Source organism: Duganella guangzhouensis (assembly GCF_009674535.1).
Lineage (GTDB): Bacteria > Pseudomonadota > Gammaproteobacteria > Burkholderiales > Burkholderiaceae_D > Rugamonas > Rugamonas guangzhouensis.
In genome coordinates this window covers 1-43,715 of sequence record NZ_WKJK01000030.1, presented here as the reverse complement: position 1 = coordinate 43,715, position 43,715 = coordinate 1, and the positions used below count along the sequence as shown (strand labels likewise).

The 43,715-nt window shown below is 63.7% G+C and carries 36 protein-coding genes and 2 rRNA genes; 15 read left to right on the top strand and 23 right to left on the bottom strand.

Annotated features, from left to right (window positions below):
* The 5 genes from GJ699_RS31810 to GJ699_RS31790 all read left to right on the top strand — a co-directional run.
* A 23S ribosomal RNA gene (locus GJ699_RS31810) occupies positions 1–119 on the top strand; the annotation flags it as partial.
* Between the two features lie 166 nt (positions 120–285).
* Positions 286–398: ribosomal RNA gene (rrf, locus tag GJ699_RS31805) — 5S ribosomal RNA — on the top strand.
* 147 nt (positions 399–545) lie between these two features.
* Entirely contained in the window at positions 546–2,162 is a 1,617-nt protein-coding gene (locus GJ699_RS31800) for a DUF3500 domain-containing protein (RefSeq protein ID WP_195763697.1), read from the top strand.
* A complete protein-coding gene (locus GJ699_RS31795; RefSeq protein WP_154383438.1) occupies positions 2,134–3,417 on the top strand; it encodes a HupE/UreJ family protein in 1,284 nt (427 codons plus the stop codon). Before GJ699_RS31800 ends, GJ699_RS31795 begins: the two co-directional genes overlap by 29 nt.
* 87 nt (positions 3,418–3,504) lie before the next feature.
* A complete protein-coding gene (locus tag GJ699_RS31790) occupies positions 3,505–4,434 on the top strand; it encodes a DHH family phosphoesterase (protein WP_154383437.1) in 930 nt (309 codons plus the stop codon).
* A gap of 38 nt (positions 4,435–4,472) precedes the next feature.
* Here GJ699_RS31790 and GJ699_RS31785 read toward each other — a convergent pair whose 3' ends face one another.
* Together GJ699_RS31785 and GJ699_RS31780 are read right to left on the bottom strand one after the other, a co-directional pair.
* Entirely contained in the window at positions 4,473–5,729 is a 1,257-nt protein-coding gene (locus tag GJ699_RS31785) for a nitronate monooxygenase (protein ID WP_154383436.1), read from the bottom strand.
* 140 nt (positions 5,730–5,869) lie between these two features.
* A complete protein-coding gene (locus GJ699_RS31780) occupies positions 5,870–6,355 on the bottom strand; it encodes a YajQ family cyclic di-GMP-binding protein (protein ID WP_154383435.1) in 486 nt (161 codons plus the stop codon).
* A 131-nt stretch (positions 6,356–6,486) separates the two neighbouring features.
* On the opposite strand from GJ699_RS31780, the gene murB reads away from it, so the two are divergent.
* Positions 6,487–7,506: a UDP-N-acetylmuramate dehydrogenase gene (gene murB, locus GJ699_RS31775; protein ID WP_154383434.1), complete on the top strand. Its 1,020-nt coding sequence runs from the start codon at positions 6,487–6,489 to the stop codon at positions 7,504–7,506.
* On the opposite strand, the gene GJ699_RS31770 is transcribed toward murB, so the two are convergent.
* The 15 genes from GJ699_RS31770 to GJ699_RS31700 form a co-directional block, all read right to left on the bottom strand.
* Positions 7,503–8,438, bottom strand: coding sequence for a sensor domain-containing diguanylate cyclase (locus GJ699_RS31770; RefSeq protein WP_154383433.1), 936 nt, complete (start codon positions 8,436–8,438; stop codon positions 7,503–7,505). The two genes, murB and GJ699_RS31770, sit on opposite strands and share 4 nt — an antisense overlap.
* 37 nt (positions 8,439–8,475) lie before the next feature.
* Positions 8,476–8,790, bottom strand: coding sequence for a pyrimidine/purine nucleoside phosphorylase (gene ppnP / locus GJ699_RS31765; protein ID WP_154383432.1), 315 nt, complete (start codon positions 8,788–8,790; stop codon positions 8,476–8,478).
* Between the two features lie 28 nt (positions 8,791–8,818).
* Positions 8,819–9,850, bottom strand: a complete 1,032-nt coding sequence (locus tag GJ699_RS31760) for a diguanylate cyclase (protein WP_154383431.1) — start codon at positions 9,848–9,850, stop codon at positions 8,819–8,821.
* 17 nt (positions 9,851–9,867) lie between these two features.
* Positions 9,868–10,911, bottom strand: a complete 1,044-nt coding sequence (gene cheB, locus GJ699_RS31755) for a chemotaxis-specific protein-glutamate methyltransferase CheB (RefSeq protein WP_154383430.1) — start codon at positions 10,909–10,911, stop codon at positions 9,868–9,870.
* A complete protein-coding gene (locus GJ699_RS31750; protein ID WP_154383429.1) occupies positions 10,908–13,226 on the bottom strand; it encodes a hybrid sensor histidine kinase/response regulator in 2,319 nt (772 codons plus the stop codon). Before GJ699_RS31750 ends, cheB begins: the two co-directional genes overlap by 4 nt.
* Positions 13,223–13,903 carry a chemotaxis protein CheW gene (locus GJ699_RS31745; RefSeq protein WP_154383428.1) on the bottom strand — a complete coding sequence of 227 codons (681 nt, stop codon included), beginning with the start codon at positions 13,901–13,903 and terminating at the stop codon, positions 13,223–13,225. Before GJ699_RS31745 ends, GJ699_RS31750 begins: the two co-directional genes overlap by 4 nt.
* Positions 13,904–13,915: 12 nt before the next feature.
* Positions 13,916–15,181, bottom strand: coding sequence for a CheR family methyltransferase (locus GJ699_RS31740; RefSeq protein ID WP_154383427.1), 1,266 nt, complete (start codon positions 15,179–15,181; stop codon positions 13,916–13,918).
* Positions 15,178–15,630: a chemotaxis protein CheW gene (locus tag GJ699_RS31735; RefSeq protein ID WP_154383426.1), complete on the bottom strand. Its 453-nt coding sequence runs from the start codon at positions 15,628–15,630 to the stop codon at positions 15,178–15,180. Before GJ699_RS31735 ends, GJ699_RS31740 begins: the two co-directional genes overlap by 4 nt.
* Positions 15,631–15,642: 12 nt before the next feature.
* Positions 15,643–17,460 carry a methyl-accepting chemotaxis protein gene (locus tag GJ699_RS31730; RefSeq protein WP_154383425.1) on the bottom strand — a complete coding sequence of 606 codons (1,818 nt, stop codon included), beginning with the start codon at positions 17,458–17,460 and terminating at the stop codon, positions 15,643–15,645.
* 69 nt (positions 17,461–17,529) lie between these two features.
* Positions 17,530–19,335 carry a methyl-accepting chemotaxis protein gene (locus tag GJ699_RS31725; protein WP_154383424.1) on the bottom strand — a complete coding sequence of 602 codons (1,806 nt, stop codon included), beginning with the start codon at positions 19,333–19,335 and terminating at the stop codon, positions 17,530–17,532.
* Between the two features lie 93 nt (positions 19,336–19,428).
* Positions 19,429–20,661 carry an argininosuccinate synthase gene (locus tag GJ699_RS31720; RefSeq protein ID WP_154383423.1) on the bottom strand — a complete coding sequence of 411 codons (1,233 nt, stop codon included), beginning with the start codon at positions 20,659–20,661 and terminating at the stop codon, positions 19,429–19,431.
* Between the two features lie 20 nt (positions 20,662–20,681).
* The gene (gene argF, locus GJ699_RS31715; protein WP_154383422.1) at positions 20,682–21,608 is read right to left on the bottom strand and encodes an ornithine carbamoyltransferase; all 927 of its coding nucleotides are present in this window, start codon (positions 21,606–21,608) and stop codon (positions 20,682–20,684) included.
* A gap of 100 nt (positions 21,609–21,708) precedes the next feature.
* Positions 21,709–24,546, bottom strand: coding sequence for an ATP-binding protein (locus GJ699_RS31710; RefSeq protein ID WP_154383439.1), 2,838 nt, complete (start codon positions 24,544–24,546; stop codon positions 21,709–21,711).
* 84 nt (positions 24,547–24,630) lie between these two features.
* Entirely contained in the window at positions 24,631–25,542 is a 912-nt protein-coding gene (gene rsgA, locus GJ699_RS31705; protein ID WP_154383421.1) for a ribosome small subunit-dependent GTPase A, read from the bottom strand.
* The gene (locus tag GJ699_RS31700; protein ID WP_154383420.1) at positions 25,539–26,810 is read right to left on the bottom strand and encodes a M48 family metallopeptidase; all 1,272 of its coding nucleotides are present in this window, start codon (positions 26,808–26,810) and stop codon (positions 25,539–25,541) included. Before GJ699_RS31700 ends, rsgA begins: the two co-directional genes overlap by 4 nt.
* Before the next feature lie 56 nt (positions 26,811–26,866).
* Between GJ699_RS31700 and orn the strand changes: the two genes are divergently transcribed.
* The 5 genes from orn (at position 26,867) to GJ699_RS31675 (ending at position 32,377) form a co-directional block, all read left to right on the top strand.
* Positions 26,867–27,463 (top strand): oligoribonuclease, encoded by a 597-nt coding sequence (gene orn / locus GJ699_RS31695; RefSeq protein WP_154383419.1) that lies wholly within the window; start codon positions 26,867–26,869, stop codon positions 27,461–27,463.
* A complete protein-coding gene (locus GJ699_RS31690; protein WP_154383418.1) occupies positions 27,463–28,458 on the top strand; it encodes a DUF1176 domain-containing protein in 996 nt (331 codons plus the stop codon). Before orn ends, GJ699_RS31690 begins: the two co-directional genes overlap by 1 nt.
* A gap of 179 nt (positions 28,459–28,637) precedes the next feature.
* Entirely contained in the window at positions 28,638–29,969 is a 1,332-nt protein-coding gene (locus GJ699_RS31685) for a hypothetical protein (protein ID WP_154383417.1), read from the top strand.
* Positions 29,953–31,353 (top strand): hypothetical protein, encoded by a 1,401-nt coding sequence (locus GJ699_RS31680; protein WP_154383416.1) that lies wholly within the window; start codon positions 29,953–29,955, stop codon positions 31,351–31,353. Before GJ699_RS31685 ends, GJ699_RS31680 begins: the two co-directional genes overlap by 17 nt.
* Positions 31,354–31,477: 124 nt before the next feature.
* Positions 31,478–32,377: an alpha/beta hydrolase gene (locus GJ699_RS31675; protein ID WP_154383415.1), complete on the top strand. Its 900-nt coding sequence runs from the start codon at positions 31,478–31,480 to the stop codon at positions 32,375–32,377.
* Here the strand turns inward: GJ699_RS31675 and GJ699_RS31670 are convergent.
* Positions 32,352–32,750 carry a MerR family transcriptional regulator gene (locus GJ699_RS31670; protein ID WP_154383414.1) on the bottom strand — a complete coding sequence of 133 codons (399 nt, stop codon included), beginning with the start codon at positions 32,748–32,750 and terminating at the stop codon, positions 32,352–32,354. The genes GJ699_RS31675 and GJ699_RS31670 overlap by 26 nt on opposite strands.
* 63 nt (positions 32,751–32,813) lie before the next feature.
* Here GJ699_RS31670 and GJ699_RS31665 point away from each other — a divergent pair, with 63 nt between their 5' ends.
* Positions 32,814–33,743: an aldo/keto reductase gene (locus tag GJ699_RS31665; protein WP_154383413.1), complete on the top strand. Its 930-nt coding sequence runs from the start codon at positions 32,814–32,816 to the stop codon at positions 33,741–33,743.
* Here GJ699_RS31665 and GJ699_RS31660 read toward each other — a convergent pair.
* Positions 33,707–34,603: a cupin-like domain-containing protein gene (locus tag GJ699_RS31660; protein ID WP_154383412.1), complete on the bottom strand. Its 897-nt coding sequence runs from the start codon at positions 34,601–34,603 to the stop codon at positions 33,707–33,709. The two genes, GJ699_RS31665 and GJ699_RS31660, sit on opposite strands and share 37 nt — an antisense overlap.
* A 298-nt stretch (positions 34,604–34,901) precedes the next feature.
* Here GJ699_RS31660 and GJ699_RS31655 point away from each other — a divergent pair, with 298 nt between their 5' ends.
* A complete protein-coding gene (locus GJ699_RS31655) occupies positions 34,902–35,189 on the top strand; it encodes a hypothetical protein (RefSeq protein WP_154383411.1) in 288 nt (95 codons plus the stop codon).
* On the opposite strand, the gene GJ699_RS31650 is transcribed toward GJ699_RS31655, so the two are convergent.
* The 4 genes from GJ699_RS31650 to GJ699_RS31635 form a co-directional block, all read right to left on the bottom strand.
* Positions 35,186–37,384, bottom strand: a complete 2,199-nt coding sequence (locus tag GJ699_RS31650) for a SulP family inorganic anion transporter (protein WP_154383410.1) — start codon at positions 37,382–37,384, stop codon at positions 35,186–35,188. The genes GJ699_RS31655 and GJ699_RS31650 overlap by 4 nt on opposite strands.
* 4 nt (positions 37,385–37,388) lie before the next feature.
* Positions 37,389–38,717, bottom strand: coding sequence for an Nramp family divalent metal transporter (locus GJ699_RS31645; protein WP_154383409.1), 1,329 nt, complete (start codon positions 38,715–38,717; stop codon positions 37,389–37,391).
* A 68-nt stretch (positions 38,718–38,785) separates the two neighbouring features.
* Complete coding sequence (locus tag GJ699_RS31640) at positions 38,786–39,406, bottom strand: PEP-CTERM sorting domain-containing protein (RefSeq protein ID WP_154383408.1); 621 nt, start codon at positions 39,404–39,406, stop codon at positions 38,786–38,788.
* Between the two features lie 117 nt (positions 39,407–39,523).
* A complete protein-coding gene (locus GJ699_RS31635) occupies positions 39,524–40,210 on the bottom strand; it encodes a UPF0149 family protein (protein WP_154383407.1) in 687 nt (228 codons plus the stop codon).
* Between the two features lie 56 nt (positions 40,211–40,266).
* Here GJ699_RS31635 and GJ699_RS31630 point away from each other — a divergent pair, with 56 nt between their 5' ends.
* Positions 40,267–41,256 carry a serine/threonine protein kinase gene (locus GJ699_RS31630; protein WP_154383406.1) on the top strand — a complete coding sequence of 330 codons (990 nt, stop codon included), beginning with the start codon at positions 40,267–40,269 and terminating at the stop codon, positions 41,254–41,256.
* A gap of 107 nt (positions 41,257–41,363) precedes the next feature.
* Entirely contained in the window at positions 41,364–43,631 is a 2,268-nt protein-coding gene (locus GJ699_RS31625) for a coiled-coil domain-containing protein (protein WP_154383405.1), read from the top strand.
* The last annotated feature ends 84 nt before the right edge of the window (positions 43,632–43,715 follow it).

The window sequence follows — 43,715 nt, the reverse complement described above, 5'->3', positions numbered from 1 at the left end:
TTCCCAGAGCCTTGAGCTCTTTGAAGGGTCGTTCGAGACCAGGACGTTGATAGGTCAGGTGTGGAAGTGCAGTAATGCATTAAGCTAACTGATACTAATTGCCCGTACGGCTTGTCCCTATAACCTTGACGGTTATACGCATTTACTCAATGATGAGTTCACCCTAAGTTAAATTGGATCCCGGCTTTCGCCGGGACGACGCACGCTGCGTTCGCGCAGTGCGCTCACCTTTACTTCTCCCAGATTCGCTGCGCAGCCGATGGCTGCGCAGCATACAAGTCAAAGCTTGATGACCATAGCAAGTCAGTCCCACCCCTTCCCATCCCGAACAGGACCGTGAAATGACTCTGCGCCGATGATAGTGCTGCAACCAGTGTGAAAGTAGGTTATCGTCAAGCTAGTTATTAGAAGAAGCCCGCCAGGTCCCAGACCGGCGGGCTTTTTTGCTTGTTTTTTGCTTTTACGCTCTTTTACCCCTTGTTTTCGTATCTTTACGATGTTGAAACATAGAATTACAAAACAATCTATGTTCATGGGGAATTATCTTGTTCAATCGTTTTTTTGCCATCCTGACGCTGTTGTTCGCAGCGTTACTGGCTGCCTGCGGAGGCGGTAGCTCCGACTCCAGCTCCAGCAGCACGTCAACCACCACTACTTCGGCCACCGCGCCGAGCATTACAACGCAGCCGACTTCGGTCAGCGTTACCGCAGGCTCCACAGCCTCGTTCTCGGTGGTCGCCACCGGCACCGCGACCCTGACTTATCAGTGGCGCAAGGACGGCACCGCGATCAACGATGCCACTTCGGCGGCGTACAGCATCTCCAGCACCGCCACCAGCGATGCCGGCAGCTATGATGTCGTGGTCAGCAACAGCGCCGGCAGCGTGACCAGCTCGGCGGCAACGCTGACCGTGTCCAGTGCCGACGGTTTGCCGGTGATCTCCACCCAACCGACGTCAATCTCGGCCGCAGTGGGCGGCGATGCCACATTCACCGTGGTGGCCACCGGTAATTCGCTGACCTATCAGTGGCGCAAATCCGGCGTGGCGATTTCCGGCGCCACCGGCACCAGCTATACCATCAGCCCGGTCGCCGCGACCGACGCCGGCAGCTTTGATGTGGTGGTCACCAATAGCGCCGGTTCAGTAACCAGCTCGACCGTCACGCTGACCGTCAGCAGCACCACTACCGCCGATTCGGCCTTGAGCGCCAGCGTCTATACGGCGGCGATGACCTTCTACAACACGCTGAGCACCACCCAGCAGTCGACCATCGTCAAGACCTGGGATCTGGCCACCGCGCGTAAATGGTCAAACCTGCCGGCTGCCATGGTGGCGCGTAACGGCGTCAGCTGGGGCGCGTTGAGCACGGCACAGCAAACCGCCGCCACCAGCATGATCAGCACCGCGCTGAGCAGTACAGGTGTCACGCTGTGGCAAGGTCTGCAAGCAGCCGACGACTACCTGAACGCCAACGGCGGCGGCAGCTCCTACGGTAACGGCAATTACTACATCGCCTTCGTCGGCTCGCCATCCACCACCGGTTTCTGGATGCTGCAGTTGACTGGCCACCACCTGACCTACAACATTGCACTGAATGGCACCTACAAATCGCCAACTCCGCTGTTCCTGGGCGTTGAACCGAAGGGCTCGTTCACTCAGAGCAGCGTGACCTATGATCCGATGCTGGCCCAGCGTACCGCGTTCTCCAACCTGGGCGCGGCCCTGCTGTCGTACAGCGGCGCCAAGCTGAGCGGCACTTACGCCGACATTCTGTTCGGCGCCAATGGTTCCGGCAGCATCGACGGCACTTGCCCGCGCAGCTATTCCACCGTAACCGATCACGGCCTGCTGTACACCAGCCTGTCGACCACCGACCAGGCACTGGTGCAGACTGCGATCAAAGCCTACGTTGCCACCCAGGCCACCGAGTACAACGACGACCTGCTGAGCGCTTACCTGAGCAGCACCGCGCTGGCCTCGACCTATGTGGCGTACACCGGCACCGGCACGGTAACCGCCAACGGCAACTACTTCCGTATCGAAGGTCCGCGTCTGTGGATTGAATTCTCGGTGCAGAAAGGCGTGATCTTCAGCAGCGATATCCACTACCACACCATCTGGCGTGACAAGTATGGCGATTACGGCGGCAAGTGTCTCTAAGCGCTGGCAGCCATGGCAGGCGTTGATCGCCTGCCTGCTGTGGTGCTGGGCCGGCCTCGCGCTGGCCCATCCGATGCCGGAAACCCGGGTGTGGATAGATACCACGCCCGCCGGCATGAACCTGACGCTGCAATTGCCGCTGAACCGGCTGGAGTTTGCTTTCGGCCAGCCGTTGTCCGAGCAGCCGGCCCAGGTGTTGCCACGGTATGCCGACGCCTTGTCGGCCTACTTGCTGCAACACGTCGGCGCGCGCAGCGACGGCATCGGCTGGCAAGTGCTGCGGCCGACGCTGAAGGTGGTCGGCAACGATTCGTCGGCCGAGCTGGAGGCGGTGTTCGAACTGCATGCGCCAACCGACGCCGATGTCCGTTCGCCGACGCTGCTGTACGACGTCATCAACCACGAGGTGCGCACGCACCGCGCGCTGGTGTTTCTGCGTAACGACTGGCATGGCGGTTACGCCGGCCAGCCACCGCTGTTGTTGGGCGAGCTGCGCTATGGTCAGAACACGCTGCCGATCACGCTGCAAGCCGCGCCGGCGTTCGCCAGCGTGCGTGCTTTGTTGTGGGGCGGTGCCGAGCATATCGCGGAAGGCACCGACCATCTGCTGTTCCTGCTGATGCTGTTGCTGGTGGCGCCACTGGCGGCGCAGGGCAAGCGCTGGAGTACGCTGCGTCCGCTGAAGCCGGCGTTGCGTCATACCGCGCTGGTGATTACCTGCTTCACCATCGGCCACACCATCACGCTGGTGCTCGGTAGTACCGGCTTGCTGGTGGTGCCGTCGCAGCCGGTGGAAGTGGCGGTGGCGGTGACCATCGCGATCGCCGCGCTGCACGCCTGGCGGCCGCTGTTTGCCAATGCCGAAGCGTGGATGGCGCTGGCGTTCGGCCTGATCCACGGCATGGCGTTTTCGGCCAGCCTGTCCGGCGCCGGCCTGACGATAGCGCAGCATGCGCAGGCGCTGTTGGCGTTCAATATCGGCATCGAGCTGGCGCAGTTGGCGGGCTTGCTGATCGTACTGCCGCCGCTGTTGATGCTGGGCCATCTGCGCGGCGAGCTGTACGGCTGGCTGCGGCGTTTGCTGTCGGTTGCGGCGGCGGTGCTGGCGCTGGCCTGGGTGTCGGCGCGGGCCGGATTGGGCGAGTTTGAAGCCTTGTCCTGGCTGGATGAGGCGGGCGCGGTGGCGCTGATTGTGCCGGGCATATTCTGGCTGTTGGCACTGCTGTGTTACGGTCAGCGCCGCCTGGCTATCTGAGAAGAAATACCAACAGTTGAATGCTGTTGGTATTTTTTTGTGTGTATCATTGGTCGTTGCGTTGTTCAACCACTTAAGGGTGCATACATGTCAAAAAAATATCGTTTGGTAACGCGCAGTGATTTCGATGGTCTGGTTTGCGCGGTACTGTTGAAGCACCTGGATTTGATCGATGAAATCCTGTTCGTCCACCCCAAGGATATGCAGGACGGCAAAATCGCCATCAGCGATAACGACATCACGACCAATCTGCCTTACGTCGCAGGCGTGCACATCGCCTTCGACCACCACCTGTCCGAAACCATCCGCAACACCGGCGAGCGCCAGAACCATATCATCCATCCGGAAGCGCCGTCGGCGGCGCGCGTGGTGTATGACTATTACGGTGGCCTCAAGGCCTTCCCGTCGGCGTGGAACGACATGATGGCGGCGGTCGACAAGGGCGACGCGGCGCGCTTCAACGAGCAGGAAGTATTGAATCCGGAAGGCTGGGATCTGTTGAACTTCCTGATGGATGCGCGTACCGGCCTGGGCCGCTTCCGCGAGTTCCGCATCTCCAACTACAACCTGATGATGGATCTGATCGACTACTGCAAGAACCACACGATCGATGAAATCATGCAGTTGCCGGACGTGAAGGAGCGCAAGGAGCTGTATTTCGAGCACGCCGAAAAATGCAAGGAGCAAATCCGTCGCAGCGCCACCGTGCACAAGAATCTGGTGGTGCTGGATTTGCGTAATGAAGAGATTATCTTTGCCGGCAACCGCTTCATCGTCTACGCGCTGTTCCCGCAGACGAATATCTCGATCCACGTGCTGTGGGGCTTGAAGAATCAGAACACGGTGTTCGCCACCGGTAAATCGATTTTGAACCGCAGCTCAAAAACCAATATCGGCGCGCTGATGCTGGAATATGGCGGCGGCGGCCACGAGAATGCCGGCACCTGCCAGGTCGATAATGAGCTGGCGGAAGAGGTACTAGGGGCGCTGATCCACCGAATTAACCAGGACGGCTGACCCAAATAAGAACGGCGCCTCAGGCGCCGTTCAAGTATTTAGAACTCTTTTTCAGGCATGGCTATTTGATTATCAGTACTGAACTGATAGTCCTTGAACACATGCTCCGCGCTCAGCATCTGGTACTCGCCGTCCGGCTTTTTGAACGACGTGTCTTTCAGCTTGTAAGTGTAATGGCCGCAGGTCCAGCAGTTGAAGTTGCGCATGTGGGTGCACAGGCAGGTCTTGTCCATCACCACCACATTCTTCAGTTCCGGATGCGCGGTCACTTCGCGGTTGTACGAGTTGATGTAGGCGCAGTTGCCGGTCGCGTCGAGCAGATAGCCATACGATTCGCAGCCCGGACGGATGCCGGAGCCGATCGCCGGCGTGTTCTTCAGCATGCGCATCGGATAGCCGGTCGGCGACACGCCGTTGACGATGATGTCCTCTTCCGAGGCCTTGAAGTACTCCTGCTTGACCTTGTCCGGCAGACCGCATTCCTTGGTGACGGTGAAGCGGGTCGCGACCTGCACGCCAGCCGCGCCGGCTTCCAGGAAGCTGACCGCGTCCGAACCGGTGAAGATGCCGCCAGCGGCGATCAGCGGAATGTCCAGCTTCTCTTCCTTGAAGTAGGCCAGCAATTCCTTGGTGATGGTCATCAGGTCGTAGTTTTTCCAGTCTTCCAGGCCAAAGCCCAGGTGACCACCGGCCAGCGGGCCTTCAACGATCACATAATCCGGCAGACGGTTCAGCTTGGCGTTCTTGCGCAGGAAGATCTGCAGCGCGCGCACCGACGACACGATGATGCCCAGCTTGGCTTCACGGAAGCGCGGGTGGTCGGCCATCAGCGCGAACGAACCGAAGTGCAGGCCGGCCGACAGCGTGATGCCGTCAATGCCGGCGTCCAGCGCCGCGTTGAGGCGGGTGCGCAGGGTTTCGCGCGGACCGTTCATGGTCAGCTTTTCCATGCAGTTGACGAAGATCAGGCCCGGGCCTTGCTTCTGCTCCATGGTCTTGCCGATGTGCAGACGCTGCGCCTGCGCCAGGCGCTCCAGGTCGAACTGCACCATGGACTTGTCCATGTTGTTGATGTTGTGCTTGTAGAGCTTGGTTTTGTCCTTGACGAAGCTGGTATCGAACTTACGGTCCGACACGTCTTCCACCATGGCATCGGAGATATGGCCGATACCGCCCAGGCGGGCCGCTTCCAGTGCCAGTTCGGACGTCGAAATATCGACGCCCATTCCGCCGATCATGATGGGCACATACTCTTCATTGCCAAATCGCAGGCGGAAATCATCAACACGTTTCATTGCTATCCTTAGACTACCGAGGTTAAATGCGGTCGCGCGGCAGTACGCATGATCGGGGCTCCGATTTATTCTACTCCATGTGTACTACAGCTATGTGACGGCGCGGCCGCCCCCTCGGGCGGTACGCGCGCGGGCGGGGATTAGTCGCGGAAGTTGTTGAATTCCAGCGGCAGGTCGGTGACATCCTTGCGCAGCATGGCGATCGCCGCCTGCAGATCGTCGCGCTTGCCACCGGTGACGCGCACCGATTCGCCCTGGATCGAGGCTTGCACCTTCATTTTGCTGTCCTTGAGGACCTTGACGATTTTCTTGGCGTCGTCGGTTTCGATGCCGTTCTTGACCTTGATGACCTGGCGCACCTTGTCGCCGCCGATCTTCTTGATGTCGCCATCTTCCAAGAAGCGCACATCGACCTTGCGCTTGGCCAGCTTGTTGGTCAGCACATCGCGCACTTGTTGCAGTTGGAAATCGGAATCCGCAGTGACGGTCAGTTCGCGCTCTTTCTGTTCGACGGCGGCGCCGGTGCCCTTGAAGTCAAAGCGCGTGGCGATCTCCTTTTGGGATTGCTCAACGGCATTCTTCACTTCGATCATGTCGGCTTCCAAAACTACATCAAACGAGGGCATAACTATTTCCTTTATCTTGCTGCATCAAAGTCTGACATTTTAACGGACATCGCGCCGTTCGCAGCCATATCGGCGCTGGTTTTTTGCTTGTTTAGCTCTATAATCGATCAAATTTCTTGGTTATTTGCCTCATGCCCGCATCGACTTCTGTTCTATATCAATTTTCTCTGCAATCACTCAACACCTTCGGCATCGCCGCGACCGCACGCGCGTATTTGCACGTGACGAAAAAAGAGCAATTGCTCGGCGTTTATGCTGATGGCGCTTGGGCTACTTTGCCGAAGCTGATTCTGGGCGGCGGCAGCAATGTGCTGCTGACCGGCGATTTCGACGGCCTGGTGTTGCACATCGGGCTGGAGGGCAAAGAGCTGATCGGCGGCGATGAGCGGCACCATTTTGTGCGCGCCGCAGCCGGCGAAAACTGGCACGCCTTCGTGCAGTGGACGCTGGCGCAGGGATTGGGCGGATTGGAAAATCTGTCGCTGATTCCGGGCACGGTGGGGGCGGCGCCGATCCAGAATATCGGCGCCTACGGACTCGAAATCAAGGATGTGTTCCACAGCGTGACGGTGTTTGATCCGGCCAGCGGCGAAACCCGCGTGATGGATGCGGCGGCGTGCCGCTTCGGCTATCGCGACAGCGTATTCAAGCACGAGGGCCGTCAGCTGATCATTCTGGATGTGACCTTCGCGCTGCCCAAGCAGTGGCAGCCGAATCTGCGTTACGCCGAACTGGCCAACGAGCCCGGCATGCAGGACGCGCCGAGCGCACAGCAGGTGGCCGACGCGGTGATTGCGATCCGCCGCCGCAAGCTGCCCGACCCGGCGCAGATCGGCAATGCCGGCAGCTTCTTCAAAAATCCGGTGGTGGCGGGCGCGCAATGCGCGGCGCTGCTGGAGCGTTTCCCCAACCTGGTGCACCACGCGCAACCCGATGGCAGCGAGAAGCTGGCCGCCGGCTGGCTGATCGATCAATGCGGCTGGAAGGGCAAGAGCCTGGGCGCGGCCGGCGTCTATCCGAAACAGGCGCTGGTGCTGGTGAATAACGGCGGCGCCAGCGGCGCCGATGTGGTGACGCTGGCCCGGGCGATCCAGGCCGACGTGCAGGCGCGCTATGGCGTGCTGCTGGAACCGGAGCCGGTGTTCGTTTAAGGGCGCGCCGCCTGCACCAGTTCAATCGCGCTGCGGGCGTCCTCCGGATACAGCGAGCTGCCGGTATGGCAGGCGGCGCGCAGCGCGGCGTCGCTGATGCCGGGCAGCGATTCACCGGTCACCGACAGGCTGATACGATGCAGCTGGCTGGTGACGATGGAGCGGCGTGACGCCATGTTGAGGATCACGGCAAATTCGTCGTGACCGATGCGCGCCACCAGATCACCCGGCCGGCATTCGCGTTCGATGCGGCGCGAGATATCGGCCAGCGCTTCCGGCAGCGCTTCAATGCCGTGAATGCGGATCACCGCCACTCCAAGTTGCGTCCCGCCGCCGTGCGCCGCCGCCAGCTTGGCTTGCAGCTGTTCGTAGAAGAAGGAGCGGTTGGCGGTGCCGCTGGCTTCGTCCATGGTCAGGCGCTCGCGCAGCACGTTCGGGCCTTCCTGGGTGGCGCGCTGCATCAGCATCGCCGTCATGTCGGCCAGCAGCTGGGCTATCTCGGCCTCATTCTGATGGAAGGCGCGCGGCTCCTTCCACACCAGCTTCATCACCGCCACCGCCTCGTCGTTGGCGATCAGCGGCACGATCACCATCGCCCGCAGCCCGACCTTGCGGCAGGCTTCGCGGTTGACACGGTCATCGGTTTCGCTGTCGGTGCACAGCGCGGCCTCGCGGCTGGTGAGCACGCGGCCCGACAGGCTGTTCGCCACCGGCATGCGCAAGCCTAGCTGCGCTTCGGCCAGGCCGCTGGCGGAGCGGTAGACGATGGCGTCGTCCTCCAGCAGCTCGACCACGGCGCCGTCGGCGCCGGTCAGCTCGACCGCCTTGGCGGAGGCGGCGTCCATCACCGCGCTCAGGTTATTCCCCAGGCCCACCAGCTGGACCTGGGCCGCGATGATGGCCAACAGTGTTTGTGCAGGTATCGTGTTCATAGTCGTAAAAAAAGCAGACCTTGGTCTGCTTTCCAGTTTAGCCGAAGTGGCAAACGTATTCGAGGGTTTCTACCGTTTCGATGTCGAACTTGCTGTTGCCCGGTACCTTGAATTCCTGGCCGGCGCCGTAGGTGTTCCATTCGCTGGCGCCATCCAGGCGCACCTTGCAGGAGCCGCCGACGATTTCCATGATTTCCGGCGCGCCGGTGTTGAACACCAGGCTGGAAGGGAAGATGACGCCGACGCTCTTCTTGGTGCCGTCGGCCAGGATCACGGTGTGCGACACGCATTTGCCGTCGAAGTAGATATTGGCTTTCTTGACGACGCTGACTTGATCGATTTGGGTGCTCATGCTGCTCTTTCTTTGATTATGCGGTGAATTAACCGGGCAGCTGGTCGGCGCTCAGCACGCGGTTGCGGCCCGCGTGCTTGGCGGCGTACAGCGCCTGGTCGGCTTGCTGGATCAGCTCTTCGATCGAGGACGCCGGCGACGGCACCAGGCTGGCCACGCCGATCGACATGGTCAGGCAAGACAGTTCCGTGGTCGCCTGCGGATTTTCAATCGCGAGCTGCTCCAGATGGCGGCGGCACGACTCGGCCACGATCATGGCTCCAGTCAGTGGTGTCTCCGGCAGGATAATGGCGAATTCCTCGCCGCCGTAGCGCGCGGCCAGGTCGGCCGGTCGCTTGAGGTGTTCGGTCAGGACAGCCGCCACTTTTTTCAGGCACAAGTCGCCCGCCAGGTGGCCGAAGCTGTCGTTATACAATTTGAAGAAGTCGACATCGCACAGCAGCAGCGTCAACGGCTTTTTGTCGCGCTGGCCGCGCTGCCATTCGATACGCATGGTGTCGTCGAAGCGGCGGCGGTTGGCGATGCCGGTCAGGCCGTCCAGCGCGGCCAGCTTTTGCAGTTCGATGTTGGCGTCGGCCAGCTGTTTCTGGCTCTCGCGCAGGAAGCGGAACGCCTGGTCGCGCTGCAGGCGGCTGATGTGGGCGCCCGAGTGATAGCGCACCCGCGCCAGCAGTTCCAGCTTGTCCGGCAGCTTGACCATGTAGTCGTTGGCGCCGGTGGAGAAGCTGTGCGCCTTCAGTTTGGGATCTTCTTTGGCCGACAGTACGATCACCGGCACGTGGCGCAGACCTTCCTCGTTGCGGTACTGGGTGATCTGGCCAAAGCCGTCGATGGTCGGCATCACCAGATCCTGCAGGATCACGGTGGGCTGCAGCTGCAGCGCGGTTTCCAGCGATTTGGTGGAATCGGTCACGTAATGGAATTCGATGTCCGGCTGGTCGCTCAGCATGCGCCGCACCGCCTCGACGATGATCAACTGGTCATCCACCAGCAGCACGCGGACTTTGAAGTGGGTCAGGGCCGGTTCTTGATCGAGTGCGATTGCTTGTGCTTCGGACATCAGGATTCTTTCAGTTGTTAGCTACGCCCGCCCAGCGTGCTGCGCAGGATCGGGCCGATTTTCGTCAGCGGTAAAATCATCTGCGCCGCGTCCAGTTCCGCTGCGGCGCGCGGCATGCCGTACACCGCGCTGCTGGCCTGGTCCTGGGCGATGGTGGTCTGGCCGGCGCGGCGCATCGCCAGCAAGCCGTCGGCGCCGTCGCGGCCCATGCCGGTCAACAGCACCCCCACCGTTTCGCCTTTCCAGTGCTGGGCCACACAGTGGAAGAACACGTCCACCGACGGCCGGTAGGCATAGTCCTTCGGGTGGCTATCGTAACGCAAGCGCAGGTTTTGATCCAGCGTCAGGTGGTCGTTACTCTTGGCGATGAGGACCGTGCCGGCCACCAGCTCGTCGCCTTCCTCGGCGGCGCGCACCGGCATCTCCAGCTGCTCGCCCAGCCAGCGCGCGAAATTGTCGGCGAAATGCTGGTCGATGTGCTGTACCACCACGATGGCGCAGCCGCGCGGCGCCTTCCAGCCGGCCAGCATTTTCGACACCGCCACCGGGCCGCCGGTGGAAGCGCCGATCGCCAGCAGGGAGGTGACCTTTTCGCTCTCCGCCTCGGCGCCGCCGTGGCCATTGCCGTTGCCGGCCGCGCTGCGCGGCGACATGGCCTGGCTGCCGCCGCTGTGGCGTATCAGCTTGTCCATGGTGCGGATCTTGGCCAGCAACTCGGCGTCGCCGCCTGGTTGGCCTTGCAGCACCGGCGTGGCCGTCACGTCCAGCGCGCCGGCGCCGAGCGCGCGGAACACCTGGTTGACGTTGTCCTGCGGCCGGCCGGTCACCACCAGAATGGCGCACGGGCTGTGCTCCATGATCTGGCGCGTGGCTTCAACCCCGTCCAGCTCCGGCATGTTCAAGTCCATCAGAATCAGGTCGGGACGGTTATCCGCCGCCATCCGCACCGCCTCGGCGCCGGTGCGGGCGATCCACAGCACCTGGTGTTCAGCGGTGCTGGCGACCACGCGTCGCAGCGCTTCGGCTGCCATGGCGACATCGTTGGCGATGGCGATTTTCATCTACGTGCTTCCCCAATCAAGTCACTGACTGCATCCAGCAGCGTCTCGTCGTGGAAGCTGCCCTTGGTCAGGTAATAGTCGGCGCCGGCCGATAGCCCGCGTGCGCGGTCTTCCGGCCGATCTTTGTATGAGACTATCATGACAGGAAGTTTATGCAGGTGTATATCTTTTTTAATTAGCGTTACCAGTTCGATACCGTCCATGCGCGGCATGTCGACGTCGGTGATCACCAGATCGTATTCGCCGCTGCGCACCACGTTCCAGCCGTCGATGCCGTCGATCGCGATATCGACCAGGAAGCCGCGGCTAAGCAGCAGTTTGCGCTCCATCTCGCGCACGGTCAGCGAGTCGTCCACCACCAGAATGCGCTTGGTGCGGCGGCGTTCGGCGGCGTCGGACTTGGCCAGCTGGTGCAGGCCGCCCTCGTGCAGCAGTTTGTCGATCGACAGCAGCAGGTCCGGCACGTCGAGAATCAGCACCGGCTCGCCGTTATCCAGCAGCGCGGCGGCCGAGATGTCGCGCATTTTGCCAAAGATCGGATCGATGGCCTGCACCGCCAGGCTTTGTTCGCCGCGAATGGCGTCCGCCACCAGGCCGTAGCGGCGGGTGCCGCTGCCGACCACCACTACCGCCAGTTCGCCGCTACCGGCTTCGGTGTCGCCCAGTTCCAGCACCTGCGAGGCCGACACCAGGCCGATATGCTCGCCGCCGAAGTCGAAGAACTGTTTGTTTTCCAGCGTGTGGATGGCGCTTTGCGCTACCTTGAGCACGCGTTCCACCTGCACGATCGGCACCGCGTAGGCTTCGCCCTTGACGTCCACTACCAGCGCGCGCACGATCGATTGCGTCAGCGGCAGTGTGATGTAGGTGCGGAAGCCGACCCCCAGTTCCGATTCGATGCGCACCGTGCCGTTCTGCGAGCGTATGGTTTCGTGCACGATGTCCAGGCCGACGCCGCGACCGGAGATTTCGGTGATGTTTTCCTTCAGGCTGAAGGCGGGCAGGAACAGGAATTCCATCAGCTCGGCCGGCGACATCGAAGCCGCCATCTGCGCTGGCGCCATCTTGCGTTCGATCACGCGGGCGCGGATTTTTTCCAGATTCACGCCTTTGCCGTCGTCGCTGATTTCGATGCTCAGCATGCCGGCGCGGTGACGCGCTTCCAGCACGATGGTGCCGGCACCCGGCTTGCCGGCGGCGATGCGGTCGGCGGCGCTGTCCATGCCGTGGTCGATGGCGTTGCGCAGCATGTGATTGAGCGGGCTTTCGATCTTGGCCAGGATGTCGCGATCGACCAGCGTGTCTTCGCCGACGATCTGCAACTGCACGTCCTTGCCCAGGCTGCGCGACAGGTCGCGCACCATGCGCGGGAAGTGCTGCACGCCGTCGCGGAAGGGACGCATGCGCATGGTCAGCACTTCGTCCACCATGCTTTGCGAGACGCCCAGCAGGCGGCGCTCGTAGGCTTCGATGTCGGCGATGTGTTCCAGTACGAACTGCTTGAGCGGATGGGTCTTCTGCAGCGCCAGCAGGGATTTCTCTTTCAGTGCGGCGTCGTTGCTGTTGGAGATGGCTTCGTGCAGTTGTTCGATCAGCGAGAACAGGCTGCTCTGGTTGCGCTTGAAGCGCTGCAGGTTCTGCACGAAGGGATGCATCTGGTGCGCGTTGATGCGCGATTCGCTGGCCAGCGACAGCAGTTTGTCGAAGTTTTGCGCGTGCTTCATTGGCGCCACGGCGCGGCGTTCGTGCGCGTCGTCGGCCACTGGCGCGGGGGCGGGCGTTGGCGCCTCGCCGTCATTCCGGCGGAGGCCGGAATCCATGCTGAGCGTGCCCTCAGGCGCCGTATGGATTCCGGCGTTCGCCGGAATGACGGGCGGCACCAGCGGCACCGGCTCGGGCAGGAAGGCGATGGCGCCGATGTCGTGCAGGGTCTTTTTGATTTGCGCGCCGTTGGCACCCAGCCAGGCTTCCACCTCGCTGTCCTGCAAACGCGATAGCTGCAGGATCAGATCAACCCCGGCCAGCAGCACGTCGACCCGGTTCGGCGTCAGCGCCAGCTTGCCGTGCTGCGCGGCGATGAAGGCGTCCTCCATGCCGTGCGCCAGCTGCACCACCACCTCCAGTCCGACGATGGCGGCCGCGCCCTTGATCGAGTGCGCCGCGCGCATCATCGATTCGACCGCGCTGGCGTCGTCCTTCAGACGCTCCATGGCCAGCAAGCCGTCGGTCAGAATCTGCGTCTGGCTGTCGGCCTCCATGCGGAACAGGTCCAGCATGGAAAACTGGCTCAGATCCCCGTTGTTATCCTGGCTCATCGCAGCGTCCTCGCGAGTTGGTAGCCGATCAGCGCCTCATCCAGTACGCCGATCCGCATGTCTTGATGCGTGATGACGCCGGACAGAAAGCGCGACAAGCCCTTGTTGATGGTGGCGGCCGGCGCCTGCACAGCGCCGCTGGCATAGCGCAGGATGCCGTGCAGGTCGGCCACCGGCAGCGCGTACGCCTGGTCTTCCCACTGCATCAGCAGCAGGCGCGCGAAGGTGTGGCGGTGAGCGGCGGCTTCGCCTTCGCTGGCATCGACGCCGAGCAGGTCGGCCAGCGACATGCAGGGATACAGCGTGCCGCCGACATTGACGATGCCACTCAGGCCCAGCGCGCTGCGGTGCGGCAGCCGGTGCGGGCTGGCGATCGGCGCCACCGAGACGAAGATGCGGGTTGGCAGCGACAGCCATTCGCGGCCGATGCGGAACACCAGGCAGGAACTGTCCTGCTGCTGTTCGTCGCTGGCGGCCTGGCGGAAGTGTGCGGCCCATTCTTTCTTGTAGTTGTCGCCGACCGCGCGTTGCAGGTTTTGTTGCGCGGCGGCGGCATAGACCTCGCAGTTGCGGCAATGGACGTACTGCTGCAGCTTGTCGCAACTCTGGTCGCCATTGACGCCGATGACGTTCCAGCAGTCGCGGATGCCGGCAGTGGGGGAGGTGAGAGTGCTCATGTGGGCTCGCCTTTAGGATGCCTGCTGGCGTTTGTAGATGCGGGCGGCGCGCGCTTTCAGCGCGGCGGCGCCGCTGGCGTCCTGGTTGGCTTCCGCCAGCAGGGCCAGGTGGCACAGGGCTTCGTAGTGGTCGGGCTGCAGATAGATGCAGCGCTTCCAGTAGTCTTCGGCCATCTTGGGCTTGTTGGTCAGTTCATTCAGCAGGCCGAGGATGAAGTAGGCCTCGGCCGCTTCCGGATGCTGCGCCAGATGATCGCGGCAGTGGCGCTCGGCGGCCTTGATGTCACCCAGGTCCGCCAGCCGGCGCGCTTCGGCCAGCAGGTCGACCGCTGGCGCGGGGTTAGCACCGGCAGTGGCGTCGGTGGCCGGACGCGCGGCCGGGGCGACGCGGGATGGCGTGGCGCGGCTGCGGCTGACCGGAGCTGGAGTCGGCGCTGGCTTGACGGCGCGCGGCGCCACCTGCTTGGCCGGCGGGCGTGCCGCGCGCGGTGGCTTGTGCGGTGCGGCGGCTTCCTTCTGCAGGCCGAACGCCTGGTTGTACTGCAGCGGCGCAAAGCCATGTTGGCAGAACGAGGGCACCTCGGCATAACCGGCGAACAGCTGGCCGTCGTCGGCCAGCAGCGCTTCCAGTTTGGCGATGGCGGCCTTGGTGGTCGGCTTGTCGAAGTAGATCAGCAGATTACGGCAGAACACCACATCGTAATAGCCGGAGCGCGCGCTCAGGTCGAACTCCAGCAGGTTGCCCTGCTTGAAGCGCACCTGCTTGCGGATGCTGTCGTTGATGCGGTAATCGCCATCGCCGGCGCTGCTGAAGTGGCGTTCGCGGAAGCTCAGATCCTGCGCGCGGAAGGCGTTGCGGCCGTAGATGCCGCTCTTGGCGCGCGCCACGCAGGTCGGGCTGATGTCGAACGCGTCGATCATGAAATTGTCGGGCGGGATGCCGGCGTCGGTCAGCACCATCGCCATGCTGTACGGTTCCTCTCCACCGGCGCAGGGAATCGAGAGGATGCGCGCCAGCCGGCCGCTGTCGGCCGCCAGCCGCGCGCGCAGGAATTCGCTCATGGCGTAAAACGCTTGCGGGTCGCGGTAGAACCACGACTCCGGCACCACCACCAGCTCCACCAGCGCGGTCAGCTCCTCGGGCTGCATCTGCTGCAGATAGGTTTCGGCATCGCCGATGCCGGTCTGCTCCATGCGGTTCTTGATGGCGCGGTCCACCACCGCCTTGGACAGATTCAGGCCGGTGGCGCTGCGCAGCAGGCTTTGCGCCGGTGTCATGACGCGCCGTCCTGGAACAGCAGCGCGCGCAGCTCGGCCGGCAGCAACTGCTCCAACTCCACCAGTTGCAGCACGCCCTGGCTGTCGCTGGCCACCTGGCCGAGGAAGGGCGCGGCCCGCACGCCGCTGTCGGTCAGCTCTTCATCGCGCACTTCCTGCACCCCCAGCACGCGCTCGGCGCGCAGGCCAAGCTGGTGCTGGCGGCCTTCCGGCGTCACGTAATTGCTAACGATGATGCGGGTGTCGAAGCGGTCTTCGCTGCTGGGAATGCCGGCCGCGTGGCACAAGTCGATCACCGGCACCGACTGGCCGTGCAAGTCCATCAGGCCGGCCACCGGGGCGGGCGCCAGCGGCAGCTGCTTGAGTTCCAGCAGCGGCAGCACCCGCACCACGTCGCGCAGGCGCAGGCCGTAACGATCGGCGCCGATGTGGAAGATGAGCAGTTTCATCGGCCGCTCCGCTTACACCGCCACCGCGAAATTGGCGACGCTGGTCTGCAGGTCGCCGGCCGCGTACTGCAGCTGGTGCACCGCCTCGCTGGTCGACTTCAGCGATTCCACGGTCTGCTGGGTGGCGTCGTTCAGCTGCATCATGGTGGCGGTGATCTGCTCCGCGCCCACCGCCTGCGACTGCATCCCCTGCAGCACCACGTCGAATTGCGGCGCCAGTTTCTGCACCTGGTCCATCACGCCCGACAGCTGGTCGGTCACCTGGCGCACCTCGCCGACACTGCGGCGGATCTCTTCGGAGAATTTGTCCATGCCCATCACGCTGGCGGAAACGGCGGACTGCATCTCTTTCAGCATCTGCTCGATGTCCCAGGTCGACACCGAGGTCTGGTCGGCCAGGCGGCGGATTTCGGTCGCCACCACCGAGAAGCCGCGGCCCGCCTCGCCGGCCTTCTCGGCTTCGATGGCGGCGTTCAGCGACAGGATGTTGGTCTGGTCGGCCACCTTGGTGATGGTCAGCAGCACGCTGTTGATGTTGGAGGCTTTCTCCGACAGCGCCGCCAGCTTGGCGTTGATCGAATCGGTGGCGGACACCATGTGCTGCATGGTGCTGTCCATGCGGCGCAGATTGTTCTGCGCATCGGCGGTGGCGTTGGTGGTGTAATCGGCGACGGCGGTGGCTTCCTCCATGGTCTTCAGCAGCTGCGAGGTGTTGGCCGAGATTTCCTTGGTGGTGCTCAGCACCTCCACACTGGTCTGGGCCTGCTCGATGCCGGTGGCTTCCTGCTGCTTGGCCGAGGCGGCGATTTCGGTGGCCGAGGTGGTGACCTGAATGCCGGCCTTCTGCACATTGTTCAGCAGCGCGCGCAGGTTCTCGAACATGCGGTCCAGGCCATTGGCCAGCTTGCCGATGGCGTCGTCGCCATGTACCTCGATCTTGCCGGTCAAGTCGCCCGATGCGGCTTTCGACACCACGCCCAGCAGCGAATCGACCTTGGTGCGCAAGGTGTTGGTGGCGGCCAGCTGGTCGGCCAGGTTGTCCTGGATCGCCTGCGCCATGCGGTTGAATTCCGTGGTCACGTCGCCCAGTTCATCGGCCGACAGTACCTCGGCGCGCGCCGACTGGTCGCCGGCGGCGATCTTGTGCACGGCCTGGGTCAGGTTGTTCAACGGCGCCAGCAGCGAGCGCACCAGCAGCCAGGCCACGCCCAGCGACAGCACCACGCATACCAGGCCACCGCCGGACAGGATCATGCGCATGGTCTCCTGCAGCCGCTCCGAGGCCGCCGAGCGCTCGGCCAGCAAGCGCTTTTCTTCGGCGGTGGCGTCGTTCATGAATTTGTAGACTTCACCGATGGCGGAGGCGGAGGTATTGGCCAGCTGTGGCGTGCGGCCCATGGCGTCGGCGGCGCCGGGCTTGTCGCCCAGTTCCTGGCGCAGCTTGAGCTGGCTGGTGATGACGTCGTCGCGCCACACCGCGATCATTTGCTCCAGCTTCTTGAAGCGCTCCACCTGCACCGGGTTGTCGACGGTCAGTTTCTGCAGCTCGGCGATGGATTCCGGCAGATCGGCCATCTCCTTGTGGGCGCGGTCCAGGCGCGCCTGGCTGCCGGTCAGATAATAGCCGCGCGCTTCCACCTGCACCTGCAGCAAGTCGTTGCGCAGCACGTCGATGGCCTGGATCACGTCCATTGTGTGGCGGTCCCACGCGTTGGCCTCGGACAGGCTGCTGAAGCGGTTGTAGGCGATTGTCAGCAGCACCAGGATGATGGCCAGGATGGTGCTAAAACTCAGGTACAGCTTTGTTTTGATGCTCAAGTCTTTAAACATTTCTTCTCCAGGGCTGGCGGGGACCAGGTTGCACGCGGCATTGTCCCATGTCCAGCCTAAGTTGTGGGCTCAGGTCGCCACCGAGAACGTGGCGACACTGCTCTGCAGCCCACCGGCCGCATACTGCAGCTGGTGCACCGCCTCGCTGGTCGATTTCAGCGACTCCACGGTTTGCTGGGTGGCGTCATTCAACTGCATCATGGTTTCGTTGATCTGGGCCGCGCCCACGGCCTGCGACTGCATGCCCTGCAACACTTGATCGAATTGGGGCGCCAGTTTCTGTACCTGGTCCATCACGCCGGACAGTTGATTGGTCACCTGGCGCACTTCGCCGACGCTGCGGCGGATCTCTTCGGAGAATTTGTCCATGCCCATCACGCTGGCGGAGACGGCGGACTGCATTTCCTTGAGCATTTGCTCAATGTCCCAGGTGGAGACGGAGGTTTGGTCGGCCAGCCTGCGGATTTCGGTGGCGACCACGGAGAAGCCGCGTCCCGCCTCGCCGGCCTTTTCGGCCTCGATGGCGGCATTCAGCGACAGGATGTTGGTCTGGTCGGCCACTTTGGTGATTGTAATCAGAACGCTGTTGATGTTGCTAGCTTTTTCCGACAGCGCCGCCAGCTTGGCGTTGATCGAGTCGGTGGCGGTGACCATGTTCTGCATGGTGCCGTCCATGCGTTTCAGATTGCCCTGGGCATCGGCGGTGGCGTGGGTGGTGTAGTCGGCCACCGAGGTGGCTTCCTCCATGGTCCTGACCAGCTCCGTGATGTTGGCCGAGATTTCCTTGGTGGTGCTGAGGATTTCGATGCTGGTCTGCGCCTGTTCGACGCCGGTGGCTTCCTGCTGCTTGGCCGAGGCGGCGATTTCGGTGGCGGAGGTGGTGACCTGGATGCCGGCCTGCTGCACCGCGTTCAGCAGCGCGCGCAGATTGTCGAACATGCGGTCCAGGCCATCGGCCAGCTGGCCGATGGCGTCGTCGCCGTGCACCTCGATCTTGCCGGTCAGGTCGCCGGCGGCGGCCTTCGACACCACCCCCAGCAGCGAATCGACCTTGGACCTGAGTTGGTTGGCGGCCGCCAGTTCCTTGGCGTGACTGTCCTGGATCGCTTGCGCCATCAGGTTGAAGCTGGCCGACATCTGGCCCAGTTCATCGCGCGAGGTGATTTCCACCCGCGCGCCCTGATCGCCGTGCGCGATGCGCTCCACCACGGCGGCCAGGCGGTTGATCGGCCCGCCCAGGGCTTGCAGCAGCAGGGCGCCGATCAGCAGGGCCAGCAAGGTGCACACGCCGCCGCCGGCGACCAGCAGCAGCATCATGGATTCCGACAGGCTGGCGGTGGTCTTGGCGCGCAGCGCCAGCAGGCGGTCCTCGTCGTCGGTGACTTCCTTGACCTGGCGCCGCAGTTCGGCCATGGTGCGCGAGCCGTTCAGCACATCGGCCGCCAGGCCGTCGGCGCCGCCTTGCTTGCCGGCGGCGCGGCGCTTTTCCAGCTGCGGATTGACCACCTTGGTCAGCCAATTGTCGGCGTAGGCACTGAGGCGCTTGAGGCGCGCCTGCTGGCTGGGGTTGTCCGAGGTGAGGCGGGTGACTTCGGTCAGATGCTGACGCAAGCTGTCTTCCTCGGCGGCGATCTGGCTGGCGACAGCTTCATCGCCGGTGAGCAGAAAGCCGCGCACCGAACTCTGGATTTGTACCGCCGCGGTTTCGATCTGATTGGCTTCCAACAGTACCTGCAGCGTATGCAGGTCCCAGCCGCTGGCGGTGGAGAGCTTGGTGAAGTTGTTGTAGGCGGTAGCCAGCAGGATGATGATGATGACGACGATGGCGCCAAAGCCGCTGGCGAGTTTTTTCTTGATACTGAGGTTTTTCAGCATGGCCGCTCCACTCCCGATCAGGACGTTGAAGCAATGTATCAAAAAAATGGCCGCTCAGCGAGCGGCCATTTTTGCGGAAGCGCGGCGTGTGGATTACTGGCCGCGTTTCAGGCGTGCGTTGGCGGCGATGCGCATGCGCAGCGCGTTCAGTTTGATGAAGCCGCCGGCGTCGGCCTGGTTGTAGGCGCCGCCGTCTTCGTCGAAGGTGGCGATGTTCATATCAAACAGGGAGTCGGTTTTCGAATCGCGCGACACCACGATCACATTGCCCTTGTACAGCTTGACGCGTACCCAGCCGTTTACGGTGGCTTGGGTGTGGTCGATCAGGGTTTGCAGCGCGACGCGCTCCGGCGCCCACCAGTAGCCGTTGTAGATCAGCGAGGCGTAGCGTGGCATCAGGTCGTCCTTCAGGTGGGCCACTTCGCGGTCCAGCGTGATCGACTCGATGGCGCGGTGGCCTTTCAGCATGATGGTGCCGCCCGGGGTTTCGTAGCAGCCGCGCGACTTCATGCCGACGTAGCGGTTTTCCACCAGGTCGAGACGGCCGATGCCGTGCTTGCCGCCCAGGCGATTCAGTTCGGTCAGCACCGTGGCCGGCGACATGCGCACGCCGTTGATGGCGACGATGTCGCCTTTTTCGTATTCCAGGTCGACGTATTCGGCCTGGTCCGGCGCCTGTTCAGGGCTGACGGTCCAGCGCCACATCGATTCTTCGGCTTCGGCGCTTGGGTTTTCCAGGTGACGGCCTTCGAACGAGATGTGCAGCAGGTTGGCGTCCATCGAGTACGGCGCGCCGCCGTTCTTGTGTTTCATGTCGATGGCGATGCCGGCGTCTTCCGCGTACTTCAGCAGTTTTTCGCGCGACAGCAGATCCCATTCACGCCACGGGGCGATCACTTTGACGCCTGGTTTCAGCGCGTAGGCGCCCAGTTCGAAGCGCACCTGGTCGTTGCCCTTGCCGGTGGCGCCGTGCGAGATGGCGTCGGCGCCGGTTTCGTTGGCGATCTCGATCAGGCGCTTGGCGATCAGCGGACGCGCGATCGAGGTGCCCAGCAGGTATTCGCCTTCGTACACGGTGTTGGCGCGGAACATAGGGAACACGAAGTCGCGCACGAATTCTTCGCGCACGTCGTCGATGTAGATGTTCTCAGGCTTGATGCCGAACTTCAGCGCCTTGGCGCGTGCCGGTTCCAGCTCTTCGCCCTGGCCCAGGTCAGCGGTGAAGGTGACGATTTCGCACTGGTAGTTATCCTGCAGCCATTTCAGAATGACGGAGGTATCGAGGCCGCCCGAGTAGGCGAGGACTACTTTTTTAATATCGCTCATGATGATTCTCAGTTAGGTGATTACTTGGTATCGATGCGGCCGAGCAGCAGGTACTCGATCAGCGCTTTTTGGATGTGCAGGCGGTTTTCCGCTTCGTCCCACACCACCGACTGCGGGCCGTCGATGACGTCGGCCGAGACTTCCTCGCCGCGATGCGCGGGCAGGCAGTGCATGAACAGCGCGTCCGGCGCGGCGCGCGCCATCTTGGCGCTGTCCACGATCCAGCCGTCGAAGGCTTTCAGGCGGGCCGCGTTTTCCTCTTCGTAGCCCATGCTGGTCCAGACGTCGGTGTTGACCAGGTGCGCGCCTTCGCAGGCGTCGGATGGATTCTTGAAGAAGGTGTAGCGGTCGGTCGAGACCAGCGACATGTCCATCTCGTAGCCGTGCGGCGTCGACACGTTGACGTGGAAGCCGAACACCTCGGCCGCCTGCAGCCACGAGTACAGCATGTTGTTGGCGTCGCCGATCCAGGCCACGGTCTTGCCGGTGATCGAGCCGCGATGCTCGATGTAGGTGAAGATGTCGGCAGCCACCTGGCATGGGTGATGTTCGTTGGTCAGGCCGTTAATCACCGGCACGCGCGAATTGGCGGCGAAACGCTCGATGATGTCCTGGCCGAAGGTGCGCACCATGATGATGTCGCACATGCGGGACATCACCTGGCCGGCGTCTTCCACCGGCTCGCCGCGCCCGAGCTGGGAATCGCGGGTGTTGAGGTAGATGGCGGCGCCGCCCAACTGGTGCATGCCGGCCTCGAACGACAAGCGAGTACGGGTCGAGTTTTTGTCGAACACCATGACCAGCGTGCGGTCGATCATCGGATGGTAAATCTCGTAGTTCTTGAACTTGCGCTTGATGAGATGCGCGCGTTCGATCACGTACTCATACTCTTCCAGCGAGAGGTCGGAAAACTGCAGGTAATGCTTGATCGGTTTTTGGATAGGCATAATGACAACTGACAGATGGCTAAAGCTTAGCCGATCAATTATAAAGGCAATTCGGCGGACAGGGCTAATTACCGCAGATTATGCTGTCTATACAGGCCGATTAATGGTAGATCTGGGTCGTTGCGGACTGCTGGTGCTGCGGCGCCACCAGTGGCAAATCCAGTGTAAACGTGGTGCCGTCGCGCGAGCTGTGCACCGAAATCAGCCCGCCCATGAGCGAAGTGACAATGTTGTAACTGATCGACAGTCCCAGTCCGCTACCGCCTTGTCCCAGCTTGGTGGTGAAGAAGGGATCGAAGATGCGCGACATGTGCTCGGGCGCGATGCCGCCGCCATTGTCGCGGAAGCTCAGTTGCACCCGGCCCTCGGCCGGCGCCTGCGCGCGCAGCCACATGCCGCCGCCGGTGCGGCCGGCAAACGCGTGCAGCAGCGCGTTGTTGATGAAATTGGCGATCACCTGGCCGTAGGGGCCGGGATAGCTGTCTAGCATCACGCTGTCCGGCACCTCCACCTCGATGTGGTGGCCGGAGGCGCGGATGCGGTTCATCATGGTGGCGATCACCTCCTGCGACACCTGCGCCAGATTGAATTCGCGGCGCTGCTCGGTGGTGCGGTCGACCGCCACCTGTTTGAAGCTGTTGACCAGGTTGGCGGCGCTGGTCAGGCCGCGCATCACCAGTTCGTGCGCCTTGCGGGTGTCGTCCAGGTAGGCCGCCAGCGCCGAGCGTTTCAGGCCGCTGCCGTTCATTTGCGCTTCCAGTTCCTCGGTCTTCTGCTTGAGGGTGGAGGCGATCAGCAGGCTGTTGCCGATCGGCGTATTCAGTTCGTGCGCCACGCCGGCCATCAGCGCGCCCAGCGCGGCCAGCTTTTCCTGCGACACCAGCTGGGTTTGCGCATCCTTCAGCTGGCGATAGGCGTCGGCGTTATCCAGCGCGATGGCGCCGTAGGCGCACAGGGTGCGGAAGATCAGCCGTTCGCGTTCGCCGTAGGCGTGCGGCTGGATGCTCTGCACCGTCATCACGCCCAGCGCGCGCTCGCCCACCAGCAGCGGCACGTACTGCGCGCTGGCCATCAGCTGGGTGCCGGGGGCGAGGAAGATGTCGTCCGGGCCGGCGTCCGCGACGTAGATCTCGCTGCGCTCGCGCAGCGCGCGGGCGGCGTTGGCGCGCGGGTTGTCGACCGCGATGGTGTTGCTGGCCAGCGGTTCGCCGTTCTCGACGCCGAACACGCGGCTGATGGTGTCGCAGCCCGGATCGCACAGATAGATCGCCATCGAATCGGCCGGCAGCAGCGTCTGCACGTGGCGCGCCAGCGCCTGGAACACCGCGCCCGCATCCAGGTGGGTGGTGATTTCCTGGCCGATCGCCGACAGCCGCTCCAGCGTGGTCTTGGTCTGCTGCAGCAGCTGCACCCGGCGCGCCTCGGCGGCGGCCAGTTCGCGGTGATGATGGCCTTCGGCGCGCGCGTTCTCGGTCTGGTGCTGCACCTGCATGGCGATGGCGCGGTTGGTGGCGTCCTGGCTATGGGTTTTTTCGCGCGCGGCGGCGGCCTGCTGCGCCGCTTCGTAGGCGCGCCGGTAATCGCCGATCTGCGCGTACTCGCGCGCCAGCGCGTCGTGCAGGTCGCCGGGCAGGGTGTAGCCGTTGATATGGCCGGCCACTGTCAGCGCCTGCTGCAGGAAGTGCAGGGTGGCGTTAGGTTCGGTCATGCCGTCCGGCGGCGGCAGCGGGTGGCGCAGGTGGATCAGCGACATCACGCGCAATGCCGCCACATGGTTGTAGCGGTCGTCCTGATGACGCGCCATCTCGATCGCGCCTTCTGCCATCGCCAGCGCTTCCTGCGGCCGTTCGAGGAAGCACAAGGCGTGCGCCTGGCCACGCCGGGCGATGCTCAGCAGGTCGGCGTGGCGCAGCGCGGCGGCGCGCTCCTCCAGGCGGCGGAAGGCGCGCAGCGCGGCGTCGTAGTCGGCCAGGTCGAGCGACAGGTCGCCCAGATAGTGCAGCGCGGTGGCGTAGCTGCGCGCGCCGGACATCGGCTCCAGGATGTGCAGCGCTTCCTGTAGCAGCTCGTCGGCCGCTTCCAGCCGGCCCAGGCGGCGCATGGTGTCGGCGGTGTGGATCAGGCAGGCGCCGATGCTGCGTGGCCAGCCGGTGGGGCGGGCCAGGTCGAGCGCGGTCTCCATCCACTCCAGCGCGGCGTGGTGGTCGTTGAGGATGGTGAAATCGAGACCGATGTTGATGGCGGCGGTGATTGCCATGCGCATCTGGCCACTCTCCAGCGCCGCTTCGTAGCAGTGCAGATAGTGGCCGGCGGCGGCGCCGAAATCGCTGGCCTGGCTGGCGGCCAGGCCGTAGTAGTCGTAGACCCAGCTGGCCACCGCCGGCTGGGCTTCATCGCTGCGGGTAAAGCGGCCGGACCAGCGCTGCTGGGTGCCGCGCAGGTCTTGTAGCACGCCCCAGCGGGCGTTGGCGGCATCGGCGATGGCGCAGCGCTGACTGTCGCCGGCTTCGCGCGCGGCGGCGGCCATCTGTGCCAGTTCCGCCTCGGCGCGGGCGTGGTCGCCGCTGTCGATGGCGACCCAGGCGCGCAGCCAGTGCGCGTCGGCGCGGCCGAGCGGCAGATTCAGGGTGGTGAAGCGGGCGGCGGCGGCGGCGGCCAGGTCGTCGGCCACCTGCAGCTGGCCGGACAGCCAGGTGGCTTCGGCCTGCACCAGGTGCAGACGGGCGGCGCCGGCGTCGGCGTCGGCGTGGTGTTCTGGGAGGTCGGCGCCGGCCAGCAGCGCCAGACCCTCGGCGGCCAGATCGAGCGCGCGGCGGGTGTCGCGCTGGCGCAGATGCCAGGCCAGCGGCAGCAGGACCGGCAGGCGAGCGGCGCCACGCAGCGGCGGCAGGGCTGCCTCCCATTCGGCTAACGCGTCGTCCAGCGCAAACATGTCCATCACATCTGATCCTCATACCGCGCGCAGCAGCTGGGTTGTGGCTGCTAATGGAAACGCGCGGGATTGCCTGTGGGAATTATAACCTTAATACAGCGTTTGTGACGATTCGTGCAACAGCTGGCCATATAGCGTATGGCGCAGTTTGGCGATCTTGCCTTCCTCGACGGCGGCCAGCACCGCGCATTGCGGCTCGATCAGGTGGCGGCAGTTGTAAAACTTGCAGTGGCCGAGGTAGGGCGCGAACTCGACGAAAGCGCGTTCCAGCATGCCTTCGCTCAGGTGGTAGAGGCCGAATTCCTGGAAGCCGGGCGAGTCGATGATGGCCGAATCCGGCCCCAGGTCCGGCATGGTGTAGAGCCGGGTGAAGGTGGTGGTGTGCTTGCCGGTGTCCAGCGCGGCCGAGATTTCGCGGGTGGCGATGTCGGCTTCCGGCACCAGCAGGTTGATCAGCGAGGACTTGCCCATGCCGGACTGGCCGATCAGGATCGACGACTGGCCGGCCAGCAACGGCCGCAGCAGCGCCAGCGTTTCCTGCGGCTGGGTCTTGGCCGACACTTCGTGCACCGGATAGCCGAGCGCGGCATACATCTGCAGCCGTTCGCGCGCGCGCGGCAGGGCGTCGGCGACGTCAACCTTGTTGAGGATCAGGTGGGCCTCGATGCCGGCCGCTTCCGCCGCCACCAGCGCGCGCGACACCAGGTCGTCGGTGAAGCCGGGTTCGGTGGCGACCACGATGAACAACTGGGTCAGATTGGCGGCCAGCAGCTTGGACTTGTACTGGTCGGAGCGGTACAGCAGCGTCTTGCGTTCTTCGATCTTGTCGATCACGCCCTGGTCGGGCGAGGTCATGGTGATGTGGACGATATCGCCCACCGCCACATTGGTTTTTTTGCCGCGCGTGACGCATTGCAGCTTTTCGCCGTCGGTCTCGGCCAGGTAGTGGCGGCCGTGGGCGGCGATGATGGTGGCGGTGCGTTTCTGATGTTGCTGATTCATGCTGCCGCCGCCAGGTTGAGTTGGCGGATGCGCACGCTGGCCGGCGGATGCGAGTCGTAGAACGCCGAGTGCAGCGGGTCCGGCGTCAGCGTCGAGGCGTTGTCTTCATACATTTTGACCAGCGCCGACACCAGGTCGCGGGCGTCGGTGTGTTTGGCGGCGAAGGCGTCTGCTTCAAATTCGTGCTTGCGCGAGCCCAGCGAGGTCAGCGGATTGAACAGGAAGGTGAATACCGGCAGCACCAGCATGAACAGCAGCAGCGCCAGCGCGTCGTTGCCCTGGCCCGGCAGCGCCAGCGGATTGACGCCCAGGCCGTCATAGAACCAGGGCTGGGTTTTCAGGTAGCCCAGCAAGGCCAGGAAGCCGAGCGAAAGGGCAAACATCATGGCGATGCGCTTGACGATGTGCTTGAGTTTGAAGTGGCCCAGCTCGTGCGCCAGCACCGCTTCGATTTCCTGCGGCTGCAGGCGCGCCAGCAGCGTGTCGAAGAAGACGATGCGCTTGGCGGCGCCAAAGCCGGAGAAGTAGGCGTTGCCGTGGGCGCTGCGCTTGGATCCGTCCATCACAAACAAACCCTTGGAGGCAAAGCCGACGCGCTGCATCAAGCCTTCGATGCGGGTTTTTAGCGACTGGTCTTCCAGCGGCGTGAACTTGTTGAACAGCGGTGCGATCACGGTCGGGAACAGCACCATCATCAGCAGTTGGAAGGCGCTCCAGACGATCCAGGTATACAGCCACCACAAGTCGCCGGCGCTGTTCATCAGCTTGAGCACCACCCAGGCCAGCGGCAGGCCGATCGCCACGCCCAGCAGCACGCCTTTGGCCATGTCGGCAAAGAACAGCCCTTTGCTCATCTTGTTAAAACCAAAACGTTGCTCCAGGCTGAACTGGCGGTAGAAATCGAATGGCAAGTCGATGGCGCCCGAAATCACGCTGAACGCCGCGAGCAGCGCCAATTGATAGACCATGCCGGGGCCGGTCAGGCTGAAGATCTGCACCGACAGCCATTGCAGGCCGCCCAGCAGCGTGAAGCCGATCAGCACCAGGGTGTTGACCATCAGCGTCAGCAGGCCGTATTTGGTGCGCGCGATGGTGTAGTCGGCGGCCTTCTGGTGGGCTGCCAACGGTATCTTTTCCGCAAATTCCGCCGGCACGGCGCTGCGGTGCGCCAGCACGTGACGGATATGACGCGAGGCCAGCCAGAAGCGCACCAGCAGCGTCAAAATGATGAAAGATACGAACAAAATCGAAAACGCGAGTGAATACATTCTATGCCTGTGAGAAAATGGCGGATTCGGATTAATTTAGCCAAGAGAAGAGAATTATGTCACAAGCTACTGACTTGCCAGAAGGTTCGGCCGCTGTTCCTGCCACGCCACGCCAGAATGAATTCAACCTGGTGTGGGTCGATATGGAAATGACCGGCCTGGAACCGGACACCGACCGCATCATCGAAGTAGCCATGGTCATCACCGATATGCACCTGAATGTGCTGGCCGAAGGCCCGGTATTCGCCATCCACCAGTCGGATGAAACCCTGGACAAGATGGATGCCTGGAATCGCGGCACGCACGGCCGTTCGGGCTTGACCGACCGCGTCAAGGCGTCGACCGTGACCGAGGCCCATGCGGAAGAGGAACTGATCAAGTTCATGAAGCTGTGGGTACCAAAGGGCAAGGCGCCGATGTGCGGCAACACCATCGGCCAGGACCGCCGCTTCATGGTGCGCTACATGCCGAAGCTGGAAGCCTTCTTCCACTATCGGAATATCGACGTCTCGACGCTGAAGGAACTGGGCAAGCGCTGGAAGCCGGAGATGGTCAGCGGTTTCAAGAAAGCGCAGAAGCACACCGCGCTGGCCGACATCACCGAGTCGATCGAAGAGCTCAAGTACTACCGCGAGCACTTCATCAAGCTGTAATGAAGACCGCCGCGCTGTTATTCGGCGCCTTGCTGGCGGCGGGCGCGCAAGCGCAGACCTTGTCTTTCAAGGACTGGTCTGTCGCCTGCGACAACACGCGCCATTGCGAGGCGGTCGGCTATCAGCGCGAAGAGCTGGAGCTGCCGGTGACGCTATGGCTGGCGCGCGATGCCGGCGGCAACGCGCCGCTGCGTGCCATGCTGGACACCATGTCGGAGGATGACAGCGGCGGCCCGCTCAGCATCCGGGTCGGCAAGCTGCTGATCAAGGACATCAAGCATCGCGAATTCACGCCCGAGCAGGTGGCGCGGCTGCTGCCGGCCATGAAGGAAGCCGACAGCGCGCAAGTCAGCGACGGCAAGCATCAGTGGGAACTGTCGCTGGCCGGCCTGAAGGCGGCGCTGCTGAAAATGGATGACGTGCAGGGGCGGGTCGGCACGGTGACGGCGCTGATCCGCCCCGGCGGCAAGCCGGCCAGCGCGGTGCCGACGGCGCTGCCCGCGCCAGTGCTGCGCGCCGCCGTGTTGCCGCCACCGCGCGCCGGTGACGACAAGCTGTTGCCGGAGCTGCTGAAAGCCGTGCGCGATGAGGACTGCAGCACCGATGCGCCCAGCCAGGCGGAAGGCCGCAACAGCCAACTGGCCCGCTTGTCCAATTCGGAACTGCTGCTGATCGCCGAGTGCACGCGCGGCGCCTATCAGGCCTCATACGGTTTGTGGCGCGTCGCCGACCGCAAACCCTACAAACCAGTGCGGCTGTTGCTGCCGAACGCCGAGGGCAAGACCGATGACATGCTGGTCGAGCCGTATTTCGAAAAAGGCGTGCTGCAGTATTACGCCAAGGGACGCGGCATCAACGACTGCGGCAGTGCGGGCGAGTGGCTGTGGACCGCTGACGGCTTCAAGCTGCTGAGTGTTTCCGAAGGCCCGCAATGCCGTGGCTTCCCCGGCGGCGGCTTCATGCTGCGGCTGTGGACTGCGCAACAGACCAAATAATCCCGCAACGCCGTTCGCATCCGGCTTTTGTCGGTGTTTTTTACAGCCGTTCGCGCACGCTGGCTCGAGGCTTCGCCAAGCCCTTGATTCTTCGGGGCTTCCGCCAGCCCTGACGCATTGGCGCGCAATATGCATGGCCGGACTCCGCAGCTTTGAAGCTCAACGCACGCGGAGGCGCTATGTCAACTTTATACCAGCAGTGTATGCGACGGTGCCGGTTTGCCGTTTGCCTGTTTTTCTTCTTGTGTGCCACGGCCCACGCCGCGTTGATCCAGTATGTGATCGTTGACGCACACAATGCCTTGTTCACCGTCAGTTATACGTTGACGGCCGAGCCCGGCGACTTGCCCATCAAGGAATTTAGCATTGCGTTCGATGTCGGGCGCTACGAGAATTTGCAGCTGGTGGCGACACCGTCGGGCTGGGATAGCCTGGTGCTGCAGCCTGACGCCGCGCTGGGTGCCGACGGAATCTATGACAGTCTCGCGCTGGGCCAGGTGGTCGATCCGGCAACCTCGCTGAGCGGCTTCACCATGCGGTTTACTTACCTCGGCGCCGACGTCCCGTCCGGGCAGCGATTTGACATTATCGATCCGCTCAACTTCGCTGTGGTCACCAGTGGAACTACCAGCGCGATTGCCGCGCTACCCGAGCCGGAGGGCTGGCAATTGCTGGTCGCTGGCTTTGCCGGCCTGCTGCTTGCCAGTCGCATGATGCGGCGCCGGTGCTATGCCGTGTGGGCCACCGCTTTGCTGCTGATGCCCGCACTGGCGTCAGCACAGAGCCTGGGCGTGGTCGAAGCGGCGCCACCCGGGGCGCAGATTGCCCAACTGATCAAGGTGGCGGAGACGCGCGTCTCGCGCACGGTCTACCGTTATCGCTATCAAGTGGAAATACAAAATGGCGAGCTGTCGCTGAAGAACCTTCGTGTGCAACTGACGGCTGCCGGCGCTGGCACGGTGATTCTAAGCGGCTTGGCCAAAGTGGGCGATCTGGTCGCCGGCGCAAAGGCGGCCTCAAAGGATGACATCATTTTCGAGCACAACCGGCTCCAGCCGTTTGCACTGGATGCTTTACGGTGGCGCATCATCGCCGACCCGCCGGGCGCGTTGGGCCAGCTCGACTACAGCGCGCCGTTGACGGGGACCGATGTCGATGGCAACGGCATCCGCGATGATGTGGACGGCGTGATCGCTGAATTGTTGCCGGAACCTTCGGTGGCAGCGGCGGCGGCGGCCATCGCGGCGGCGCTGCAGAGACAACTGGGCAATGAGGAGGCCAGCGTTGCCGCCGCTGCCCAAGCCGAGTTGGAGCAGGGCTTGGCCTGCCTCGCGCATCGCAGTACCGATTATGCGCGCATCGCCCGCACGCTGTTTGTTGTGACCTTCAATACCCGTGCCCGGCTGGAAGCGAATATTCAGCATATGGACCGTCTCGACCCGCTGAGAGAGACCGATCTGACTGTCACCAGCGCTTGTGTAGAGGGAGGCAATCATGCGCGGACCCATTAGATTTTGCGCTGCCGTAGCGCGTGGTCTGTTGCTGGCGCTGGCTTGCGTCAGTGCGTCGGCGCAGGTTTGCTCCCCAACCGGCGGCAACCAGATTTCGCTGGTGTTCATCAATGGTGTCGACAACACCAGCCTGGATTACGCGTTCAGCAAACTCCGCCTGACGGAGGAATATGGCATGACATACCTGGACACATCAGGCCGCCAGCATGAGGTGCGCTATCCCACTTTTTACAATCCCACGCACGGTAAACTGATCGATCTGTATGAAACGGTGTTCATGATCAAGCAGCAGTATCCGGAGTGGGACGTCGATCCGGTCGCGCTGTATGCTGCCGGCCTGCCTGCGTCGCTTTATCCGGACTGGGTGTTCCCCGATCTGAAAAAGTACAACGAATACATGGCGGCGGCATTGGCGACCGCGATTGCGTCGGAAGTGGCGCAGGTCAACGCCGCCATGCGCGACAAGATGCTGCTGCAACTGGCGGCGGATGCCAGCGTCGTTGTGGTGTCGCACTCGCAGGGTAATCTGTTTTCCCAGGCATTGTATGCCGCCGTGCACGATGCGCTGGCGGAGCGTGACCGCGACGCGCTGTACAAGATGCTGCACGTGGCGCCGCCCGCCGCGATCGACCAGTCGCGCAATACCTATATCACCAACACCGGCGACCTGGTCATCAATGCCATTCGTGTCGCTGGTTCGCGCGCGCCGGAGGGTAATGTGACCGTGCCGTTGCTGCTGGATCCCGCGTTTAGCGGCGGCGTGGACCACTTGCGCCATGGTTTCACCGATCTCTACATGGTGCGTGGGCTGACGCCGTATTCTGGCAGCAGCAGTCACGAAGGTATCCGCGACGCGCTGGAGCACTATATGGAAGCGGTGTCCGGCGCGAATGACGACTGCGTGGCGGTGGACAGCCGTTCCACGTGGCTCGAATATCACGACCTGCCGCCCGATTTTCCGTCGTCGCTGGGGCCGGTCATGTTCGATCTGGCGGCGCACGGTATCCAGCCGGGCGATGTGCTGGAATTGAGTTCGCAAGGCAGCTGGCTGTACAGCGCCTACTGGGGTAATCCAGGTACAGCGGTTGGTGCTGCGGGCGTGTTCCAGGCGGGCGGGCAGTATGTGGCGGCCAGTGTGCTGCAGCCCTCGGATCCGGGTAGCGCCGCGCCCGCCGCGCCCATGGTCACCGCCTGCAGCAATGTGATTGTCAGCGACAATCCGGCCGACTTCCTGATTCCGGACACCGCCTGGTCGCGCGTTAGAGTGCCGGCAGCGGCTACGCATCTGTTGCTGGGCGTGCCCGATTGCTTCCACGGCGACAATGAGGGGGTGATCCAGGTCGCGGTGCGTAAGGTGACGGCGGCGCAGCGCTCGTCCAACTAGTAGGTACGGCGCCAAACCAGACGGCTTGGGCGGCGGAGCCCTGTATTACCGATGGTGGCGTGGCGCACTGTGCCCGGCGTGCGGTTGGGGTAGACTGACGCATCAACTATCCTGATTCCCTGCCATGGTCCGCATACCTTACCGCTGGTTGGTGGCCGGCGTGCCGCTGCTGTTGCTGGCGCTGGCCGCCTGTTCGCCGCTGACGGCGCTGAATGCCTTGTCGCCCGCCGGCGATGTCGAGCGCAGCGCCGGCCTGTCATATGGCGAAGGCCCGCGCCGCAAGCTGGATGTGTATCGGCCCGGCGTCACGGTCACGCGTGGCCCGGCGCCGGTGGTGGTGTTTTTCTACGGCGGTAACTGGGTTTCCGGCGACCGTGCCGACTATGCCTTCGTCGGCCGCGCGCTGGCTTCGCGCGGCATCGTCACGGTGGTGGCGGACTACCGGCTGTATCCGGAAGTGAGCTATCCCGATTTCCTGCGCGATGCGGCACAGGCGGTGGCGTGGACCGCGCGCGAGGTGGCGCGCTACGGCGGCGATCCGCAACGCCTGTTCGTGATGGGCCACAGCGCTGGCGCCTACAACGCCGCCATGATCGCGCTGGACCCACGTTGGCTGGCGGAGCAGGGCATGTCGCCATCGGCGCTGCGCGGCTGGATTGGGCTGGCGGGCCCATATGACTTCCTGCCGATCAAAAATCCGACCACCAAGCCGGTATTCCATTTCCCGGACACGCCGGCCGATTCTCAGCCGGTGAATCAGGTGCGGCTGGGCGCGCCGTCGGCGCTGCTGATCGCCGCCCGAGATGACAATCTGGTCGATCCGCTGCGTAACACCGGCCACCTGGCCAGCGCCATGCGCGCGCGCGGCGTGACGGTTCAGGAGCTGTATTACGACCGCGCGCGCCACACCACGCTGATCGCCACGTTCGCGCCGCCGCTGCGCTGGCTGGCACCGGCGCTGGACGATGTGGCGGCCTATGTGACCAGCGGCCACGCCATCAGCACTGATAATCCGCGAGGTTAGGCGCGTCGTCCGGCTTGCCGGCTTCGATCCATTGCAGCTTGGCGTGCAGGAAGTCCAGCGCGCTGTCGATGCTCTGGCGTTTGGCTTCCAGCTTGACGATCTGCTTGCGCAGCACCTCCATGGTGCGGGCGGCGGAATTGGCGCCGCTGCGATATTCCTTGTTCAGTGCCGCGATTTCCGCCAGCGAGTAACCGAGCGACTGCTGCAGGCGGATCATGCGCGCGCTGGTGAGGTCGGTGTCGCTGAAGATCTGGTAACGCCGCGTGCCGCCCCTGGCGCTGCTGCGTTTCGGCTTGAGCAAACCTTTGTCGATGTAGAAGCGGACCGTGTCGACCGACAGGCCGGCGTTTTTGGCGAATTCCGAGATCAGCATGCGTAACTCTTGACTATGGACTTAACTCCACAGTTATAACACAGACTTTTAAGGAGAAGTCTGATGATGGATTTTGGCTTGCAGGGTCTGGGTTGCATGGGCATGAGCGAGTTTTACGGCGACACCGATGTGGCGGAAGCGCGCGCCACGCTGGAGCAGGCGCTGGCCAGCGGCGTGCGTCTGTTCGATACGGCCGATATGTACGGCCTGGGGGCGAATGAGGAGTTTCTCGCGCCATTCGTGCAGGCGCATCGCTCGCAACTGCTGATCGCCACCAAGTTCGGCTACACGCGCACGCCGGCGCGGCCGGATGACTGGAGTCTGGACAACCGGCCGTCGTACATCCGCGCGGCGGTTGAGGGCTCGTTGCGCCGCCTCGGTGTCGAGACCATCGATTTGTATTACATGCATCGCCGCCAGCCGGATGTGCCGCTGGAGGATTCGGTGGGCGCGATGGCGGAGCTGGTCCGCGCCGGCAAGGTGCGTGGGCTGGGGCTATGCGAGGTCAGTGCGGCGGAGCTGCGCGCGGCGCATGCGGTGCATCCAATCAGCGCGCTGCAATCGGAGTGGTCGCTGTTCAGCCGTGGCATCGAGCAGGATGTGCTGGCGGTGGCGCGCGAGCAGGGCACTGCGGTGGTGCCGTTCGCGCCACTCGGGCGCGGGCTGTTGACTGGTAACGCGCTGCAGTTGGCGGCGGATGATGCACGCCGCCACTTCCCGCGTTTTCAGGACGAGAATCGGGGCGCCAATCTGGCGCTGGCGGCGCAGGTTGAGCAGTTGGCGCTGGCGCGCGGCGTGACTTCGGCGCAGATGGCGCTGGCGTGGCTGTACACGCAGGCCGCTGCGTTGGAGGTGACGGTGGTGCCGATTCCCGGCACGCGCCGCCGCAACCGGCTGACGGAAAATCTGCAGGCCGCCGCGCTGCGTTTGAATGATGCGGAGATGGCGGCGCTGAATCAGCTGGCGGCCGGCGTGCGGGGTATCGCCGTCTGACTTAGTACCAGCGGCACGCCGCGCGCCCAGCGGTTGGACGACAGCGAGAAGCTTAGTGCGTGCACCTGATGGAACCAGCCGGCCGGCACGTACAGCATGTCGCCCGGCTGCACCAGCACTTCGATCATCTGCGCCTGGCGCGCCAGCGGATAGCGTTCATAGTCCGGCGCCTCCGGATTGAAGGGCGAGCCAAACAGCATGGCGTTGGCTTCCTTGGTGTACAGGAATTCGTCGTGATGCGGCGGTGCCAGGAAGATGCGCTTGTGGCCCCAGATCTGCGCGAAGATATTGTCATCGTAATCGCAGTGCAGCGGCGTCATGGTATCGGTTGGGCCGATCCAGTAGCGCGGCGGCCCCATTTTTTCGAACCAGGTGGGCCAGTGGCATAGCCGGTTCAATTCGCGCAGTTCCAGATTGCCGAGGTAGGGCGGCAAGCCCTCGGTGCGTTCGGCCAGATCCAGATATTCCAGCATGCTCATGTCCTGCATCGCGCGGTCGGGCGCGAAGGCGGTGCCGATGTAGTCGCCGGTGCGGGCGCGCACCGGCAGTTGCGCATAGCGTTCGCGCAGGATGGCCGGGCTTTCGGCGGTCAGCGGCCAGCGCTTGACCACGCCGTCGACCAGAAACGGCAAGCCTTGCGCGGCGCGGGCGCGGAAAGCGGCGCCATCGCGCACTTTCACGCGCGGCACGGCGTCGATCACGGGCAGATCGCGCGAGACCTGCTTGATCGCCTCGCGCATCCAGTCGATGGACGGCACGCCGCGTACCTGCGCGTCACGCGCATCGCGCGCCTGTTTGTTGGCGATGACTTCCTCCACCGCCAGCCGTGGCGGCAGACGGCTGCTTGCTTCTTTCGACATACACAATTCCTTCAAGGGGCGTCTATTTTACGCGATTAAGAAGACTACTCATCTTCGCGATTAGATCAAGGCGTTACGGCGCCTGTGTATGTAAATTTGAATAAGTCTTGTCTACCCGTTTGAGCGATGCATATGGTCCCGATCATTATCTCCAGAGCACTCAACAACAAACTAAAGCTGAAACATCGCGTGAGTCGCGAGGAAATCGCAGAATGTTTCGAAAATCGGAACGGTGTATTCTTGATTGATAGCCGGTTGGAGCATCGGCGCGAACCACCGACCTTGTACGGAGGATGTGATGAATAAACGTAAAATTGATAATACAGCGGAGGTTTGGGAGGCGGGGCTGCTCGGGCGGGACGAGGCACATACAGAGAGCGCGCCGAACGAGTTGGACGCGATGGTGGACGACACGCTGGGACTTGAGTGTGTTTCAATCCGCCTCCAGCGCGAGCTTGTGAATGAGTACAAGCGAATTGCTGACGAGCGCGGCGTGGGCTATCTGTCATTGATGCGCGACGCATTGCAAGGCTTTGCGCGAACTGAATTCACGAAGGCACCCAAGCAATACACCGGTCTCGTCTAATGCGCCGCGCGGACCGCTTCGTTGGCGACGGTCAGGCGCGAGGCCAGCACCTTGACCACGTAGCGGTGGAATTGTTGGGCGGTGTCGCTGTCTTCGCGTTCCAGCCGTTGCAGCGCCTGCAGTGACAGCCCGCGCACCAGGCTGGGCACGTCGGCGCGGACGTCGGCGCTGCGCGGGTTTTGCGTATACAGCGCCATCTCGCCAACCACGGTGCAGGCGCCGAAGGAGCGCAGCCGCAGCGCGCCGCCTTCGGGCAGCGGCAGCGACACGGTCAGCCGGCCCTGGTCGACAAAGTAGACGGCGTCTCCCGGCGCGCCGCGCGCGAACAGCAGTTCGCCGGCCGCCAGTTGGCGCGGTGTCAGCACCGCATCCAGCCGCGCCAGTGCGGCGGCCGTGAAGTGGGCTTGCAGCCCATCCGGCGGCGGCGCGCTGGAGGGCGGCGCGGCGGCGGCCAGGATTTGTTCTTCCACCCACTCGAGCCCCTCGTCCAGACTGTCGAAATCCTGGAAGTGGGCGTTGAACAGGCCGGCCCGCGTCAGCATGTTGCGCGAACGGGTGCTGAGGCCGGTCAGTACCAAGGTGACGCCGCCGCTGTCGCACAGTTGGCGCAGTTTGAGGAAGCTGATCGAGGTCGAGGCATCCATGCCGTCGATGCGGTGGAAGTCCAGCACCACGTAGCGCGGCGCGGCCGGCTGCGCCAGTTGGCGCCGCACGTGTTGCAGGATCGAGGTGGCGGTGGCGAAGAACAAAAAGCCGTGCAGGCTGGCGCCGCAGACCTGGCCGCCATGCTCGCGCAGCGTGTCGGTGTCGCGGATCGAGCGCTCGACGTTGGAGTTGAGGGTGCGGCCATCGAACTCGCTGCGGATCACGCTGATGTGGCCGTACTTGACGACAAACAGCACGCAAGCCGCCACCACGCCCAGGCCGACCCCGGCCACCACGCCATGCACCGCGACCACCAGCACGATCAGCGGGATCAGCAGATATTCGCCTCGGCCCAGCTTGCGGTAGGAACGGAACAGCCATTCCTGGATCAGGCCGATACCGATGTAGAGCTGCAGGCCGACCAGCACCGATTTCGGCATCCAGCCGATCAGGTCCGGCAGCAGCAGCACCACGATCAGGCAGCCGGCCGCCGCCGCCAGGCCGCTGCTGCGCGCCACGCCGCCGGCACGGTGGTTCAGCAGCGTGCGGCTGAGCGACTGGTAGCCGACGATGCCGCCCAGCGCGCCGTTCAACAGGTTGGCGAGGCCGGCCGCGCGCATTTCCTGGTCGAGGTCCGGGTCCTGGCGGCAGGCCAGGCCGGCGCCGCTGGCGTTGAGCAAAATGGTCAGCGCCGACACCGCCGCCACCACCGCAAATTCCGGCGCATGGCCGAGGATCACGCGCCAGTGGATCTGCTCCAGCGGCAGCGTCAGCGGCAGATGCAGGGCCGACAGCGACGGACTGGCAAACAGCAGGCCGAGCTGGCGCGCCTGTGGCGCGCTCATGCCGTTGAGGTGCATGCCGGCAAAAAACACCAGCAAGCCGGCGCCGATGCCGATCGGTACCACCAGCGTGAAGCGCTTGATGACACGCGCGCCGATCAGCAGCGTGGCGCACACCGCCAGCGCCGGCAACCAGGCCAGCCATGACAGATCGGCCAGCGCCTCCAGATGCGCCCATTCGAGGCTGAGGCCGGTCAACACGCGGAACGAGCCGGACAGCAGCAGATAACCGGTGCCGGCCAGGTAGCCGCCCATCACCGGATACGGCAGGAACTGGATCAGCGTGCTGCCGCGCAGCGCGCCCAGCAGGTACAGCAGCGCGCCGCTGACCAGTGAGCTAAGCGCCAGCGCCGCCAGCAGCGTTGGCAGCAGGTCGGCATCGCTCGCACCGCTGGCCATGGCCATGTCGGCGGCGATGCCGCTGGCCATGCCGGCCAGGATGGCGGCCGAATTGCCGTCCGGACCGCCGATGGTAAACCGGATCGAGCTGCGCAGCGCGATCACGGTCGCCGCCACGATGCAGCAGATCAGCGTGGCCAGGATGCCATCTTGCAGATGCGGCGTCAGCGTGCCGCTGAAGATCAGGGCGGCGTAGCTGAGCGCGTAGCACAACATCACCACCGACGACAGCAGGCCGGCGCCGATGTTGGCGCCCAGCGTGCCGTCGCGCGCACTGGCGGGGAGGAGGGTGGCGGCGGTCTGGTTCATGATGTCAGGTGAAAGCCTGGAATACCAGCCAGGCGTTGGCGGCGGAAATGACGGCAAACAGGAACCACGCAATGGCCGTGGTCCACCAGGCGTTGGCGAAATTGCCCATGATGCGCTGTTGCGAGGTCAAACTCACCAGCGGATACATGGCGAAAGGCAGTTGCATGCTGAGCACCACCTGGCTCAGCACCAGCAGCTTGCCGACCGAGTGTTCGCCCAGCACCAGCACGCCGATCATGGCCGGGATCAACGCCAGGCTGCGGGTGATGGCGCGCCGCTGCCAGCACGGAATCTTCATTTTGAGGAAGCCTTCCATGATGACCTGGCCGGCGATGGTGCCGGTGAAGGTGGAACTCTGGCCCGAGGCCAGCAGCGCCAGGCCGAACAGAATGGCCGCCAGCGCGGTGCCGGCCACCGGTTCCAGCAGGCGATAGGCGTCGTCGATGTCGAGCACGCGGTCGTTGCCGGGCTGGTAGAAGGCGGCCGCCGCCAGCACCAGGATGGCGCCGTTGATCAGCAGGGCCAGCAGCAACGAGACGATGGTGTCGATGCGCGACAGGTTGATGGCCTGGCGTTTGGCCTGATCGTGCTGCGACACCACGCGGGTTTGCACCACCGACGAATGCAGGTAGAGGTTGTGCGGCATCACCGTGGCGCCGAGGATGCCGATCGCCAGGTACAGCGGCTCGCGCGACGACAGCGCGCTGAGCGACGGCACCAGGCCGGCCGCCACCGCGTGCCAGTCCGGCTGCACGAATACCAGTTCGGTGAACAGGCAGATCGCCACCGTCAGAATCAGGCCCAGCACAATCGCTTCGACCTGGCGGAAACCCTTGCCTTTGAGGCCCAGCACGATCAGCGTATCGAGCGCGGTCAGCGCCACCCCGACCGGCAGCGACACCCCCAGCAGCAGCTTGAAGGCCAGCGCGCAACCCAGCACCTCGGCCAGGTCGCAGGCAATGATGGAAATCTCGGCAAAGCCCCACAAGGTCTTGCCGACCGCCGGTGGATATTGTTCGCGGCAATGCACCGCCAGATCCTTACCGGTGACGATGCCCAGCCGCATGCTCAGGCATTGCAACACGATAGCCGCCAGGCTGGACAGCACCACCACGAACAGCAACTGATAGCCGAACTGCGAGCCGCCCTGAATCGCGGTGGCCCAGTTGCCCGGGTCCATATAGCCGACCGACACCAGCAGGCCGGGGCCGGCAAAGCGGATGATCTTCTTCCAGAATGGATCGCCCTCCGGCACCTGGACGGTGCCGGCGACCTCGGAGGGGCAAAACGGCGCGGTGGCCGTGGTGGGCAATTTGAAGGGGAAGGCGAACATAGAACTCCTCAGCGATAACTCGGGGATTCTACGTTGAAACTGTTGCCCGCGTCTGCCCCCGGAAAGGCCTAGCTACAGCGGCGTGTGCGGCGGCCGGCCAGCAGACCCAGCAAGCCCAGTCCCGCCAGCATCATGCCGTAAGTCGCCGGCTCTGGCACCGGTTGCAGGCCATCGCCCAGCGCGCTGGGCGAACCAGGAATCGAAGGATCGCCCACCAGGCTGAAGCCGATAAACCCGGCCATGAATGGCGCTTCCACCGGGCCGTAGCCGGCCACGTAGCTGAAGCCGCCCAGCGAGGCACCGGCGGCGATCTCGTAACCGGTGGTGGCGGTGAAGATCAGGGTGCCGGCGGTTTCCAGCCCGAATGGATTGCTGGACGCGGTGGTGATGGTCCAGCCGGTGGCGGCGGTGATGTCGCTGATGCCGGCGTCCGTATAGTAGGGCACGATATAGCCGGTCAGCTTGGTCTGTTCACCGAAGTACACTGGATCGCCGGCGACGACGGCGGACAAATTATTGATGGTGAAGCTGTAGCGCCAGGAGTCGGCGCTCAACTGAGTGATGGTTTCGCTGACGTTGGCCATGTAGTACGCGCCGACGGCGACGGCCTGGGCGGGGCTGGCGATGAACGCCGCAACAGTCAGCAGTGCCCCGGCCAAGGCGCGGCGAGCGGAAGTCAGAGATGGCATGGAGTATCCTTTTGATAATTAATTTTATTGCAGTATGACATTGCTAAAAATTATTATCAATAGGATAACTAGCCTACCAAGTTGCAAGTGTTTCCCGTCGTCACCGGGCGGGCCGATTTACTCGGCGCCGCAGCACTTCTTGAACTTTTTGCCGCTGCCGCAAGGGCAGTCGTCGTTGCGGCCGACTTTGGGGTCTTCGCGCTTGACGGTTTCAACCCCGGCTTTGCGCAGCGGCAGCCAGAATTTGTAGATGTTGGGCAGGTTGGCTTCCAGTTCCAGCGCCAGCTTGTGGGCTTTGACCGGGTCTTCCACCAGGGCCAGCTCTTCCTCTTCGATTTCGTCGGCGCCCAGCAGGTAGATTGGACGCATCAGGTCGGCCACGTCGGCATCCCAGATCGGCTGCCACGAGCCTGGGCGCAGTTCCATGCCTTCCCAGAAGCCCCAGCACCAGGCTTCGGCGTTGATCAGGTTCTGGCCTTCGTGTTCGTGCTCGACGAACAGCGGTTCGAATTCCTTCGGCGCCACTTCAAACGTCACCAGCACTTCGTTCATGAAGCGCATGATCAGGTGGATGATGCGCTGTTCTTCCTTCTCATGCTTGAAGGTGGGCACGTCGCTGTCTTCCTTGCCCCAGATCTTTTTCAGCCATTCGGCCGGCATGATGGCTTCCGGACCGATGGCGATGGCGGTCAGGTAACCATGCAGCATGTCCATGGTCATCGCATCTTCAGGCGTGCGGTCGGACAGCAGGAAGTTGTCCAGTTCGTCGAATTCTTTATCGCTCAGTGGCTGATCGAGTTGCATAGCTTGCTCTTTTTATTTGGGGGAAGGCGACAGTATACACGCCCGCGCCGCTTACAATGGCGCTTATGACTGCATCACACCCTTATTCCGCGTTGAGCCCAGATTGCGTGCTCGACGCCCTCGACAGCATCGGACTGCGCGGCGATGGCCGCCTGCTGGCGCTGAATAGCTACGAAAACCGCGTTTACCAGGTCGGCATCGAAGATGAACCGCCGCTGGTGGTCAAATTCTACCGGCCGGGGCGCTGGAGCGACGACGCCATCCTTGAGGAACACGCGTTCACCGAGGAACTGGCGGCCGCCGAAATCCCGGTGGTGCCGGCACTGGCGCTGAACGGCAGCACGCTGCATCAATATGAAGGCTTCCGCTTTGCCGTGTTCACGCGCCATGGCGGCCGCGCGCCCGAGCTGGGCGACCCGGCGGTGCTGGAGTGGACCGGGCGCTATATCGGCCGTATCCACGCGGTGGGGGCGGTGCGGCCGTTTCAGCACCGGCCGGCGCTGGATGTCGACACCTTCGGCACCGAGCCTTGCGCGTTTTTGCAGGACAATGGTTTCATTCCGCTGGACCTGAAAGCGTCTTACGAAGCGATCTCGCGCCAGGCGCTGGACGGCGTGCGGCGCTGCTACGACCGCGCCGGCGAGCTGCCGCAACTGCGTCTGCACGGCGATTGCCATGGCGGTAACGTGCTGTGGACCGACGCCGGCCCGCATTTCGTCGACTTCGACGACGCCCGCATGGGACCGGCGATTCAGGATCTGTGGATGATGTTGTCCGGCGAGCGCGCCGAGCAGGTGCGCCAGATGGCCGACATCCTGGCCGGCTACGAGGATTTCTGCGAATTCAACCCGCGCCAGATGCATCTGGTGGAAGCCTTGCGCACCTTGCGGCTGATCCACTACTCGGCCTGGCTGGCGCGGCGCTGGGACGATCCGGCCTTCCCGGCGGCTTTCCCGTGGTTCAACACCCAGCGCTACTGGCAAGACCGCATCCTGGAGCTGCGCGAGCAGGTCGCCCTGATGGACGAACCGCCGCTGCCAATTTGATTCAATTTAAGAAATAGCGGGTTTTTCCGCTTCTTCTTACGGTTAGGCTTGCTTGTTGGGCGCGTGATAATGAGAGCTCGGAAATCCTCTATCTAGCGAGAACTCTCATGCAAGCACAACTGGACAAACAAGACCGCGCGACCGCCAACGACTTGATGCCACTGCCGATGCCTGTGGTCTCGCAAAAGGAGAAGGAAGAGGCGCAGATGCCGCGCGCGGCGATGGAAATGAAAGCCATCCAGGAAGCCATCGCGCGGGTTGAAGCGGAAGCCAAGGCCGCTTGTGCCGCCGAGAGCCGCGCCCACGCCGAAGCGCGCGCCCGCGCGTTGGCCGAAGACCGCGCCGCCATGGATACCGCCGCCGCCGCCGTCGCGCTGCAAAATGCCCAGGCGTCGGAAGACGCGATTGCCGCCAACAAGGAACGGCTGGAATCGCTACGCGCCGCCGCCCAGGCCAGCGTGGCGCGGCTGGATGCCGTCAAACAGGAAACCGTCGAACTGCGCGCGCGCGCCGAGACCGACAACCAGATCCGCAAGGCCGCCGAGGAGCGCGCCAAGGCTGAAGAGGAAAATCGCAAGCGCGCTCACGAACAGATCGCCACCGAGGCCGAACTGGCGCAGCAGGCCTCGCGCGCCGCCGAAGAATTGCAAGCGCAGACCGAACAAGCGCGGATGCATGCCGCCGAGCGCGTCGCCGCCGTGCAGGCCGCCAAGGAAGAAGTGGTTGGCATCGCCTCCGCCGATGCCCGCGTCGCCACGCTGGCGCGCGAGCGTGAGCGTCACGCTGCCGGCGCCCGTCAGACCGCGCAACAGCTGGCCGAAGCCGAGGCCGAGGCGCTGGAATTGACCAAGCAGCGCGAACGCGCCGACCAGGTCGCATTGGAGTCGGCCTTCAACCGTGCCGGCGCTGAAGTGCGCGCGCTGGAAGAGGCACGCGCGCTGGCGCATCTGGAGCAGGAGCGCGAGCAGATCGCCCTGGCCAAAGCTGAATCCGAACGCAGCGCCGCGCAATCGTTGCGCCTGCGCCTGCAGACCGAAAAAGAAATCCGCGACGCCGCCATCCACCGCGAGCGCCTGGAGCAAGTGGCCGCCGCCAGCGCGCAGGCACGGCGTGAAGCCGATGCCCGCATCCTGGCCGCGACCGAAGCCCGCATCGAAGTCGACAACCAGCTGCGCGCCGTGGCACTGGCGCGCGTGCAGGCTGAAGAGGAAGCCGAACTGTCCACCCACGCCAAAGTCGAAGCCGAGGCGGAAGCGCTGGACCACGCCAAACAACGTAAAGCCGCCGATGAAGCCGCCGCCGAAGCGGCCCGCATCGACAGCCTGGAGCAGCAGCGCGCCACCGATCTGGCGCATGAGCGCGGCGCGCTGGCGCGTGCCGCGGCCGAACTGGCCGCCAGCCAGAATGCCGCCGAACAGGCTGCGATCGCCACCATGGCGCAGCAAGTCGAGGCGCAAAACCGCGCCAACGCGCTGGCCACCGAACGCGCCGCGCAGGCCGCCGCACTGCTCAAGGCCGAGCAAGAGCGTGCCGAAGCCGAACAACAAGCCATCGCCGCACTGAAAGATAAACTGGACGCCGAACAGCGCGCCACCGACGCCGCACGCCAGCGCGTGACTGCCGAGCGCGCGCAGACCGACGCCCTGCGTCAGCAAAAAGACGCCGAACAACGGCTGGCCGACGCCGCCAATCAGCAAGCCGAAGCGGCGCGCGTGATGGCGACGCAAGTATCGGCCGAGGCCGAGCAGAAAGCCATCGCCGGCCAGGCGCTGGCCGCACAGGCCGCGCTGGCGGTGGAATTGGGCGCGGTGCACGCCGAGCGCGCGCGCGTCGAACAGGACAAAGCCGCCAAGGCGGCAGAACTGCTGCAAGCCGAACGCGAATTCGTCGACACCGAGCGCAAATCGCTGGCGCTGATCGACCAGAAGCTGACCCAGCAGCGGATTGCCGCCGCCTCCGAAATCCGCGCCTCGCAAGCGATCGCCGGCCGTCTGGAAGCGGAGAAAAACCTCGCCGCCAGCGCCCGTCAGCGCGCCGATGAGGAACAAGCCGAAGCCGAGCTGATGCAGCAACGCCAAGCCGCCGAACAAGCCGCCGCGCAAGCGCAGTCCGACAAGGTCATCGCACAGAAAGCGTTACTGGAAGCCGCGCAAGCACACGCCGCCATGCAGCGCAAAGTGGCCGACACCACCGCCGCCATGACCGCCGCCAAGCAACAACAGCTGGAACTGGAAAGCCGCCGTTACGCCGCCGCGCAGAAAGTACTGGCCGCGGTACAAGCCAAAGTCGCCACCCTGGACGACGCCCGCGCCCGCAAAGAAGCCGCGCGCCAACAGCCAGCCGAGACCACCCAAGCCGTCTGGCGCGCCCGCTAAACCCGGGGTCAATCCTCCCAAAGCTACACGGGCTCTGCCGTAGCGGAACGCTACGGCAGAGCCCGTGTAGCTTTGGGAGGATTG

Bases quoted from the DNA above. Each gene is read 5' to 3' on its own strand.
- GJ699_RS31795 (WP_154383438.1), top strand. From the start codon at position 2,134: ATGGCGATTACGGCGGCAAGTGTCTCTAAGCGCTGGCAGCCATGGCAG.
- GJ699_RS31790 (WP_154383437.1), top strand. From the start codon at position 3,505: ATGTCAAAAAAATATCGTTTGGTAACGCGCAGTGATTTCGATGGTCTG.
- GJ699_RS31785 (WP_154383436.1), bottom strand. From the start codon at position 5,729: ATGAAACGTGTTGATGATTTCCGCCTGCGATTTGGCAATGAAGAGTAT.
- GJ699_RS31780 (WP_154383435.1), bottom strand. From the start codon at position 6,355: ATGCCCTCGTTTGATGTAGTTTTGGAAGCCGACATGATCGAAGTGAAG.
- murB (WP_154383434.1), top strand. From the start codon at position 6,487: ATGCCCGCATCGACTTCTGTTCTATATCAATTTTCTCTGCAATCACTC.
- GJ699_RS31770 (WP_154383433.1), bottom strand. From the start codon at position 8,438: ATGAACACGATACCTGCACAAACACTGTTGGCCATCATCGCGGCCCAG.
- ppnP (WP_154383432.1), bottom strand. From the start codon at position 8,790: ATGAGCACCCAAATCGATCAAGTCAGCGTCGTCAAGAAAGCCAATATC.
- GJ699_RS31760 (WP_154383431.1), bottom strand. From the start codon at position 9,850: ATGTCCGAAGCACAAGCAATCGCACTCGATCAAGAACCGGCCCTGACC.
- cheB (WP_154383430.1), bottom strand. From the start codon at position 10,911: ATGAAAATCGCCATCGCCAACGATGTCGCCATGGCAGCCGAAGCGCTG.
- GJ699_RS31750 (WP_154383429.1), bottom strand. From the start codon at position 13,226: ATGAGCCAGGATAACAACGGGGATCTGAGCCAGTTTTCCATGCTGGAC.
- GJ699_RS31745 (WP_154383428.1), bottom strand. From the start codon at position 13,903: ATGAGCACTCTCACCTCCCCCACTGCCGGCATCCGCGACTGCTGGAAC.
- GJ699_RS31740 (WP_154383427.1), bottom strand. From the start codon at position 15,181: ATGACACCGGCGCAAAGCCTGCTGCGCAGCGCCACCGGCCTGAATCTG.
- GJ699_RS31735 (WP_154383426.1), bottom strand. From the start codon at position 15,630: ATGAAACTGCTCATCTTCCACATCGGCGCCGATCGTTACGGCCTGCGC.
- GJ699_RS31730 (WP_154383425.1), bottom strand. From the start codon at position 17,460: ATGTTTAAAGACTTGAGCATCAAAACAAAGCTGTACCTGAGTTTTAGC.
- GJ699_RS31725 (WP_154383424.1), bottom strand. From the start codon at position 19,335: ATGCTGAAAAACCTCAGTATCAAGAAAAAACTCGCCAGCGGCTTTGGC.
- GJ699_RS31720 (WP_154383423.1), bottom strand. From the start codon at position 20,661: ATGAGCGATATTAAAAAAGTAGTCCTCGCCTACTCGGGCGGCCTCGAT.
- argF (WP_154383422.1), bottom strand. From the start codon at position 21,608: ATGCCTATCCAAAAACCGATCAAGCATTACCTGCAGTTTTCCGACCTC.
- GJ699_RS31710 (WP_154383439.1), bottom strand. From the start codon at position 24,546: ATGGACATGTTTGCGCTGGACGACGCGTTAGCCGAATGGGAGGCAGCC.
- rsgA (WP_154383421.1), bottom strand. From the start codon at position 25,542: ATGAATCAGCAACATCAGAAACGCACCGCCACCATCATCGCCGCCCAC.
- GJ699_RS31700 (WP_154383420.1), bottom strand. From the start codon at position 26,810: ATGTATTCACTCGCGTTTTCGATTTTGTTCGTATCTTTCATCATTTTG.
- orn (WP_154383419.1), top strand. From the start codon at position 26,867: ATGTCACAAGCTACTGACTTGCCAGAAGGTTCGGCCGCTGTTCCTGCC.
- GJ699_RS31690 (WP_154383418.1), top strand. From the start codon at position 27,463: ATGAAGACCGCCGCGCTGTTATTCGGCGCCTTGCTGGCGGCGGGCGCG.
- GJ699_RS31685 (WP_154383417.1), top strand. From the start codon at position 28,638: ATGTCAACTTTATACCAGCAGTGTATGCGACGGTGCCGGTTTGCCGTT.
- GJ699_RS31680 (WP_154383416.1), top strand. From the start codon at position 29,953: ATGCGCGGACCCATTAGATTTTGCGCTGCCGTAGCGCGTGGTCTGTTG.
- GJ699_RS31675 (WP_154383415.1), top strand. From the start codon at position 31,478: ATGGTCCGCATACCTTACCGCTGGTTGGTGGCCGGCGTGCCGCTGCTG.
- GJ699_RS31670 (WP_154383414.1), bottom strand. From the start codon at position 32,750: ATGCTGATCTCGGAATTCGCCAAAAACGCCGGCCTGTCGGTCGACACG.
- GJ699_RS31665 (WP_154383413.1), top strand. From the start codon at position 32,814: ATGATGGATTTTGGCTTGCAGGGTCTGGGTTGCATGGGCATGAGCGAG.
- GJ699_RS31660 (WP_154383412.1), bottom strand. From the start codon at position 34,603: ATGTCGAAAGAAGCAAGCAGCCGTCTGCCGCCACGGCTGGCGGTGGAG.
- GJ699_RS31655 (WP_154383411.1), top strand. From the start codon at position 34,902: ATGAATAAACGTAAAATTGATAATACAGCGGAGGTTTGGGAGGCGGGG.
- GJ699_RS31650 (WP_154383410.1), bottom strand. From the start codon at position 37,384: ATGAACCAGACCGCCGCCACCCTCCTCCCCGCCAGTGCGCGCGACGGC.
- GJ699_RS31645 (WP_154383409.1), bottom strand. From the start codon at position 38,717: ATGTTCGCCTTCCCCTTCAAATTGCCCACCACGGCCACCGCGCCGTTT.
- GJ699_RS31640 (WP_154383408.1), bottom strand. From the start codon at position 39,406: ATGCCATCTCTGACTTCCGCTCGCCGCGCCTTGGCCGGGGCACTGCTG.
- GJ699_RS31635 (WP_154383407.1), bottom strand. From the start codon at position 40,210: ATGCAACTCGATCAGCCACTGAGCGATAAAGAATTCGACGAACTGGAC.
- GJ699_RS31630 (WP_154383406.1), top strand. From the start codon at position 40,267: ATGGCGCTTATGACTGCATCACACCCTTATTCCGCGTTGAGCCCAGAT.
- GJ699_RS31625 (WP_154383405.1), top strand. From the start codon at position 41,364: ATGCAAGCACAACTGGACAAACAAGACCGCGCGACCGCCAACGACTTG.